Here is a 43,578-nt window from a genome sequence, read left to right as displayed (position 1 = left end):
TGTGGAGATCAATGTCGGCGGCGCCGGCTCCTGATCCCCGCATAACGGGACCAAAATCGAAGAAGGCCGCTTCCCAAAAAGGGAGGCGGCCTTTTTCTTTGCTCGCGATGCTTGCGACGCGAAAGCGTTCGGCTTCCCAGGAGCGGCCAAACAGTGGGGCCGACAAAGAGGCGCGGGGGCGTTCTGTCGCTAGCCCGGCTCACCTTGCAAGCCTGTGGTCGTCCGGCGACGGCAACCATATGCAGCCTCGTCAGCCGCCGACATCGGGACGACGGACGCACATAAAAAAGGGCGCGGAAGCCCTAAGCTCCCGCGCCCTTTCGCAGTCTTTGCAGTGGATGCGGTTAGCCGAGTACCTTGCCGAGCTGCATCGCAACGGACATGTCGCCTTCGACTTTCAGCTTGCCCTGCATGAATGCCATCTGCGCGTTCATGTCGCCGCTGGCGATCTTCTCGAAGTCTTCCTTCGAGACTTTCACCGTGCAGTCGGTGGCAGCAGCCTCATTGTCCACGACCGCCGGCGTCTGGGTGTCGTCGATGCGGACGACGCCGTCGTCGGTGAAGTCGAACTTCACGCTCTTGTTCAGACCTGCATCCGCACCCACGCGGCTGCGCATCTGTTCGGTAATCTCTTCGAGGGTCGCCATTGGGTAATTCTCCTTCCCTAAGGTTATTGGTCCGCATCCGATGCCGGGTCGGCACCGCCTGCAGCCGCTTCGGTCGAGGCGGTCTGTTCGCTCGTACCGCGGCCAAGCATATCGATATTGGCGTCGGCCGTCGCCGGATCGTCGCTGGGGGGTACGCCGCCCGCGACGACGTCGATCGACATTGCGTCCATCGTGGAGGCGTCGAAGTCGATGCCTTCTTCCGCCAGCTCGCGGTTTACACCGCTGCCGGCAGGGTCGTTCGCCTCGTCATCGCCGCCGCCACAGGCGCCAAGAGCCAAACCGGCAAAGAGGATTGCAGAAGCCGAAAGCGCGCGAAGCGTCATAATTTCCCTATCGTTCGAACAGCCACCGTCACGGCCTAGCTGGATTGCAAAGCGCCCTCAATAGAGAGTATCCCACGGGCAGGTAGCCCGCAGATGTTCGTCGAACTCTGCCATGGTGACGGCAACTCCCAGTTCCGCAAGGCTGGTGACCGGGTAGGTCAGCCCGCATGGCACGATACCCGAGAAATGGTCGAGCTGCGGAGACACGTTCACGGACAATCCGTGCAGCGTCACCCAGCGCCGGATCCGGACCCCGATGGCCGCCACCTTCGCATCGGTGCCGTTCCGGTCGACCCAGACGCCAACGCGGCCATCGCGAAGCTCGCCGACTATGCCGACGCGGCCGAGCGCATCGATGATCCACTGTTCGAGGGTCTGCACATAGCGGCGAACGTCGCGGCCTCGTTCGCGCAGGTCGAGGGAGGGATAGACGATCCGCTGACCAGGGCCGTGATAGGTATATTCGCCGCCCCGTCCGGCTGAAAAGACGGGGAACCGGTCCGGCGCGAGGAGGTCCTGTGCCCGCGCGCTGGTCCCCGCCGTGTACAGCGGCGGATGTTCCAGGAAGAGCAGGCGTTCGCCTGCCTCACCTGCGGTAATGGCCGCAGCGCGGGCCTCCATGTCCGCAAGCGCGGCGGGATATGGCGTCAGGCCCGGCCGCACGTCCCATTCGATCATGTTGACGATCTAGGCGATCAGAGGCCGGCGACAAAGTCCCTGAGGTCGGAAAGAAACAGCTCGGGCCGCTCGAGCGAGGCGAAGTGCCCGCCCTCGGCCATATCGGTCCAGTGGACGACATTGTAACCGCGCTCGACCATCGTGCGCGGCGGGAATGCGAGCAGGTCCTCAGGGAACGCCGCGATCCCCGTCGGGACCTCGACGCGGCGACCCTCCGGAATGGAAAAGCCGCCCTCCTCGAACATGCCGCGATAGAGCCAGGTCGACGTGTGGAAGCTGCGCGTCGTCAGGTAGATCATGATGTTCGTCAGCATGTCGTCGAGCGGATAGGGCGGTTCGTCCGCCGCGCCCCGCCGGTCCGACCAGCCGTGGAACTTCTCCGACAGCCAGGCGGCGACGCCCATGGGCGAGTCCATCATCGCATAGGCAAGGCTTTGCGGTTTCGTGCCCTGAAGCTGCAGGTAGGCCGTTTCCTGAGTGCGTACGTCCTGAGCCCACGCCATCCACTTCGTTTCCGCGTCCGACCTCGGCGTCATGTCGTGCGCGCGCAGGCCGTAGCCGTTCAGGTGGAGTGCCTCGACGCGGGCGGAATCGAGGCCGACCCACCCGCCTATGACGCTGCCCCAGTCACCGCCCTGGTAGACATAGCGCTCATATCCGAGCGCGGGCATGAGCCGGTCGAAAAGAGCGGCGACCTTGCGCGGTCCAAGCGGGGCGGCGGGCTTGTCGGACCAGGCATAGCCCGGCAGCGAGGGGGCGACGACGTGGAAAGCAGGCTGCGCCGGGTCCTCCGGCTCGGCAAGCCGCTCGAAGATCGCGTTGAACTCGTAGATCGAGCCGGGCCAGCCATGCGAGATGAGGAGCGGGCGCGCATCGGTGCGGCTGCTGCGCAGATGCACGGCATGTAGCGTAAGATCGTCGTCGACGGGCACGCGGATATGCGGCAGGCGGTTGAGATCGGCGACGGCAGCGGGCCAGTCATAGCCGGTCAGCCAATGATCCCGCAGCCGCTCCAGATAGGCCCGATTGGCGCCGTAGCGCCAGCCTGCTTCATCCGGTTCTTCGAAGAAGCGGAAGTCTTCGACCCGGCGGCGGATCCAGGCGGCCTCCTCCGCCTGTTCCGGGATCGTGAAAGGCTGCGCGGCGCCGCCCATGAGTCAGGCCGCCAGGGCGAGTTTGCGGTCGAGCAGGATCGAGTCCGCCGCCTTCTCGGCGATCATGATGGTGGGCGCATTGGTGTTGCCGGAGACAAGCGTCGGCATCACCGAAGCATCGACGACACGAAGGCCGCTCACTCCCCGCACCCGCAGGTCGGTATCGAGCACGGCATCGTCGTCGGCGCCCATGCGGCAGGTGCCGACAGGATGGTAGATGGTTTCGGCCCACTCCCGGATCCGCTCGACCAGGGTCGCGCGGTCCTGTGCATCGTCGCCCGGCCAGATTTCGGTGGCGCCATATTCCCTGAAGGCAGGCTGGCGGCCGATTTCCCGGGTGATCTTCAGCCCTTCCAGAAGGACGTCGAGATCCTCCTTCGCGGACAAGTAGTTCGGATCGATCCGCGGGAAGGCGCCGGGGTCGTTCGACGACAGGCGGATCGTCCCGCGGCTTTCCGGACGCAACTGGCAGACGTGCAGGGTGAAGCCGTGCACGTCGCCCATCTTTCCGCGGCCGTGGGGGTTGCCGAGGCCGGGCAGGAGGTGAAGCTGGATATCAGGCGCGGCGAGACCTTCGCGCGTCGAAAGAAATGCCCCGGCCGGCGTCGGAATGTAGCTTCCCGTCCCCGACCGCGATGCGAGCCAGGAGGTCAGCGCCTTCACCTGGTTCACGAGCTTTGCATTCTTGTTGAGGCTGACCGGCTGGTCGACCGTCCACTGCACGAGAAGGTCGAGATGGTCCTGCAGGTTGGCGCCGACCGCGGGCTTGTCGTGAATCACGTCAAGGCCATTAGCCTTCAGATGCTCGGCCGGACCTACCCCCGAAAGCATCAGCGTCTGCGGCGAATTGATCGCGCCGCCGCACAGGATGATTTCCCGCCCGCTGACGATGTCGCTCTTACCGTCGCGCCGGATGCCGACGGCGTGCGCGGTCTTTCCCCGGAACAGCACCCGTTCGGCCTGGACGCCGGTCATGATGTCGAGATTGTCCCGGTCCTTCACCGGCTCGAGATAGGCCTTCGCCGTCGACCAGCGCTGGCCGTTGTTGGTCGTCGAATCGTAGCGGCCGACGCCCTCGAAATTGGGCCCGTTGAAATCGTCCGTCAGGTCATGCCCGGCTTCCTCCCCCGCAGCGAGAAAGGCATCGATCAGCGGGTTGTCCATGCAGCGCTTCGCCGTGTGAAGCGGCCCGCCCGAACCGTGCCAGTCGGTGGCACCGCGTTCGGAATCCTCGGACTTCTGGAAGTAGGGAAGGACATCGTCCCAGCTCCAGCCGGTGCAGCCCATCTGTGCCCAGCGGTCGTAGTCCGACGAGTGGCCGCGGATATAGACCATGCCGTTGATCGAAGAGGATCCGCCGAGGACGCGGCCGCGGGGCCAGTAGAGGCGGCGACCATTGAGATGTTTCTGCGGCTCCGTCCAATAGCCCCAGTTTTCCTTCGCGATCTTCTCGGGACTGACGAGCTTTGCGATGCCGGCCGGGAAATGGACGAACATGCTGTTGTCCTTTCCGCCCGCCTCCAGCAGCAGCACGCGCACCGAGGGATCGGCGGACAAGCGATTGGCAAGAACGCAGCCTGCCGAGCCGGCACCTACGACGACGTAATCATATTCGGTCATGAACGGGACCCTCCCTTGAGGTCTGTTACACCCTCGATACTGGCCCGCTACGGACGGGAAAACTGTCAGTTTGCGGCGGCGCGGGGGTTCCTATCCGGCAGCGTTTGCGATGGCTGCGGCCGCGCGCTCCTCTCTCGTCGCCTCGGCTAGCGGCAGCCGCTTGTAGAGGAGGAAGAGGCAGATGAGCGTGACCGGCACCATGACCAGCAGGCTGAGAATGCCGGTCGTGAGATCGCCGGTCTTGGCCGAGACCTCGCCCGCAAACCACGGACCCAGACCAAGCCCGATCAGCGTAGTGCCGATGAAATAGGTCGCCGTCGCCGCGCCGCGCATGCGGGGAAGGACGAGGTCCTGACTGGTAGCCGCGGCGACCCCCACCCATGTCGATGCCACGACCTGTGCCGGGAAGTTCAGGATGTAGAAGAGGAGCAGGCTGTCGGTGGTGAACATGATCAGGACGAATGGCACCATCGCCGATATGGCACCGATGCCGACAAGGATGCGACCGGCCGGATTTCGGCGCTTGAGGAAGTCGGAGATACGCCCGCCGAGGACGACGCCGAGGAAGCCGCCCGCTGCGGCCGGACCGCCGAGGATGAGGCCGACCGCGGCCGGGTCCGCGCCCTCGAACGTGCGCAGGACGTAGGGCGCCGCCCAGAAGCTGACGGCATAGGTGTTGAAGGCGATGGTGCCGAAGCCGACCAGCATGAGTAGAAAGCTCGGCGTGCCCCAGATGAGCGCATAGGTCGCCGGATCGCGTCGCTTGACTGACTGCGACCAGGAGAAGACGGCATAGGCACCCAAGCCGAGTGCGAGAAACTGAAGCGTCGCGCCGGTCGCGGCAATGATCCCCCACACCGCGGCTGCAATGACGAGCGCGCCGACGACATTGACTATGAGCGACTTCGTTCCCCCGCGCGCCGCGTCGAACAGGGTGAGGGGCGGAATGACACTGGAGAGTTCGTCGAAGAACTTGCGCCATTTGTCGTCGGTGGGAGGTTCAACGATTCCCTCGGACATGCCGCGCAGCGGCTCACGCAGCGTGGCGACCCAGATCGCCACGAGAATACCGGGAATGCCCACCGCCAGAAATGCGGCCTGCCAACCGACGATATTGAACATGAGGATATCGAGCCCGCCGGGGTAGGCGGCGTTCCAATTGCCAGCAACGGCACCGCCGATGAACAGCGAGATGCCGCCGCCGAGGTACAGGCCCCCGGAATAGATGGCGAGCGCCGTGGCGCGGCTTTCCTTAGGGAAATAGTCGGATAGCATCGAGAAGGCGCAGGGAGAGGCAGCAGCCTCCCCCACCCCGACACCGATGCGCGCGCCGGCGATCTGAGCAAAGTTCTGCGACAGTCCCGAAAGGGCCGTCATCGTCGACCAGACGAACAGGCCTATGGCCATCAGCGACTTGCGGACCCACATGTCGGCAAGCCTGCCGAGCGGGATGCCGAACAGCGCATAAAATACGGCAAAAGCGGTGCCGTACAGAAACCCCATCTGGCCATCATCGATACCGAGGTCGGCCTTAATATCTTCTGCGAGGATCGACAGGATCTGCCTGTCGATGAAATTAAGCATGTAGACGAGGACGAGAACGCCCAGAACGTACCACGCGTAAGGGCTGCCGACATCTTTCGCGCGGTCTTCCGGTACGACCGCTGCGGTCTCGTCACTCATACTCTATTCCTTCCCCAAGGAGCCGGTTTTGCGGCGAATCCGCAGAAGCGCTAGCAGCCGAGTTTTCGTAAGGAAAGCGCCGCTGCCATGGAAAATCCGCGTGTCCTCTTCGTATGTCTCGGCAATATCTGTCGTTCACCTCTGGCCGAAGGCCTGTTTCGCAAGCGCGCCTCGGAGGCGGGGCTGACGGTTGCGGCGGACAGCGCGGGCACGGGCGACTGGCATGTCGGCGAGCCGCCCCAACAGCAGTCGCAGGATGTTGCGCGGGTCGCCGGGTTCGACATTTCGGATATTCGCGCACGGCGGGTCTCGCCGGAGGATTTCACGCGTTTCACGCATATCGTCGCCATGGACGAGATGAACGAGCGCGACCTGGCGTCCGTTCGGCTTCAGGACGGCGGTACGGCGGAGGTCGCCAGGCTGCTGAGCTATTCCGCTCTGCCGGAAAAGAACGTCCTGGATCCCTATGGCATGAGCGACGACGCGTTCCAGAAAGCCTATGCGCAGATCGAGAGCGGCGTTGAGGGCCTGCTCGCCCGTCTGCGGCAGGCGCATTAGACAGATCAGGCCACCCATTCCTCGGCGTTTCGGGGCGGCCTGAAACCGGGTGGATCGTCGAACTCGAACAGAGAGCCCTGAGCGAACTCGTAGCGTTCGACGATCGAGTAAACGGCGCCGTCGGCGGTCAGCTGACTTTCGAACAGGCAGAAGTCGGTCACCATGAAGGGCGGAATGCGAAAGCCGCCATGGCGCGACATGAAATGGTCCAGCGTACCCGCCCCTCGGGAAAAGCGCGCGAGGGTCATGTGCGGCAGATAGGACCGCGTGTCCGGACGAATCTTCAGTCCCTCCAGCGCGCGGCTGACCTTCTTGTGCAGATAGCGGATGTCGTCGGCGGGGCGTACTCCCAGCCAGAGACTCTCGGTCCGCCCCTTGCGGTCGAACTGGCCGATATCCTCAAAACCCATCGCCACCGGCCGGGCCTCGACGAACGAAAGGCATTCGGCGATGTCGTTCGCTTCCCGCGGAGAGCGTTCGCCGAGAAAACGGAGCGTGATGTGGAGCTGCTCCTCGGACTGCCAGCGCGCGCCGATGATGCCGCCCATGATCTCCATGACGGCGTCCTTTACCTCGAAGGGCGGATCGATGCCGACGAAGAGACGATGCATGGCGGCTCCCTAAGCAGATTCAAAGCGCTACGGGTGTGCTTGTCCCGGATCAAGGGGCTTCGTCGAGAGCGCGCCTGACCGCAGGGAGGATGCCGGATACAATTCGTCGCACGCCCTCCGCATTGGGGTGCAGGCCATCCTCCAGAAGAAGGTGCGGCCGGAACGCCGCTTCGCGCATGAAAAACGGGTAGAGGGGGACATCATGGCGCTTTGCCAGAAAGGGATAGACGGCGTTGAAATAACGCGCTTCGTCCTCTCCTACCTGCGATGGTGCCAGCATTCCGGCAAGCAGGACCTCGATATCCCTGGCGGCGAGCTCTTCCAGGATAGCGTTTAGGTTCCGCAGGGTTTCGCGCGGCGAGAGAGAGCGGAGCATGTCGTTCGCGCCAAGCTCGAGAATGACGAGATCGGGCTTTCGGTCCAGACGGTTCAAGGTCCAGTCCAGACGTTCGAGGCCGCGCGCGCTGGTATCGCCCGACACACCCGCATTGATGACGTTCGCGGGAATACCCTCAGCCCTGAGCGCCGTTTCGAGTTGCGGAGCGAAACCGTCGGACTGCCTTAGCTGGTAGCCAGCCGTCAGACTGTCCCCGAAGGCGAGGATCGTTCGCTGCTGTGCGCTTGCCGGCAACGAAACTGCGCTGCTGACAGCCCAGATCGCCGCATAGACAAGAAGAGCCAGCGCTCGGTAGGCAAGGGGTTTGGGTAGCAACACGGCAGACCTCGACAATGACTTCATCTGAAGAACATCTAGTGATCGATGCGGAAGGCGTCATCCTGACCCTGCCCGGTGCGTCCGGACCCGTTGAGATCCTGAAAGATGTGGATGTGAAAGTGCCGCGCGGCGACACGGTTGCCGTTCTCGGCCCGTCCGGGTCGGGCAAGTCCTCGCTGCTTGCCGTACTCAGCGGCCTTGAGCGGGCCACCGCCGGGCGCATCCTCATTTCGGGCACCGACTTCGGCCGGATGTCCGAAGACCAGTTGGCCGAAGCGCGCAGAGGACGCATCGGCATCGTGCTGCAGGCTTTCCACCTGCTGCCTACCATGACCGCCCTAGAAAATGTTGCCGTCCCGCTGGAACTGGCGGGGGCGGCGGACGCCTTCGAGCAGGCCGAGGCAGAGCTGACCGCGGTCGGGCTGGAGCATCGGCTCACTCACTATCCATCGCAATTGTCGGGCGGCGAACAGCAGAGGGTCGCAATCGCGCGCGCAACCGCCCCGCGTCCCGCCATTCTGTTTGCCGACGAGCCAACCGGCAATCTGGACTTCGCGACGGGACAGGACATCATCGGTCTGCTGTTCGAGCGGCGCTCTGCCCAGGGCGCGACCCTTTTTCTCGTGACGCATGACCCGGAAGTCGCTGCGCGCTGCGACCGCGTCATAGAGATGCGTAGCGGGCGGATCGAAGCCGACAGGAAGGCCGTGGCGGCGTGACCCTGCCCTGGCGGCTCGCCCTTCGCGACCTGCGCGGCGGCCTTGGCGGACTGCGCCTCCTCATCGCCTGTCTGTTCCTCGGCGTGGGCGCCATTGCCGGGGTCGGCAGCCTGAGCGCTTCGATCCTGACCGCGCTTGCCGCGCAGGGGCAGGACATTTTGGGCGGCGACGTCGCGGTGGAGATGTCGCAGCGACGCGCCTCACCCGAGGAGCGGGCTGCGTTCGAGGCGCTTGGAGATGTGAGCGAACTCGTCCTGATGCGGGCCAATGTGGCGACCGCAGATAATTCCGAAACGATCATTGCCGAGCTGAAAGCGGTCGATACGGCCTATCCCCTCTACGGTCAGTTCCGCCTGCGGGGGGGAGGCGACCTTCAGAACGCGCTGGAGGACGGGCTGCTTCTCGGAACGGGCGCGGCAGAGCGGCTTGGCGTACGCATCGGCGACCGTCTGCGCGTCGGCGAGGCCCGGCTGCCGCTGACCGGCATCATAGAAAACGAGCCCGACAAGGTTGCCGAGGGGTTCGTGATCGGACCGACGGTGATGATCGGGCTCGGCGACTTCGCCCGGACCGGCCTGGAGCGGGCCGGCAGCCTTTACGAGGTCCAGTATCGCATCCGTGCGGCCGGCGACCTCGACCTGGAAGAGGTCGAAGAGGATCTGCTCGAGCGGTTTCCCGACGGCGGTCTGGACGTCGACACACGCGACAACGCTGCCCCCGGGGCCCGGCGGTTCATCCTCAATGTCGGTCAGTTTCTCACGCTGGTCGGACTGACGGCGTTGATCGTGGCGGGCGTCGGCGTGGGAAGCGGTGTCAGTTCGTACCTGCGCAGCAAGACCCGGTCGATCGCCTCCCTAAAGAGCATCGGCGCCGGGTCGAAACTGATCTTCAGGACCTACATGATCCAGATCGGCCTCGTGACCTTCGGGGCCGTGCTTGCCGGCGCGGTCGTCGGCGCGCTGGTGCCGTCCGCCGTGAGTTTGGTGGCCGGGGAGGTTCTGCCAGTGCCGCCTGCGGGCGGGATTTATCCGCTGCCTTTGCTAACGGCCATTCTCTATGGCTTTCTGACTGCCTTCGCGTTTGCGGTCTGGCCGCTTCTTCAGGCCCGCGACATTCCTGCGGCTCGCCTGTTCCGTGCGGGCGTCGAGACGGCCGGGAGGCCGCCGGCCTCCGTACTCGGCCTGATGTTCGCGGCAGGCCTTCTGGTGGCTGTGCTCGCGGTCGTGCAGGCGCGGCAGCCGCTGTTCGCGGCCGGCTTCCTGGCCGCCGCCATGGCAACTCTCCTCCTTCTCGGTCTGATCGCCGGCTTGATTGTCGCGGCCGCACGGGCGCTGCCGCGGCCCCGGCATCCGCTTTTCCGACTGGCCATCGCCAATCTCACCCGTCCCGGAGGAATGACCCGGCAACTGACGGTCTCCCTTGGGCTGGGGCTGACCCTGTTTGCTGTCCTCGGCGTCATCGAAACGAACCTGTCGGGTCAGATCGAGCGCACGATCCCCGAAGAGGCGCCGACGCATTTCCTGCTCGACATTCCGGCCGAAGGTGAGACGGAATTCCGCGACATGGTGTCCGAGGCCGGCGGGGCGGGGACCGACATTCGGACCGTTCCCAGCCTGCGCGGCGCCATTACGGCCGTCGATGGAAAGCTCGTATCAGAGATGGAAGAGATTCCCGAAGGCGCCTGGATCCTGCGCGGTGACCGGGGCCTGACCTTCGCATCCGAGATTCCGGAGGGGAACCGTATTGTTTCGGGCGAATGGTGGCCCGCGGACTATGACGGGCCACAGCTGCTGTCGATGGACGCAGAAGTTGCGCGGACGCTTGGCCTGGAAGTCGGCGATACGCTGACGGTCAATATCTTCGGCTTTCCCCTGACGGCGGAAATCGCGAATCTGAGAGAAATCGACTGGGCGACGATGGGGTTCAACTTCGGCCTGGTCTATTCGCCGGGCGAGATCGAAGAGGCGCCCTATAGTCTGATGGCTACGATACGTGTGCCCGACGAGGGCGACCGGTTGCTGACCCGCCGTGTCGGCGACAGCTTCCCCAGCAGTTCGATCATCCGCGTTTCCGACGTGCTCGACAGTGCCGAAACGGTGCTCGGCCAGTTGTCCGCCGCGATTCGTGCGGCCTCCGCCGTTGCCATCCTGGCGGGCATCGCCGTTCTGGTCGGCGCGATCGCCGCGGCCCGGCGCGCGCGGACCTACGATGCGGTCATGCTGAAGGTGCTTGGCGCAACCCGCCCGCAGATCCTTCTCGCCTTCCTGATCGAGTTCGCCATCCTGAGTGCTGTCGTGGCAGGTCTCGCCCTCGCGCTGGGGGCGGCCGGGGGCTGGTTCGTGATCACGCAGGTTTTCGATCTGGAATGGCTGCCTGACTGGGGTCCCGTGGTTGCTGTCGTCCTAGCGGGCGCATCGGCGATTTCCCTCCTCAGTCTGGTCGGCAACTGGTCCGCTCTTCGTGCCCGTCCAGCCCAAGCCTTGCGGGCGCTTTAGCCGCGCCTGCCTGGCGTCCGGTTTCGCTTGAATTCCGAGGGCTCTGCACCCAAATTACGGAAGTTATCGGCCGGCCAAGATTTTCCCGGCCAGATTGGGAGAGAGATTGAACATGGATAATCGCACCGATCCGCGCTTCGCGCCGCGCGCTCAGACGCGGGCGGGGGCCGTGCCGAAGGCGGGTACGCGCTTCGATGCGGGCCTGCGCAAATATATGCTCAGCGTCTATAACTACATGGCGTCTGGCGTGCTTCTGACGGGCGTCGTTGCCCTCCTGACCTATTCGTCCGGCCTGGTGTACAGCTTCTTTACGCCGACCGGTCCGTCGCTTCTCGGCTGGATCGTCATGTTCTCGCCGCTGGCCTTCGTGCTGGCGCTGAGCTTCGGCATCAACCGCATGTCGACCGGCGCGGTGCAGGCCACTTTCTGGGGCTTTGCGACCATCATGGGCCTCAGCATGTCGACGATCTTCATCGGCTTTACGGGCGCGTCGATCGCACAGGTCTTCTTCGCCACCGCCGCGGCCTTTGCCGGCCTCAGCCTGTGGGGGTACACGACGAAGAAGGATCTGTCCGGCATGGGCACGTTCCTGATCATGGGCCTGATCGGCCTGATCGTCGCCAGCGTGATCAACATCTTCCTGCAGTCGGGCGCGATGCAGTTCGTCATTTCGATCGTGGGCGTGCTGATCTTCGCCGGCCTGACCGCCTATGACACGCAGAAGATCAAGAACATGTACTTCCAGGTGGCCGGAACGGACTTTGCCGGCAAGGCGGTCGTGATGGGCGCCCTGTCGCTCTACCTCGACTTCATCAACATGTTCATGTTCCTGCTGCAGCTGTTCGGCAATCGCGAATAGGCTGCGCGTCAGGTTGAAAATGCGAAAGGCCCGGCGGGAATGTCCCGCCGGGCCTTTTTTGATGTCCAGTCGACTTAGGCCCCGTAAGCGGGCGAAGGGCGGCGCGGCGGGCTAAAGCTCCAGTTGCTGCAGCAGGCGTTCGCGGTCTTCCTCGCTCAGCTGGCTGCCATCGCTTTCGAGTTCGCTGCGGATTTCCTCACGCGCTTCCTCAAGGGCCTCCATGGCCTCCTCAAAGGCTTCGTCGAACTCTTCTCGTTCTGCATCGGTGAGACCGTCGGCTTCGAGCCTGGTCTGAACCGAGCGTTCTTCTCGCATGCGGTCGGCCACCGCCTCGGCCCGATCGCTGCCCACGATGCGCTCAACGATCTGCTCGACCTCTTCGATATCGGAATCGGTGATTTCGCGGGCGACCACCTCATCGTCATCGCCGATGCTGATATTGAACCCTTCGTCGTCGTCGAAGGCGTTCCAGGCGAGGCTGGCGATCAGGACGCCGCCAACGACCGCGCCGACGCGGCCCCATTTTACATTTCCGTTCCTGGCTGGCTCCGGCACAGCGATCCGTATCCTCTCTCAGTCTCGGCCCGCACGGACGGCGGATCCCCTAGTCCTCGAGAGCGGCTCTTAAGCTTTCGCCGACCGAACGAACAGCACGTTTCGCAATTTCGACGCCGAGGGCTTCCATGCGCGCCTCAAGCGCCTCGCTATCGCCGAAGCCGCTCTCCTGGATATCGGAAATCTCCCGCATCTCCTCGGCGATCTCGTCGATCGAGGCGAATTCTTGGGGAGACAGAGACTGATGCGGACTTTGGGCCTTCGCACCGCCGACCGGCACAGCCTCCCCGTCCTCGCCCGAATGGACGTAAAAGCCGTCCCGCCCCGCGTGGAGGTGAAGGCCGTCGAGATCGTCAGCAGTGAGGGCGGGCTCCGGGGCGTGCCCGGTCAGACCGGTCTGCGTCCAGGCGAGCAGCGCAAAAGCGCCAAGGATGGCAGCCGTCCGGTCCCATCTGACCCTACCGTCGCGTGGCGAACGCAAAGGGCGGGCGCGGGACCCGTCGTCACGCATCGACCTTGTCTCCGCCCTCGTCGCGGTCGTTCGACACCGGCTCGGCGCTCTTCGCGGGCTTCTTCGGCTTCTTGGCGGGCTTGCCCTTGGGAGGCGCGGCTGTGATCTCGAAGGATGGCTTCCCGTCCTTCATTCTCACGACTACCTCGCCGCCATGCATCAGGCGGCCGAAGAGAAGCTCTTCTGCCAGCGGCTGCTTGATCTGACCCTGAATGAGCCGCGCCATCGGCCGCGCTCCGTAGAGCCGGTCATAGCCGCGTTCGGCAAGCCAGGCTTTCGCGTCTTCGTCCAGGCTGATGTGAACATTGCGGTCGGCGAGCTGCAGTTCGAGCTCGAGAACGAACTTCTCCGCAACCATGGCGACAACCTCGGGGGGGAGGTAACCGAACGGCACCACGGCATCGAGGCGGTTGCGGAATTCGGGTGAGAACATCCGCTTGATGGCCTCTTCATCCTCGCCTGCCTTCGACACGGCACCGAATCCGATTGCCTCCTTCGCCATTTCGGCGGCGCCCGCATTGGTGGTCATGATGAGGATGACATTACGGAAGTCGACCGTCTTTCCGTGATGGTCGGTCAGCTTGCCGGCATCCATGACCTGCAGAAGGATGTTGAACAGGTCCGGATGCGCCTTTTCGATCTCGTCGAGCAGAAGGACGCAATGCGGGCTCTGGTCGACAGCATCGGTCAGCTGTCCGCCCTGATCATAGCCGACATAGCCCGGAGGCGCGCCGATCAGACGGCTGACGGAATGGCGCTCCATATATTCGGACATGTCGAACCGGTGGAGCGGGATGCCGAGAACAGAGGCGAGCTGCCGCGCCACCTCCGTCTTGCCGACGCCCGTCGGGCCGGAGAACAGATAATTGCCGATCGGCTTGTTCGGCTCCCGAAGGCCTGCACGCGACAGTTTGATCGCCGAAGACAGCGTTTCGATCGCCGGGTCCTGGCCGAACACGACGCGCTTCAGATCCTGCTCTAGCGTGGCAAGCGCCATCTTGTCGTCGGAGGACACCGACTTCGGCGGAATGCGGGCCATCGTCGAAATGACCGATTCCACCTCCTTCACGCCCATCGTCTTCTTGCGCTTCGACTTCGCAAGGAGGTTCTGGCTTGCGCCCACCTCGTCCATTACGTCGATCGCCTTGTCCGGCAGCTTCCGGTCGTTGATGTACCGTGCGGACAGTTCCACGGCTGCCTTCACTGCGTCGTTGGTGTAGCGAACGTCGTGGTGCTTTTCGAAATAGGGCTTCAGGCCCTGCATGATCTTGATGGCGTCCTCGAGCGTCGGCTCGGCCACATCGATCTTCTGGAACCGGCGCAAAAGCGCGCGGTCCTTTTCGAAATGGTTGCGGAATTCCTTGTAGGTCGTCGACCCGATGCAGCGGATCGCGCCCGAGGACAGCGCCGGTTTCAGGAGGTTGGAGGCGTCCATGGCCCCGCCGGAGGTCGCGCCGGCACCGATCACCGTATGGATCTCGTCGATGAACAGGATCGCATCGGGAAGCTTCTCAAGCTCGGAAACCACGCCCTTCAGCCGCTCCTCAAAGTCACCCCGGTAGCGGGTGCCCGCCAGCAGCGACCCCATGTCGAGCGCATAGATGACTGCGTCTTTCAGGACATCGGGAACATCTTCCTCGGTAATCCGGCGGGCAAGCCCCTCGGCGATGGCGGTTTTTCCGACGCCGGGATCGCCCACGTAGAGCGGATTGTTCTTCGACCTGCGGCACAGAATCTGAATGGTGCGGTCGACTTCCTTCTGCCGACCGATCAGCGGATCGATCTTCCCGGCGGCGGCCTTTGCGTTGAGGTCTACCGTGAACTGCTCGAGCGGGGATTCGCCTGGCTTCTTCCCCTTCTTCGCAGCCGCTTCCTGATCATCCTCGCTTTCCGCGCCGCGCGCCGTACGCGCTTCGCTGGGACCGGACTTCGCGATCCCGTGACTGAGATAGGACACCGCATCGAGACGTGTCATGTCCTGCTGCTGCAGGAAGTAGACCGCGTGGCTTTCCTGTTCGGAAAAGAGGGCAACGAGGACATTGGCGCCTGTCACCTCGTCTCGTCCGGACGATTGAACGTGAAGGATGGCGCGCTGCACTACCCGCTGAAACCCTGCCGTCGGATTCGGATCGACCGCATCCGCCGTACGCAGCGGCTCAAGCTCGGTATCGAGATAGTCGGTAAGCTGTCCGCCAAGCTGATCGGAATCGACGCCACAGGCGCGGATTACCGCCGCGGCATGGCTGTCGCCGAGCAGCGCGAACAAGAGATGCTCGAGCGTGGCATATTCGTGGCTGCGCCGCGACGCCTCCGCGAGTGCGTTGTGAAGGGTGTTTTCGAGTTCTCGTGAGAATGCCGGCATTAGGGCTCCCTTGGCCAGGAACCGGCCGCATACCGGCCCCGCGTCAGAACAAGATTTGCATGGTGGCCGGGAAGATCAAGCCCGCAGCGACGAACTGCGGCGATTCACGCGATAAGGTCGGGATTGATTATATCGCGAAGGCGCTCGATCTCGTCCTTCATGCGCAGCTTTTTACGTTTCAGACGGGCGATCTGTAGCTGGTCGGCGGCGGACTGAGCGGAAAGCGCACCGATAGCGGCATCGAGGTCCGCATGTTCGATCAGAAGTCCCTGAAGGCGAATCCGCGCCTCTCCTTCGTCCATCGTCGCCTCTGCTCCCCACCCTGCGGAATCTACTCAACGAAAAATTCGAGTCGGAGTGCTGACACGACTCGCAAGATTTGTTCTGATCGGTGCCCCAAAACGCCCCAATCAGGAGGTTCGACATCATGGGACAGGCCTACACCGAAGCGCTTAACAAGAAGCACGCCCGGCTGGAAAGCGAGATCGCGGCGGAAGAGCTGCGGCCCCACCCGGATGACGCCTTGATCCACAAATTGAAGCGCGAGAAACTGAAGCTGAAGGACGCGCTGAACGCCGCCTAATCGGGCGGGGCCGAGCCGCTTCCGACACCGGCTTCCTGCATGATCCGGGCTGCCCGCAGCTTGCGCTGGAGGTCAGCTTCCCATGGCGCGCCGGGCGGCGTCCGGGCCGCGAGGTCGCTCCAGGCCTCGATAGCGTTCGCAGGCTCGCCGGATTGCAGATGGGCGAGGCCAAGAAAGTAAAGCGGCGCGGGATGGGTCGGATCGATCTCCGAAGCGCGGCCGAGCGCCAACTGCGCGGCCGGCGTGATCAGTCCGCCCGCATGCGCGATGAGAGTCGTGCCGAGCTGCACCTGCAGATCGGCGTTGGGTCCCAAGGTGCGGCTGGCGAAGTTTAGGCCTTCAACCGCTTCTTCGCTGCGTCCCGCTCGCACGAGTGCGGAGGAAAACTCGCCCCACAACCGCGTGTCGGTCGGCGCTTCGAGCAGCTGTGCCCGAAGCTGTACCACTTCCGCACCGGTCTGCTCCTGGCCTTCGAGCCCGGTGTCCGCCGGCGCGCTGCCGAGAAGCGGCTTCCCACTGAAGCCGTAGGCGAGGGCGGCGACGGCAAGGGTCACAAGCGTCCACGGCCACGCCGATCGCCGCGCGAGGAGAAGAGCGGCAATGGCAACCGCGATGATGGCAAAGCCCGCCCAGATCATGAGGCACCCATCATACCCGGCGCTTCCGGAAAAGGCGGTAGGTAAGCGCCCCGCCGACCAGCAGAAAGACGAGCGGCGCGGCCCATAGGATGAGGTGCGTGCCCCGAGCGGGCGGCGAGAAGGTCACCCAGTCGCCGTAGCGGCGGATGAGATAGTTGCGAATTTCCTGCGGCTCCTGCCCCTCGGCAATCCGCTCGCGCACGAGGGCGCGCATGTCGACGGCCATCTCCGCGTTCGATTCGGCGATGGACTGGCCCTGGCAGACGAGGCAGCGCAATTCGCGCATGAGGTCCTGCGCCTCGGCCTCCTGGGCGGCATCGGGCAGGGGGGCTTCGGCGAAGGCGGCAAGGCCGAGAAGGAGGAGAGCGGCGATCCGGGTCACTGCAGCGCCTCCATACGGGCCAGAATCTCCTCGACATTTTCGGGACGGATTTCCCCGATCCACTGTGCGCGGATAACGCCGTCCCCATCGATCAGATACGTCTCCGGAACGCCCGTCGCGCCGAATTCGATCTGCATGCGTCCGCGCGGGTCCATGCCGATGCGCGAGAACGGATCGCCATATTCGGCGAGGAATTCCTCGACATCCTGCGTCTCGTCGCGAATAGCGACGGCATGAACCACGGCGCCAGAAGCGGCGAGACGCTCGAGTTGCGGAGCCTCCACCCGGCAGGGCAGGCACCAGCTTCCGAACAGGTTCACGAGGGTAACGGTACCCTGGCGCAGGTCGCTGGCGGCGAGGCCGGGATTTGCGTCATTCAGACCCTCTAGCTCGAAGTCGGGAACCGGCTGCCCGACCATGCCCGATTCAATCGGGCGCGACGGATCGCTGTCCAATCCGCGGATCGCGATAACGACGAACAGAAGGAATGCCGCAAGCGGCAGGATGACAGCCAGTCTGCGAATCATGCCGCTGCTTCCCTTCGTTCGCGTGCACGCCGCTTGCCGCCGGCAAAAGCGGCGACGACCCCGCCGCCCGCTGCGATGAGGCCGCCGATCCAGATCAGGGCGACGAGCGGCTGCCAGTGAAGCCTGACCTGCCAGCGCCCTTCGCCGTCTCCGTCGCCAAGTACCGCATAGAGATTGCCGGACGGCCGCACCAGAATATCGGTTTCCGTGGTGACCTGCATCGGGTTCACGAACGCGCGGCGCTCCGGCGCGAGCAGTTCGCTGTTCCCGTCATAGGCAGCGGATACGAGACCGCGGACGCTGGTATAGTTGGGGCCCGCCCAAGGCTCGACGGCGTCGAGGCGAATTTCGAAGTCCGCAATGCGGGCGGTCTCGCCGGGTGCAAGAGGATAGGTTCTTTCGATCGAGCCCGCCGCGCTGGCGGCGATACCGAGCGCAGTGACCGCGACGCCGAAGTGGGCAAGCGCCGTGCCGGTTGCCGACAGCGACAGGCGGCGCGCCCTGGGTCCCAGCACGATGAGGAGGCTGGCGGCGCCCAGCCAGCCCGCCACCGCGACGCCCAGGGCCGCGAGCACGCCGCGAAGGCCGAACAGAACAGCGACGAGTGCCAGCACAGCGGCTGTCACGAAGGCGGGAAGCAGGCGGGCGCCGACCGCTCGCAGGTCGGCAAGGCGCCATTTCAGGAACGGCCCCGCGGCCATCAGCACCAGCAGAACGAAGATCAGCGGCAGGAGCGCAGTCTCATAATAGGGTGGGCCCACCGAAACACGCTCTCCGCTGATCGCTTCCAAAGCGACGGGATAAAGCGTGCCGATGAAGACGACACCGAGAATCGCGCTGAGGATCAGGTTGTTGACGACCAGCGCGCCCTCCCGGCTGACGAAGCGGAAGCGCGCGCCTTCGTTCACGGTGGAGGCGCGCAGCGCATAGAGAATGAGCGCGCCGCCGACATAGATGCCGAGGAGGATAAGGAGGAACAGGCCGCGCTCCGGGTCGACGGCGAAGGCATGCACCGACGTCAAAAGCCCCGAGCGGACGATGAAAGTGCCGACCATCGACAGGCTGAACGCCAGGACGGCGAGGAGGATCGTCCAGTTCTTGAGCGCGCCGCGGGCAGCGAGGACTCCGACGGAATGAAATAGCGCGGTGGCGGCGAGCCACGGCATGAGCGATGCATTTTCGACCGGGTCCCAGAACCACCAGCCGCCCCAGCCCAGTTCATAATAGGCCCAGAAGCTACCGAGCATGATGCCAGCGGTCAGGAAGCTCCAGGCGGCAAGGACCCACGGCCGCACCGCGCGGCCCCAGGCGGGCGTGACCTGCCGCTCCAGGAGCGCTGCCACCGCAAAGGCGAAGGTCGCCGACATGCCGACATAGCCGAGATAGAGAAGCGGCGGATGGAAGGCGAGGCCGGGGTCCTGCAGCAGCGGGTTGAGGCCTCGCCCCTCGACGGGGGCCGGGTCGAGCCGCAGGAACGGGTTCGAGCTGACCAGGAGGTACGCGTAGAAACCGAGGGCGATCGCGCCCATGGTCTGGATCAGACGTACCCGGAAGCGGCCGCCGGGACCCGTCGCGCGCGCAGCCGCGGCCAGACCGAAGAGGGCGAGGACGGTGACCCACAGGAGCATCGAACCCTCATGGTTCGCCCAGGCGCCGGTCAGCTTATAAAGAAGCGGCTTTTCCGTGTGGCTGTGACTGGCCACGAGCAGCACGGAGAAGTCTGATACGGTGAAGGCCCAGATCAGCGCGCCGAATGCCCCGGTGCACAGCAGAGCCTGGCCGATGGCGGCAGGGACCAGAAGGCGAAGCGCGGCATCGTCGTCTTTGCGCCGCAGCTCGACTTCGCCGCCGATAAGCTGAACGAGCGCGAGGGCAGCGGCGAGCCAAAGCGCGAAGTGGCCGAGTTCGGGGATCATCAGCCGTCAGTTCGCAGGCCGTGCCTTGGCTTCCGCCTCGGCCCTCGCGACGGCTTCCGCAACCTCGGGCGGCATGTAGTTTTCGTCATGCTTGGCCAGCAGTGTTTCGGCGGCGAAGGTACCGTCGGCCTGAAGCCGCCCATCGGCGATGACGCCCTGACCTTCACGAAACAGGTCCGGGACGATGCCGGAATAGCGTACGGGCACGCTTTCCAGCCGGTCCGTGACGCGGAAGGTCGTGGTCACGCCGTCGGGCAAGCGCATGACCGACCCTTCTTCGACGAGGCCGCCCAGCCTGAGCGGCTGCCCCGGTTCGACGTCCGCAGCGGCAAGGTCCGCGGGCGCGTAGAAATAGGCTGCGCCCTCGCGCAGCGCAGGCATGGCGAGAAGGGCGGAGATGATGAGCGCCGCCACGGCCGCACCGATCAGGAACAGGCGCTGGGACTTGGGTTTCATCGCCGAAGCTCCTCGGCCCGCCGCTCGGCCCTGCGCATGGTCAGATAGGCCCAGGCCAACACGCCGCCGATGCCGATGGCTGCGGCGACATAGGCCGCGATCACGAATGCGGTCTGGTTCATGCTGCGGCCAGCCTTGCCAGCCGTGCGCTGACCTTTCGTTCCGCGATGAGGGCGCGCATGCGCATCAGCACGGCACTTGCCATCAGAAGGCCGATGCCAAGAGCGCTCGTCAGCAGCGGCCAGAGCATTGAGCCATCGATGCTGGACCCCGAAAGCGTGATGGAGGCCGGTTGGTGAAGAGTGTTCCACCATTCGACGGAGAACTTGATGATCGGCAGATTGACCAGACCGAGTAGGGCGAGGATCGAGGCCATTTTCGCGCCCCGGCCCGGCTCGTCATAGCTGCGGGCAAGTGCAATCACGCCGAGATAGAGAAAGAAGAGAACCAGCATGGATGTCAGGCGGCCATCCCAGACCCACCATGTTCCCCAGGTCGGCCGTCCCCAGATCGATCCCGTGATCAGGCACACCGCGCTGAAGACAGCCCCCACAGGCGCCAGCGCAAGCAAGGCTACATCCGCGAGCGGATGGCGCCAGACCAGGGCCGAGAAGCCGGCGATCGCAAGACCCGCATAACCCGACATGGACAGCCAGGCAGTCGGCACATGGATGTAGAGCATCCGCACGCTTTCGCCCTGCAGATAGTCGGCCGGCGCGGCAAAAACTCCCCAGTAAAGACCGATGGCGGCGATCAGCAGGCCACCCCAGAAGCAGACTGCGGATGCCGGCCGCGCAAGTCTGAGGAATCGTGCGGGGTTGGCGAAGCGGTGCATGATTGGGGGCTAGATAGCATTTGTGCGCGGTTTGGGAACAGCGGCAAAGGGACCGAAAGGGAACAGGGTTCTTCGCTATCCGTCGATAGGCCCTTGCCTTTCGGAACGGCGGCTGCATCAGTCCCGTTCATTCAGAAACATGACAATCCGATTGGACCTGCAAAACCATGCTGAGAACCGCTCTTTTTCTAGGCGCGGGCGTTGTGGCCCTTGCTGCCTGTGCACAGACGATGACGTCTTCCGCGACCGAAGGATCTGAAGACATGACCGCCACTGCGGACGTTCCGGACTATGAGACCACCGAACCTCACGACGTGCTGCTGGCCGAATGGGACGGCCCTCACGGCGGTATGCCGCCGTGGGACGAGGTTGAGCCCACGCTATTTCCCGCCGCCTTCGACGAAGGCATCGCGCGGCTGGAAGTCGAAATTGATCGGATCGCGACCAATTCGGAGGCTCCGACTTTCGAAAATACGCTCGTTGCGATGGAGAAGGCCGGAGAGCCTTTGAGCCGGGTCTCCACGCTGTTCTACACCATGACCTCGAACCGGAACCTGCCTGAATATCAGGAACTGGCGGGGGAGATCTCGCCGAAGCTGTCGCAGGTCTTCGACCGGATCAATTTCAACGATGCGCTCTTCGCGCGGGTGAAGGCGGTCTACGATGCACGCAACAGTTCCGGCCTGGATGCCGACCAGATTCGCCTGACCGAGAAGGTCTACGATCAGTTCGTGCGGCGCGGGGCGGCGCTGAACGACGCCGACCAACAGCGCGTGGGAGAGATCAACACGCGCCTGTCCGGCCTGTTTACGGAGTTCTCGAACCGTGTGCTTGCCGACGAGGGCAAGGTAATCCCGGTCGATGCGGCTGCCGTCGAAAGTCTGCCGGAAGCCCTGCAGGCCGCGTTCAAGTCGGCCGCGAGCGAAGCCGGCATGAATGGCTACGCCGTCGCCAACACGCGTTCGGCCGTCGATCCGTTCCTGACCTTCTCTGATGACCGTGAGGCCCGCGAGCGGGTATGGCGCGCCTTCGTCAATCGCGGCGACAACGCCGACGAGAACGACACGAACGACCTGATCGCAGAAATCGTGAAACTGCGCGCGGAACGTGCGCACCTCCTCGGCTTCGAAAGTCACGCGCACTACCGAATGGCCGATACAATGGCCCAGACGCCCGAACAGGCGATGGAGCTGATGATGCGTGTCTGGGAGCCGGCGGTCGACCGGGTAAAGGAAGAAGTCGCCGATATGCAGGCGCTTGCGGACCGCGAGGGCATGGATATCACGATCGAGCCCTGGGACTATCGCTACTACGCGGAGAAGGTGCGGCAGGACAAATACGCGCTCGACCAGAACGAGTTCAAAAACTACTTCGAACTCAACAACATGATCGACGCGTCATACTATATGGCGAAGCGCCTCTACGGGTATGAGTTCGAAGAGGTCACCGGTCAGTTCCCGACCTTTCATCCGGACGTTCGCGTCTTCCACGCGACCCGGGCGAGCGATGGCGGCCATGTCGGCTATCTCTACCGCGACGATTTCGCCCGCCAGTACAAGCGTTCGGGCGCCTGGATGTCGACATACCGCGACCAGAATCAGCTGGGCGGCGAGAAGACCTATCCCATCGTTTCCAACAACAATAATTTCACCAAGGGGGCCGACGGCGAGCCCGTCCTGATCAGCCTGGACGATGCGGAAACTCTGTTCCACGAGTTCGGCCATGCGCTGCACGGGCTGAGCGACAATGTGCGCTATCCGACGCTCGGCGGCACGCCGCGCGACTTCGTCGAATTTCCCAGCCAGGTGCACGAGAACTGGGTGCTGACGCCGGAAGTGCTCGATCAATATGCCCGCCACTACGAAACCGGCGAGCCGATGCCGCAGGAACTGATCGACAAGCTGAACGCCGCGAGGACGTTCAACCAGGGCTTTGCCACGGTGGAATATCTGGCGGATGCGATCGTCGACATGCAGTTGCACATGAACCCGAATCCCCCGGCAGATTTCGACCCGGATGCTTATGAGCGCCGCGCGCTGGAGGAACTGGGCATGCCCGACGAGATCGTGCTGCGTCACCGCCTGCCGCACTTCAGCCACCTGTTCTCATCGGATGCCTACTCGGCCGGCTATTACAGCTATCTCTGGTCGGACGTGATGGCCTCCGATGCCTGGGCGGCGTTCGAGGAAGCGGGCGATCCGTGGGATCCCGTCACGGCCACCAAGTTCCGCGACATCATCTTGGCTACCGGTGACGCCATTCCCCGGGCGGAAGCCTATCGGGAATTCCGCGGACGCGATCCGGAAGTCGAAGCGCTACTTGAGAATCGCGGCTTTCCGACCGGGGAAGAGCCGGAAGACCGGTAAGCGATTGATCACCTGAATTGAAAAGGGGCGGTCCGGTAGATACCGGACCGCCCCTTTTTCTTTTGCGAAGGCCAGAAGCTATTCGGCTTCGGCGACAGCGTAGAGAAGGTGGGCATAGCCCATGGTCGCATCGACAAGGCCCGCCACGTTGGGGTTGGTCGATTCCACGACATAATATTCGTCGGGCGCGTGGGCGCCGGACCCATGCCCGATGCCGAAATGGCCGGCGGGAAGGGACAGCGGCGGGTCGGTGAACATCGCGCCGGGCCAGGAGCCGGCGAGGCGCGGGTTGAGGGCATAGGGGATCCCAAGCCGCTCGTAGGTCGCCATTTCCGCACGGATCATGAGGCTGTCCTCGGCCGTCTCCGTCGGATCGTAGCCACCCGATACCTCGATTTCGATATCCTCGAACCCGTTGGCATCGAGATGAGCGCGCATCTTCCTTTCCGCCTCTTCACGGGTCTGGTTCGGCACGAGGCGAAGATCGATCTTCGCAACCGCGCGGCCCGGGAGGATCGTCTTGCCGCCAGGTCCGGTATAGCCGGAAACCAGTCCTTCGATATTGACGGTCGGTTCCTGGGCCAGCCGGATCATCGCCTCGTCATATGGCAGGTCGTCGATCCACCGCGTAATTCCCAGCGTTTCCTTCTGTTCTTCCGGATCGACAAGAGCCGCGCCCTCGCGGATCAGATCCTTCTCATGTTCGGTCAGCGGGCGGACATTCTCGTACCAGCCTTCGATGGCCGGAGTGTTGCCCCCATCCTCGACCAGCGTCTCGAGGGCATGAACCAGTCGCCAGGCGGGCGACTCGACGGCGGCCTTCAGGCTGGAGTGAATGTCGGTCTTCGGGCCCGGGCCCCAGTTCGCCCCATCGGAAATGAGTTCCAGTTCGACCACGCCTTTCGACCCGAGATTTACGTCGACGGCGCCGGAGCGGTCCTGCCAGCTTGCCGGGATGAAGATGCCCTCGGCCTCTTTCAGCGCCGTCTGGATGTGGGGAACCGCCGTCATGTCGCCGAAGTTCGGGGAGCCGATCTCTTCCTCGCCCTCCGCGATCAGGACGAGGTTTACCGGCGGGGTAATGCCGGCTTCCTTGAAGGCATGAAGCGCGGCAAGGAACGTCGCTTCGGGGCCCTTCTGGTTCACGGCGCCGCGGCCCATGATGGCGCGGCCGAACCCTTCCTTCTCGACGATGGCGCCTTCGAGTGGCGGAGAAGACCATTCGGCCGGATCGAACTGCTTCACATCGTACATGAAGTAAACCGCAAGGGTCCGATCGGCGCCGTTGTCCATCGTCGCAAACACGCCGGGATGACCCGAAGTGGGCACGATCTCGACCTCGTCGAACCCAGCCTCGCGCGCCAGCGTCGCCATATACTCGACGCCCTCCTGCATGTTCAGGTCTTCGGCAGCGATGGACGGCAAAGCGATCCAGTCCTGAATGCGCTTGATGGAGGCATCCCGGCCGGACTCTGCCGCCGACCTCAGCGCTGCCTCTTCCTCGGCGGACTGGGCGAGAGCCGGAACGGCGGGCAGCGACGCAGCCAATACCAGGGTGCAGGCAGCACCGTGACGCAAGAAACTCAACATGAAAACATCCCCCTCTCTCGGTGAAAGGGGGATGTTTAGCAGACCAGTTAGCCTAGTCGATCAGGGAAATAGTGTGTCAGTCTTCCAGCGCGAGGCGCTCATAGCGACGCAGATAATGATCGGTCGTACCGAACTGGCCTTCGATCATCGTCGCGCGCTTGAAATAGTGGCCGACCGCATATTCGTCGGTGATGCCGATGCCGCCGTGCAGCTGGACCGCATTCTGGCCGACATAGGTCAGGCCCTTGCCGATCTTCACCTTCGCCTGCGCCGCCGACGCGGAGTCGGGCAGGCGGTTCACGGCCATGTAGGTCATCGAGCGCGCCTGCTCGGCCTCCATGAACATGTCGACCATACGGTGCTGCAGGACTTGGAACTTCGAAATGGGCACGCCGAACTGCTTGCGTTCCTTCGTATAGTCCTGAGTGAGCTTGTTCATCTGCTCCATGCAGCCGACGGCTTCGGCGCAGAGGCCCACGACCGCCTCGTCGACGACCTTCCGGACTGCTCCCGCAGCCTTCCCGGCCTCTCCGAGTAGCGCGCTCGCCGGAACTTCGGCATTTTCGAAATAAACCTCGGAAGCAACGCCGCCGTCGACCAGCGGATAGTCTCGCGTGGAGACCCCTTTCGTATCCTTCGGCAGGAGGAAGAGCGAAACGCCGTCCTCGTCCGCGACATCGCCCGAGGTGCGGGCAGTCACGACAAGATGAGTGGCGGAGGGCGCATCGCGCACCACGGCCTTGTGCCCCGAAAGGACAAAGCCGCCATCCTTCTCCCGGGCACTTGTCTCGAGATAGTTGAGATCGAAGCGCCCCTGCGGCTCGGCCCAGGCAAAGGCGATTCGCGTTTCGCCGCCGATGATCTCCTCGATCAGATCGGCCTTGCCATATTCGCGGGCGAATCCGCCGCCGATCACGACGGTCGAAAGATAAGGTTCGACGACCAGTGAGCGGCCGACCTCTTCCATGACGATCATATTTTCGATCTGCCCGCCGCCAAGGCCGCCGAGCTCCTCGGAGAAGCTGGCGCCGAGAATGCCGAGCTCTTCGGCAAACGCCTTCCAGATATCCTGCGACCAGCCCGCATCGGAGCGGCTGATCTTCTGGCGCGATTCGAAGTCGTAGCGATCGGCCAGGAAACGCTGCAGCGTGTCGCGGACCATCGTCTGGGTTTCGGTGAAATCGAAGTTCATGGGCGGGTATCGCCTCCCCTGTTTTCTGAAAGAGCGCCGCCGCGGTTCGTTGCCCGCGGCGGCGCCAAATGCAAGTCTGAACGCGCCTCTAGAGGCCGAGCACCATTTTCGCGATGATGCCGCGCTGAATCTCGTTCGACCCGCCGTAGATCGAGGTCTTCCGACCGTTGAAATAGGTCGGCGCGGCGCGCTGGGCATAGTCCGGGCCGATCGAGAACTCGTTGTCGCCCTCGCCATAGCCGCGGAAATAGGGCGCGCCGTAATGTCCGACGGCCTCCAGCACCAGTTCCTGAATGCGCTGCTGAATCTCGGTGCCCTTGATCTTGAGAACGGAGGATTCCGGACCCGGGCCCTTGCCGGCTGCCTCGCCCGCGAGCGTGCGCAGTTCGGTGAACTCCAGCGCGGTCAGATCTACCTCGAGTTCGGCGACCTTGCGTTTGAAGAAGGGGTTCTCGATCAGCGGCTTGCCTTCGTCGAGCTCGGTCGAGGCGATGTCCTTGATGCGCTCGATGCCGACTTTCGACCGCGCGACCCCGGCGATGCCGGACCGCTCGTGCGCAAGCAGGAACTTGGCGCAGGTCCAGCCCTCGTTCTCCTTGCCGACGCGCTGGTCGACAGGGACCTTCACATTGTCGAGGAAGACCTCGTTTACCTCATGCTCACCGCCGAGAGTGATGATCGGACGCACGGTAATTCCCGGCGTCTTCATGTCGATCAGAAGGAAGCTAATGCCCTCCTGCGGCTTCCTGGCATCCGGATCGGTGCGGACCAGGAAGAAGCCCCAGTCGGCATGCTGGGCAAGCGTCGTCCAGGTCTTCTGACCGTTGACGATGTAATATTCCTTGCCGTCATCGTCGGTGATGCGCTCGGCGCGGGTCTTCAGGCTCGCCAGGTCGGAGCCGGCACCCGGCTCCGAATATCCTTGGCACCACCAGGTGGTGCCGGCGACGATTCCGGGAAGGAAGCGTTCCTTCTGCTCGGGCGTGCCAAAGGTATAGATGACAGGTCCGACCATGGAGACGCCGAAGGGCAGCGGCGGCACGGTGTTCGCGCGCGCATTCTCCTCGTTCCAGATGTACTTCTGCGTCGGGGTCCAGCCGGTGCCGCCATATTCCTCTGGCCAGGACGGGACGGACCAGCCCTTCTCGCCCAAAATCTGGTGCCAGGCGAGCATGTCGTCCCGGCCAAGGTCCTCGCGCCCGCCGGCATTCTTCAGCCGCTCGGGATAGTTTTCCTCGATGAAGGTGCGGATTTCCGTGCGGAAAGCCTCTTCTTCCGGCGTGAACTTCAGATCCATCCTATCCTCCTTCAGGCCGCTTCGCGCATCGCCTTATCGTTTCGCCGTGCGCGTTTCTGGCCGGTCTTCAATTCGCGTTCCAGTTCCTTCTTATACACATCGAAGTCGAGCTGCATCGTATGACGTTTCGACGCGTAATAGTGGCCCTGGTGCCGCTCCTCATCCTCTGCGATCGTATCCAGCATCTCGCCGGGCGGGGGTAGCTGATAGTCACCGGTGGCGAACGCGGCCAGAAGTTTTGATTGCTGCTCAGCCAGATTGACGAGCGTCGGGAGCGACTGGGCAAGGCCCATGAACCACAGGGTCGGCCGCTCGGGGCGCACAAGGCGCTTGAACAAGGGGATGTGATTTTCGCGGACGGGGGCATCGTCGTCGGAAAGGAAGGGGAACTCGACCTTGTAGCCGGTGGCGCAGACGATGGCGTCGACCTGCTCCACGGTGCCGTCGGCGAATTCCACCTCTTTCCCCCGAAGCCGGGCGATGTTCGGCTTTACCTCGATATCGCCAGATCCCAGCCGCAGCAGAAATTCGCTGGAGACGGTCGGATGCGCCTCGAGCGGCATGTGGTCGGGCTGCGGTAGGCCATAGTCGGTCATTTCGCCGACCAGCTTTTTTACAGCCCTGGCTGCGAGCTTGCGTTTTACATTCATCGGAATCCAGGTCGGGAGGGCCTGCTTGTCGCCCGGTTTTCCGTTGATGTATTTCGGCAATACCCAGACACCGCGGCGCGCGGAGACCCACAATTTTTCCGCCATGGGCCGCTGCGAAAGCTCGCTCGCAATGTCGACGGCGCTGTTGCCGAGGCCGACGACCACGACGCGCTTTCCGCGCATCTCGACGGGCTCGAAGGGTGTGCGATATTCGTGGCTGTGAATGATGGGACCGTCAAAGTCGCCGTCCCATTCGGGCATATTGGGCGACCAGTGATGGCCGTTGGCGACCACCAGCAAGTCGTAGTCCTCCAGAGAACCGTCCGCGGTGTGTACGCGCCAGCGACCGCCGGGGAGGCGCTCGCATCGCTCCACGCGCGTTTCGAACCGGATATGCTCGCGTACACCGAAATGGTCGACATAGTCGTTGAAATAGCGGTCGAGGAGCGTGTGGTGGGGGAAATCCGGCCAGTCCCATTCGTCCCGGATGGGAAAGTCCTCGAACTGCAGACGCCATTTCGATGTGTCGATGTGAAGCGACTGGTAGCAGGCCGATTTTCCGTTGGGATTGCCGTACGCCCAGGTTCCGCCGATCCGGTCGGACGCTTCATAGACCGTTACATCGATGCCCTGCTCCAGCAGGCGCTTTGCGGTCGTGAAGCCGCTGCATCCGGCTCCGATGATAGCGACCCGAGGTCCTAGGGTTCGATTTCCTGTCCGTCCCATGCGAATATCCGTCCCGTTTGCTCCGGGTCCAACCCGTCGATTACCGTCAGAAGTTGGCGGGCAGCGTAGGCGGCAGAAAACAGCTTGTCCTCTGCCACATTCGATTGGAACGGCTTCGAAAGGGCGGTGTCGACCGTACCGGGGTGAAGCGCGACACACAGAGAGTTGGGGAATTTGCGCCGGTGCTCGATCGCCAGGGTCCGGATCAGCTGGTTCAGCGCGGCCTTCGATGCCCTGTAGCCGTACCAGCCACCGAGCCGATTGTCGGCGATACTGCCGACCCGGGCCGAAAGCGCCGCAAACACACTGCGCCCCTCGCGCCGCAGCAGGGGCAGGAAGTGCTTCGCGACCAATGCGGGGCCGATGGCATTGACCTGAAAGGCGCGCGCTAGTCCTTCCTCAGACAAGGAACGATACGTCTTTTCCGGTCCATATCCATCCCCATGCAGGAGCCCGGTTGCTACGATGACCAGATCGGCCTCCCCGACCTGCGCAGCGGCGCGCTGGACGGTCTCTTCGTCCTCGACGTCGATCGTTCCGGCTTCGAACCCATCGACGCTGTTCCCGGAACGACAAAGGGCGACGAGTCGGTCATACCGGCCGCCGCCCTTGAGTTCTCTTGCGATCGCACCGCCGATACCTCCGGTAGCACCGATGACGACGGCAGTGCTGGTCATGATTTACGCGGCGATGGAGCGAAGCATCCAGGCCGCCTTGTCATGCACGGTCATGCGCTCGACCATCATATCGACCGACACTTCATCCTCAGCCTCTTCGGCGATACCGAGCGTGGCGCGGCACGTCTTGGCGACCGCTTCATGGTCATGCGCAAGCTGTTCGGCCATTGCGAGCGCCTCCGGCGGCGTATCCGGTGCCTCGTCGATGCTGTTGAGGTCCGCGAACTGGCGGTAGCTGCCCGGAGCGTCCACTCCGAGAGCGCGAATGCGCTCGGCAATCTCGTCGACCGCGGCGGCCAGTTCGGTATATTGTTCCTCGAACAGGTTATGCAGCGCGTGGAAATGCGGTCCGCGCACGTTCCAGTGGAAATTATGCGTTTTCAGATAAAGCGTGTAGCTGTCGGCGAGTACCTTACCGAGTTCCTTGCCGACCTTCTGACGGTTTTCGGTATTCACGCCGATATGCGGAGTTGGGTCTTTCGTGGCGGTAGCCATATTTTCGGTCCTTCCCGTTCTTTGGCGCGGGATGCGCCGTTACTGAAACTCTGATCTCAGTTTAAAAACGGACGTACAAGGGTCACCGTTCCAGCGGCATTTTCGCTCACTGTGATCGGCTAGCCTCGGCAGCAGGCAGCGCTCATGCCTTTTCCAGTGTCATCTGGAGGGGGTGTTGGTTCTTCCGGGCGAAATCCATCACTTGGTTCACCTTCGTCTCGGCAACCTCGTAGGTGAAGACGCCGCACAGGCCGACCCCCTTCTGATGGACATGCAACATGACCTGCGTCGCCTCTTCCGAGCCCATCCGAAAGAAGCGCTGCAGCACGATGACCACGAATTCCATCGGCGTGTAGTCGTCATTCAGCATCAGGACTTTGTAAAGCGACGGCTTCTTCGTCTTTGGGCGCGTTCGCGTCGCAACACCGGTCTCCCCATCGGGAGGGTTGCCCTCGTGGGGCTCATCGGCCGCGCGAGTGATAAGGGAAGCCTTCAGATGCCGCATCGCTCTCATTTTAGGACGTCATGCCCGTGAGACAAGGAGGGTGGCCCGAAACGAAGCAGGCCGCGCCCCCCAAATGGGGAACGCGGCCCGCGGAATTTGATGGGATCGAGCTTAGGCGGCCTTGGAAACCTTGCTCATCGTCGTTGCCATACGGTTCTGGAACGGCGTCATCACGTCGGTTGTCAGCTTCAGCATATGCTCGGTCATCGTCGAAGCATGCTCGACCATGGCGTCGAACTGTCCACGTACGAACTTGCCTTGGAGTTCGACGACCTCGTTCGGGTTCTTCACGCCGGACATGGCCTGCATCGTCGAGGCAGCTTCCTCAGCCTGCTTCTTGACGAAATCGCCAGTCTGGCGCGCGATCGCCTGGGAGCCTTCGGCGTAGATCTTGCCGGCTTCCACCATCGCTTCGACGTTGCCGCGCGCCAGGTCGCCCATCTCCTCGAGGGATTTCACGTTCTTTTCCATATATTCCTTCGACTTCGCGGCCATCTCTTCCATGGTCGCCTTCGACTGAGCCATGGCAGTCTCGGCCTGGGCTTGCATCGTTTCGGTGGGGTTCTTCTTCTCTGCCATCAGGTTTGTCCTCTTCCTGTCGGGTTTCGTTGGGGTCGCGCTCTTGGATGCGGCGCTTTTCGTCTTTTTCTTGGGTGCGGTACGGCTGGTGCCTGTGCGTTTCGGCGTGCGGACCGACACAGGTTTAGCCTTTTTGCGGCTTGCAGGCGGCTCATTGACGGGAGCTGTGTTGGTCACCGGAACCTCGTCCGTAACCGGAGCCGGACCGGATACCGAGCTGGCGTCCTTATCAGATTTTGCGCTCGAAGCATCGCCGCTCGGGTCGATCTTTCGGTCATCCTTGCCGGGCATCGAACTTGTCGCGGCTTCAACTGCAGTTTCTGCGACCTTCTTCGGGGATGCCTCTTCGGCTTGCTTCGCTCTCGCTATAGCGGTTTCGGACTTGGCCGAGCCGACCGTGCGGGTGCTCTTCTGAGTGCCGGTCGACTTTCGGGCTTTTCTGGGGGCCGGTGTGCGGCCTGCCTTCGGCGACTTTGTCGCCATAACACGCGCTCCCTCGAGTTTTGCTGCGTTGCACAATAGGCGTGGAAGCGACCTCCGTCAAGCGATATTGTGCAGTGCAGCAAAACTGTCACTGGAACGGGAAGGTCTTTCTATTCCGGTAGTTTGTCGATCCCAGACGCTTCGAGTTGCTCGTTGATCATGGCCTTGAGACGCACCAGGGCATCTTCGCTTTTTGCCTCTGCGCGGGCGACAAGAACATTCTGGGTGTTCGAGGCCCTCAGAAGCCACCAGCCATCTTCGGTGTTGACCCGCACCCCGTCGATCTCGCTCATGTCCGCGCCCTCGTCCTGCAGGCGCTGACGTACCTCTTCGATAATGGCGAACTTACGCTCCTCCGGCACCTCGAAGCGGAGCTCGGGGGTATTGATAAGTGCCGGCATCGCGCCGCGAAGGTCCGTCAGCGACATGCCCGATCGCTTCAGGGCCCTCATCAGGCGAACCGCGGCATAGAGCGCATCGTCGAACCCGTAATAGCGGTGCTTGAAGAAGATGTGCCCCGACATCTCGCCCGCAAGCGGGGAGCCGACTTCTTTCATCTTCGCCTTCACAAGGCTGTGACCGGTCTTCCACATCAACGGCTTGCCGCCCTGCTGGGCGACATGATCGAAGAGAGCCTGGCTGGCCTTGACGTCGGCGATGATCGTGCTGCCGGGTTCGTCGCGCAGCACATCCTCGGCCAGGATCATGAGGAGCTGGTCGCCCCAGACGACACGCCCCTTGCCGTCTACGGCGCCGATGCGGTCACCGTCGCCGTCGAACGCGATCCCGAAGTCGAGATCCTTGTCGTCGATCAGCTGTCTCAGGTCAGCAAGGTTCTTCTCTTCCGTGGGGTCGGGATGATGGTTGGGAAAGTCGCCGTCGATCTCCGTGTACAGCAGTTCGTGCTGGCCCGGCAGTTTCGCCACAAGCTTCTCCAGCACACGCCCGGCGGCGCCATTGCCGCAGTCCCAGCCGATGTGGAAATCGGCGTCGGGCGCATCATTCAGCAAGCGCTCGACATAGTCGTCTTCGACATCCACATTTTCGCGTGTGCCGGCGCCCGAGGTTACATCCCCCGCCGCCGCCGAGGTGCCAAGCGCGCGGATATCGTCGCCATAAAAGGGGCCGGTGCCCAGCATGAACTTGAAGCCGTTATAGTCGGGCGGATTGTGACTGCCGGTGATCTGCACGCCTCCGTCGGCGTCCAACTCGTTCACCGCATAGTAGAGCATGGGCGTCGGCCCGAGGCCGATGCGTAAAACATGAAGCCCGGCGTCGCTCAGTCCCTTCGAGACGGCCTCTTCCATCGCCGGCGAACTGTGCCGCCCATCATAGCCGGTCGCGACCTTGCTTCCCCCCTCTGCGCGCACCCGGCTGCCGAAAGTCCGTCCGAGCCAGTAGGCGTCGGCCTCCGTCAATGTGTCGCCGACAATTCCCCGTGCATCATATTCCCTGAGGAGAGTGGGGTGGAAATCATGCCGGTCGGCTGAGGTCATTGATCGGGTCTCCGTGAACGGGGGATGGCTTGCTTCAACAAAAGGTCGCGAGCTTCGTTCAATTTTGCGCTGTTGGCTGTGGATCCACCCCGGTCGGGATGGGCGCTGGCCATGGCAAGTCGGTAGGCGGACCGTATTTCTGCTTCGTCGGCTCCGGGACCGACGCCGAGAAGACGGCGGGCCTCCTTCACGGTCAGTTGTCCGTCAGGCGCGCGGCGCGCGGACCAGACAAGGTAACCGCCAGCGCCGGCGAGGGGTATGCCCGCGAAAGGCGCGCCGCGCAGCGTCAGCAGCAGTCCGATGAGCAGACCTCCGATGCCGCCGATGATACGCAGCCGCTCCGGGGTCAGGAGACCGAGCCACCAGAATACGGCCACCGCGCCGAGCAGGATTACGAGGAGTGGTCCCATCACGCGGCGTTTCGTCCGCGGGAGTTGCCGGCTTCGAGTTGCAGGGCGTCGATCACACTCCGCAGCTCCGCGCGTGCCGCGACATGGCTGAGCCGCGCATTCGGGATCGCCTCCATGTCGAGGAGGGTGAGGCCCTGCGGGAAGAGCTCTCGGAAGATAACCCGTTCCGACAGACCGGGCGCCGTGCGAAATCCGATGCGTGGAGCCAGTTGTTCCAGGGCATCGCCCATGCGCTGCATGTTGTGCGAGGACAGCTGCGACAGACGGTTCCTGAGGACGATCCAGTCCACTGTCCCGCCGTCTTCACGCGCCCGCGCCTTGCGGGCCTGCCAGATGATCTCTGCGTAAAAAGAGGGCCGCTTCACTTCGAACGTCTCGGGATCGACCTGACCGATCAGATCGAAGTCGACAAAGCTGTCGTTGATCGGCGTGACGATGGTGTCGGCGCGGCCGAGCGCGGTCTTCGCGAGGGCGCTGTCGCGTCCCGGCGTATCGACGATGACATAGTCGGCATCGGCCGCCAGGCAGTCCGCAAGCAGCAGTTCGGCGTCGTCCTTTACCTCGTCGATGACGCGCACTTCCGGGCTCGCCAGATCGAGCTGCTGGCGCGCATTGTACGTACGGCGATTTTCCAGATAGCGCGCCGACGTCCGCTGGCGCGCATCGAGGTCCGCCAGCAGCACGGACTTGCCCTGGCCCATCAGCGCAATGGCCACATGGACGGCGGTGGTCGATTTTCCCGTACCGCCCTTTTCGTTCGCAAAAGTGAGGATGTGCGCCATACCGGCCTAACTAGGTCCCTGAACCGCCGGGCGTTCCGTCCCTTGACGCCCGCGCCCGTGTTTCGGACAGGGCCTCGGTCAAGTCAACGCACGACCGGGAAGGCGATGGGGATATGAGGATTGTCAGAACCGTGGCGGACCTGCGGGCTGCCGTGGCAGCCGAGCGCGGGGCCGGGCGAACCATCGGTTTCGTTCCCACCATGGGGGCCCTTCACGACGGCCACCTTGCACTTGTCGATGCGGCCCGGGCGAATTCGGACTGTGTGGTCGCCAGTATTTTCGTCAACAGGAAGCAGTTCGGTCCGAACGAAGACTTCGACGCCTATCCGCGGCAGGAGTGCGAGGATGCCGCAAAGCTGGAGGCGCGCGGCGCCGCGCTGCTTTTCGCGCCGCCGCATGAGGAGATGTATCCGGACGGCTTCGCCACTACGGTGTCCGTCGGCGGGCTGGACGAAGTCTTGTGCGGTGCCAGCCGCCCCGGCCATTTCGACGGGGTCGCGACAGTCGTCACAAAGCTCCTGAACCAGGCCGCCCCCGATATCGCCTGCTTTGGCGAAAAGGACTGGCAACAGCTGACAATCATCAGGCGGCTGGTACGCGATCTCGATCTGCCCGTTCGGATCGTCGGGGTGCCGATCGAACGCGAGGACGACGGGCTCGCCCGTTCGTCGCGCAACGCCTATCTCTCCGAAGCGGAGCGGACGGTTGCGAGCCGTTTGCCGAACATCTTGCATATGGCCGCGGACCGGATTGGGTCGGGGGGCGACCCCGAGGCGGTCCTGCCAAATGCCCGGCGCGAACTGGAAGAGGCTGGCTTTACCGTCGACTATCTGGAACTGCGCAACGAGAACGACCTGTCGCCGGTGAGGGCGGCAGGTCGCGGTGCGCGGCTGTTCGCCGCCGCCTGGCTGGGCCGTCCGCGACTAATCGACAATCTGCCCGTCCCGGCAAGGAGGCCCGGTCTATAAAGACCTGGCCGGCATTAACCATTTTTCAAAACCATGACCGGCAAGTCCGTAGAGCTTAACTTGCACGCGAGGTAGGGAAGGATGGAGCAGAGACCGGGACACGCCGATGCAAGGTTCCTTCAGCGCAATCTGCAGCGTGCGTTGCAGGGCGAGGCCGAGGCGTTTTACGAACTAGGCGTCGCCTATGCGGCGGGCCGCGAAGGCGTGGGGATCGACCTGATCCAGGCACATAAATGGTTCAATCTGGCCGCGCTGAAGGGTGATGTCCGGGCCGTCTGCGACCGGCGCGAACTCAGCGAGGAAATGAGCAAGGAAGAAATTTCCGTTGCCCAGCGAGAGGCGCGCGCCTTCTTGAAGGCAGTAGCCTAGCCTTTCTTGAACGGGGTGAAGGCCTTCAGCGCCTCCACGTCCTGCTCCACGGCCGCGCGCTCATGATCGAGGAAATCCGAAACAGCGGCCCGCAGGCCCGGATTGGCGATCCAGTGGGCTGAATAAGTCCTGACGGGCTCGTAGCCGCGCGCCAGCTTGTGCGGTCCCTGTGCCCCGGCCTCTACCCGCGACAGCCCCCGGGCAATAGCGGCGTCCTGTGCCTGATAGTAGCAGAGCTCGAAATGCAGGAATGGGATGTCTTCGACCGTTCCCCAGTATCGGCCGAACAGGCAGTCGCCCCCGACGAAGTTCAGGGCACCCGCAACCGACTTGCCGTTTCGCTTGGCGAGCACCAGCAGCAGCCGCTCCGGCATCAGTTCCGAGAAGAGGGAGAAGGCCTCGCGTGTCAGGTAGGGCGAGCCCCACTTCCGAGCACCGGTGTCCTGGTAGAAAACCCAGAAATCGTCCCAGTCGGCCTCGGTAATCTCGCCGCCTTCCAGCTGCACGATGTCTACCCCGCTGGTGGCAGCGGCCCTGCGTTCCTTGCGAATGGCCTTTCGCTTGCGCGACGCCAGAGCGTCCAGGAATTCGTCGAAACTGCCATATCCCCGGTTGAACCAGTGAAACTGTTCCCCGGTACGGATCAGCCAGTCCTTGGCTTCGTAATAAGCGAGTTCATCCTCCTCGAAAAAGGTCGAGTGCGCGGACGACAAGCCATGCTGACGGCAGACTTCCTCCGCGCCTGACAGAAGCAGCCCGCGCGTTTCGCTGTCGGAGGCAAGGATGCGGGGCCCGGTAGCAGGCGTGAAGGGAACGGCGTGCTGCAATTTGGGGTAATAGGAACCGCCCGCCCGTTCGAAGGCGTCGGCCCACCCATGGTCGAACACGAACTCGCCGCGGCTGTGCGACTTCACATAGCCGGGCAGGATGCCCGACGCGGGGGCCTTGTCTGAGGGTCGGGCAATCAGATGGGCCGGCTGCCATCCCGCATCGGCGCTGGCGCTTCCCGATTGTTCGCACGCAAGAAGAAATTCGTGGCGCAGGAAGGGGTTGTTCTCACCGGCGCAGGCGTTCCACTCCGCCGCGTCGACCGCCGCGATCGAAGTCGTCAGCTCAAGTTGGATCGGGGCCGCTCCCTTGCTTCGCGGCAAGGCTCTGCGCTGCCGCGCCTTCCACGATCATCTGGTCGGCATGTGCCGCCGCTCGCTCGACATCGGCGTCGCTGCGGACCGTCCAGGTAAAGACGCGCCGTCCCACGCCGCGATACCGGGCCGCTGCCCGGCTAGGGAGTGATCGCACGTCGTAGGCCAGGAACTTCGCGCGGGAGTGGCGCATGGTCAGCAGGCGTGCCGGGCCCGACCCGCGCCAGGGCGCGCCCACGACATCAGGCTCTTCGCTGACCACAAGGCCGTTGAGGAATTTGGGGAAATGATCGTGATACCAGCGCGAGACGGCAGGGTTGAACGACATCACGCCAACCGGGCCATTATAGCCTTCGAGGGCGCGCCGGATGGCAAGGGCCAGGGCCACGGGCGAATTATCGCCGGCCTTCGCTTCGATCAAAAGCGGCACCCGGCCGCCGATATGGTGCAGGACGTCCTGCAAGGGAGAAATGTTCTCGTCGGTGCCGCGCAGCTTCATCCGTGACAGCGAACTCATGCTGTAGCCGACGACCGGGCCGCTTCCCTCCGCGGTGCGGTCGAGCGTGGCGTCGTGAAAAACAACTGCCCCCGCCTCTGCGGTAAGCTGGACGTCGAGTTCGATGCCGAAGCCCGCCGCGATGGCAGAATCGAAGGCAGCAATTGTGTTCTCGAGCGGGCCGTCCGGACCGTGCAAACCACGATGGGCAAGAGGCTTTGCGGCGAGCGCCGCAAGTTTCGTGTCGATCTCCCTTTTGGCTTTCCCGCCCGGACTAAGCATCGCGAACGCCGAGAACCGCATCGATCTCGACGGCAACACCAAGGGGAAGGGCGGCAACCCCGACTGCGCTGCGGGCATGCCGCCCGCGCTCGCCCAGCAGGTTGGCAAAGAGGTCGCTGGCCCCATTCGCCACAAGAGGCTGCTTGGAAAAAGCCGGTGTCGACGCGACGAAGACGTTGAGCTTCACGACCTGGTCGATCCGCTCGAGCGACCCGAGCGCCGCCTTGGCCTGCGCCAGGATGGCGAGTGCGCAGGCCAAGGCCGCAGCCTGCCCCTCTTCGACGTCCATCGTATCGCCGAGACAACCCGTAATCAGGTTTCCGTCCGCGTCGAACGGGATTTGACCTGCCGTATGCAAAAATCCGCCATACAGCACATATGGGACATAGTTCGCGGCAGGTGCAGGAGCGTCGGGCAGGCTGAGCCCGAGTTCGGAGAGCTTGTCTTCGATCGGCATGCCTACTCTATCGCCTGACGGCCCCGCCGTCCGCAAGGGTCTTCTCCGCGACAAGACGTGACAGGTAGGTCGAGGCGGAGGGCCAGTCGTCGATCCGGGCGTGGGCGGCCTTGGCTGCCGGAATGAGAGAGCGAAGTGTAGGATCGGCCACCATGTGGATGCGGTGAACCTGCGGTTCGACTTCGCTGACCGACTGATGATGTGGGGGCAGGTCGTCGACAAATACCGCCGGGGGACGCCCGTGGTCGGCGAGGAGGCGAGAAAGCGCTGGCCCCTTCGGTCCGCTGTTGCAGAAGACCTCGTATGTCATGCCGTGCCGACGTAGCTGCTCGCGCCGGCCATCCCGATACTCGTCCTCAATGTTCGTCAGGATGACGATATCGAAGTCGGCCTTAAGCGAGGCGAGTGCCTCGGGCGCGCCGGGGGCCGGAACCTGGCGGTGCATGCCGCGTGAGAAGAAATCGCCCAAAAGGCCGCGCAGAGCGGACTGCGGGACGGGCTCGCCATCGCTTTTTCGCCGGATGTTCCCGGCGAGCGCGAAGCTTTCCAGTTTCAGTTCCAGTCCATGCATCTCGTCCAGATGCTCGGCGAAGGGGCCCGCGAAGGTCATCAGAACCTCGTCGCAGTCGCAGATCAGGAGGGGTTTCATATTTCCGCCCTATCCGGCTGCGCATATGCGGCAAGCTCTTCGGGTGTCATATCCAACTCCTCTGCGCAGCCAAGGAGGTCCGGTTCGTAACCTGCAAGGAAAGCGAAGACAGCCTGTTGGACCTGCGGAGAGTCGGCGGCCTGCCTCAGGTCGTCAACGCCGTAGCCCGTGAGCGACAGAAACCGTGCGGCCCGCTTCTCCTCGGTCAAAATGTACGTCAGCGCTCGCAATGCGACGATCTGTGCGTCCTGAGAGCCCGATTGCAGCATCCCGCTCCCTTTTGCGTCACTTTCCATGAACTGTAGCCCCCGCTACTGCGTTTCGAGATATATGACCGAAGCTGAAGCCCCGCCGAACGGCAAGACCGTCCTCGTCGTCGAAGACAACGACCTCAATATGAAGCTGTTCTGCGACCTTCTGGAAGCACATGGCTACCATACCATGCAGACACGGGACGGGCGCCGCGTTCTCGACATGGCGCGGGAGCAGCGCCCCGATATCATTCTGATGGACATCCAGCTGCCCGACGTTTCGGGCCTGGAGGTCACGAAATGGCTGAAGGAGGACGAGGATCTCCGCGGCATCCCCGTGGTGGCCGTAACGGCCTTTGCCATGAAAGGCGACGAAGAGCGCATCCGCGAAGGGGGATGCGAGGCCTATATCGCGAAACCCATCTCGGTTACGCGATTCATCGACGTGGTGCGCCGCTTCACCTAGCGCGGCTGCGCGCAACCTTAGTGCCGCATCGGGGCGGTCTGCGCCGCCCCCGCGTGGCAGTCTACTTGATCTTCGCTTCCTTGAACTCGACGTGCTTGCGCGCGATCGGGTCATACTTACGGAAGGTCATCTTTTCGGTGATGTTCCGCGGATTCTTCTTCGTCACATAGAAGAAGCCCGTCCCGGCGGTCGAGTTCAGGCGGATCTTAACGGTCGTAGGCTTCGCCATGGGGCTGTCCTCAAAGAAATCTGCATAAACGAAAAAGGCGGCGGCCACGGGCCACCGCGCGTTCGGGCGGCAGTTGTACGTTTCGTCCGCCAATGTCAAGGCGGAATGGCATCTTGCCGGCCAGTCCGAAGCGGCCGGCGCGGTAGCGCGCTGGCAATCGGACGCCGCCATGCATAAAGGGGCGGCGATCATGAGCAAGAAACCCGCTGCCATTCGCGGCACCAACGATTTCGTGAAGGACGAGGCCGCCCGGTTCGATCATGTGGTCGACACATTCCGGCGCGTGGCTCGCCAGTTCAACTTCCGACCGGTACATATTCCGGTGTTTGAGCAGACAAGCGTCTTTGCGCGCTCGCTCGGCGAGACGACGGACGTGGTGTCGAAGGAGATGTACACCTTCGAGGACCGGTCGGGCGACAGCGTTACCCTGCGGCCCGAATTCACGGCTGGCATAGCGCGCGCCTATATCTCGAACGGCTGGCAGCAGCATGGCCTGATGAAGTTGAGCGCCTGGGGGCCCTGTTTCCGCTACGAGCGGCCGCAAAAGGGGCGCTTTCGCCAGTTCCACCAGCTGGACGCGGAGATGCTGGGCGCCGGCGAACCGATGCACGACGTCGAGCTTCTCGCCTTCGGGCAGCAGCTTCTCGAAGACCTGGGCGTCGCGGGCAATGTAAGCTTGCAGCTGAACACGCTGGGGGATCCCGATAGCCGCGCGGCGTGGCAGGCGGCGCTGCTTGCCTATTTTCGCCGCCATGAGGACGCGCTGAGCGCCGACAGCCGCGAGCGCCTCGAGCGCAATCCGCTGCGAATTCTCGATTCGAAGGACGAGGGCGATCGCCGTGTCGTCGCGGAGGCGCCCATTATCGACGAGTTTCTGACCGACGACGCGAAGGGCTGGTTCGACCGGGTTCAGGGCGGGCTGTCGGTGGCCCGGATCGACTTCGAGCGGAACATGCGCCTGGTGCGCGGGCTCGACTATTATCGTCACACCGCCTTCGAATTCGTCACCGATGCGCTCGGCGCACAGGGGACCGTGCTTGCCGGGGGGCGCTATGACGGGCTGGTCGAGGCGATGGGCGGCGCGCCGACCCCCGCGATCGGCTGGGCGGCCGGGATCGAGCGGCTTGCCATGCTGGTCGACGGCGTGAACGAAGATCCCATCGACGTCGCGCTCGTTCCCATGAACGAAGCCGCCGAACATGTCGGCCTTTCGCTGCTCAACGCCCTCCGGAGCGGCGGCGGTGTGAGCGGGGAGACGTTCGCGCGCGGGAATATGAAGAAGCGGATGCAAAGGGCCGACGCCAGCGGTGCCGCGCTCGCGCTGGTGATCGGCGAGAGCGAGCTTCAGAAGAAGGCGGTCCAGGTGAAGGACATGAGCGAGGGCGACCAGACGTCCGTTGCATTTGGCGACCTCGGTTTCATCGGCGGCTATCTTGCGGAGCGCCGCCTGCGCGTCATGGAGGGCGAGGGCGAGTCTATGCCAGCTTTTTCCGCCTGGTTTGCCGCCAACAAGGTGCGCAGCAAATGAGTGTGCCCACCGTTCCCGAGGAGCGCATCGACGCGCTGATCAAGCGGCATGCCGACATCCAGGCAAAGATGGCTACCGGCGACCTCCCGCCAGAGCAGTTCGTCGAACTGTCCAAGGAATATTCCGAGCTCGAACCGGTCTCCGTTGCCGCGAAAGAGGTAAAGTCGCTGCGTGAAGAAGCCGCCGAACTTGAGGCGCTGGCTGCGGATCAGGACAGCGACGATGAGATGCAGGAGCTTGCCGAGGCCGAACTGGAAGGGGTGCGCGAGAGACTGCCCGAAGCCGAGCGGCGGCTTGCCGTTCTCCTGTTGCCGCGCGACGTGGCGGACGAACGCTCGGCAATCCTCGAGATTCGGGCCGGCACAGGCGGCGAAGAGGCCGCCCTGTTCGCGGCGGACCTTTACCGAATGTACCAGCGCTATGCCGAGACGCAGGGCTGGAAAGTCGAGACCATGGAAATGTCGGGCGCCGATGCGGGCGGCCTGAAAGAGGTCATTGCCAGCGTGGCCGGTTCCGGGGTGTTCGCACGTCTGAAATTCGAAAGCGGCGTTCACCGCGTCCAGCGCGTGCCCGCTACCGAAGCGTCGGGGCGGATCCATACGAGCGCGGCGACGGTCGCCGTCCTGCCGGAAGCCGAGGACGTCGATGTCGAGATTAACGACAACGACCTTCGCATCGACGTATTCAGGGCGTCGGGCGCCGGCGGGCAGCATGTCAACACGACCGACAGCGCGGTTCGCATTACGCACATCCCGTCAGGTCTCGTCGTGTCCCAGCAGGATGAGAAGTCGCAGCACAAGAACCGCGCGAAGGCGATGAAGGTGCTTCGTGCCCGCCTGTTCGAGATGGAGCGCGAGAAGGTGGCGGCCGAACGGGCCGGTGCTCGCAAGTCGATGGTGGGTTCTGGTGACCGGTCCGAACGCATCCGTACGTACAACTTTCCCCAGGGGCGGGTCACGGACCACCGCATCAATCTTACGCTGCACAAGCTGCAGCAGATAATGGAAGGCGAACTCGACGATCTGGTCGGCGCGCTCATTGCCGAGGACGAGGCGGAACGGTTGGCGGGCCTCGCCGACGGGGCCGCGAGCTGAGCGTTCCCGACCAGCTCCGCGCCGCGACGCAGCGGCTGAAAACCGGCGCCGCACCGGACACAGCGCGCCTCGATGCCGAGCTTCTTGCCGCTCATGTCGCGCGTTGTTCGCGCGAAGAGCTGCTGCTTCGACCGCCGGCCCGGCTCGACGAGGATGCCTATGAAGCCTTGCTGACGCGCCGTGCCGGGGGGGAGCCGGTTGCCCACCTGACGGGCCGGGCCGAATTCTGGTCGCTGCCGCTGCAATGCGGTCCGCAGGCCCTCGTGCCGCGAGCGGACTCGGAAAGCCTCGTCGAGCTTGCGCTCGATTTGCGAAAGGGACGCCCGCCGGAGACGATTCTCGACCTCGGGACCGGAACGGGGGCGCTTCTGTTCGCTGCGCTCAGCGAGTTCCGCGGCGCTCAGGGGCTCGGCCTCGACATCAGCGCGGAGGCGGTCGAGCTTGCTTGCCGTAACGCCGTTCGCCTGCAGCTGGCCGACCGGGCAAGCTTCCTTATCGGCTCTTGGGAGACGCTCGAGCGGGGCGCATTCGACCTGATCCTGTGCAATCCGCCCTATATAAGAGAGACGGACGAGCTGGGGGCGGGTGTTCGCGAGTACGAGCCTCGTGGTGCGCTATTTGCCGGAGCGGACGGCCTGACCGAATATCGGGCAATCTTTCCGCGGCTGCGGAGCCTTTTGTCGCCCGGCGGCCATGCGGTGTTCGAGATCGGGGCGGGGCAGGCCGAAGATGTCGAGGCGCTGGCCGCGCGCGCGAATTTATCAAACGCCGGAAGATGCCAGGATCTTGGCGGCCATGTGCGGGCGCTCGCCTTCACACTGGGGAAGGGGTAGAAATCGCCCCCTTGGCATTCCGCGCGTCTGTGCTATGTCAAGAGGTGTGGACGTAGGGATTTCGGGAAGAGAACCCCTCGTCTTCAGCAACTTTCGATGAAGCGGGCGGTGCCGGATAGGCCAGCTCGATGAACCGCGCTCCGAGACACGGAGGGCCATATGTCGGCGCAGAAGGCAGTCGGCAATTAAGGATCGAAACGGGACTCATGAGAAATCCGCAGTCGGGTCGCCGCCGCCGTAGCGGCCGTTCCAACTCCGGGGGTATGCCCCAGAATCAGCAGCGCCAGCGCGGCAACGCGCACCAGCTGCTCGAGAAATACAAGAATCTTGCACGCGACGCAGCCCAGTCGGGCGAACGCGTACAGGCGGAGTATTATCTGCAGTTCGCGGACCACTATTTCCGCGTCGTGGCCGAGATTCAGGCCAAGAAGGAAGAGCAGCAGAACTCGAAACGTCGCGGGCGTGGCGGCAACAACTCCGACGATTCCGACGAGGATGACGACGAGGAGGATGACGGCGAGACCGAAGGCCGCCGTCAGCAGAAGCGCGGCAAGGGCCCGCGCCGCCAGAACCGGAACGATCGCCATCGGTCATCGGACGATGACGACGACGATGATGATGACGACGACGATGACGACGATGACGGCTCGGACGATGACGAGTCGGGATCGGAAGACGATCACGAAGAAGAGGCGCGCCGCGCCCCGAAGTCTCGCCG

General features: G+C 63.6%; 50 protein-coding genes (1 of these 50 only partly in view). 14 read left to right on the top strand and 36 right to left on the bottom strand.

Annotation, left to right across the window (positions count from 1 at the left end; translation table 11 throughout):
* Positions 1-344: 344 nt before the first annotated feature.
* The 6 genes from KCN53_RS13155 to KCN53_RS13130 all read right to left on the bottom strand — a co-directional run bounded on the left by KCN53_RS13155 (position 345) and on the right by KCN53_RS13130 (position 6,126).
* Positions 345-647 carry an SCP2 sterol-binding domain-containing protein gene (locus KCN53_RS13155; protein WP_088712030.1) on the bottom strand — a complete coding sequence of 101 codons (303 nt, stop codon included), beginning with the start codon at positions 645-647 and terminating at the stop codon, positions 345-347.
* A gap of 23 nt (positions 648-670) precedes the next feature.
* A complete protein-coding gene (locus KCN53_RS13150; RefSeq protein ID WP_088712031.1) occupies positions 671-991 on the bottom strand; it encodes a hypothetical protein in 321 nt (106 codons plus the stop codon).
* A 57-nt stretch (positions 992-1,048) separates the two neighbouring features.
* Positions 1,049-1,669, bottom strand: a complete 621-nt coding sequence (gene lipB / locus KCN53_RS13145; RefSeq protein ID WP_088712032.1) for a lipoyl(octanoyl) transferase LipB — start codon at positions 1,667-1,669, stop codon at positions 1,049-1,051.
* Between the two features lie 17 nt (positions 1,670-1,686).
* Positions 1,687-2,823 (bottom strand): epoxide hydrolase family protein, encoded by a 1,137-nt coding sequence (locus tag KCN53_RS13140; RefSeq protein WP_088712033.1) that lies wholly within the window; start codon positions 2,821-2,823, stop codon positions 1,687-1,689.
* A gap of 3 nt (positions 2,824-2,826) precedes the next feature.
* Complete coding sequence (locus KCN53_RS13135; RefSeq protein WP_088712034.1) at positions 2,827-4,443, bottom strand: GMC family oxidoreductase; 1,617 nt, start codon at positions 4,441-4,443, stop codon at positions 2,827-2,829.
* A gap of 90 nt (positions 4,444-4,533) precedes the next feature.
* Entirely contained in the window at positions 4,534-6,126 is a 1,593-nt protein-coding gene (locus KCN53_RS13130; RefSeq protein ID WP_088712035.1) for a spinster family MFS transporter, read from the bottom strand.
* A gap of 87 nt (positions 6,127-6,213) precedes the next feature.
* Between KCN53_RS13130 and KCN53_RS13125 the strand changes: the two genes are divergently transcribed.
* Positions 6,214-6,684 (top strand): low molecular weight protein-tyrosine-phosphatase, encoded by a 471-nt coding sequence (locus tag KCN53_RS13125; protein ID WP_088712036.1) that lies wholly within the window; start codon positions 6,214-6,216, stop codon positions 6,682-6,684.
* 5 nt (positions 6,685-6,689) lie between these two features.
* Here the strand turns inward: KCN53_RS13125 and thpR are convergent, their stop codons facing one another.
* Together thpR and KCN53_RS13115 are read right to left on the bottom strand one after the other, a co-directional pair.
* A complete protein-coding gene (thpR, locus tag KCN53_RS13120; RefSeq protein WP_088712037.1) occupies positions 6,690-7,295 on the bottom strand; it encodes an RNA 2',3'-cyclic phosphodiesterase in 606 nt (201 codons plus the stop codon).
* 49 nt (positions 7,296-7,344) lie between these two features.
* Entirely contained in the window at positions 7,345-8,034 is a 690-nt protein-coding gene (locus KCN53_RS13115) for an arylesterase (protein ID WP_088712038.1), read from the bottom strand.
* Between KCN53_RS13115 and KCN53_RS13110 the strand changes: the two genes are divergently transcribed.
* The 3 genes from KCN53_RS13110 (at position 8,025) to KCN53_RS13100 (ending at position 12,083) form a co-directional block, all read left to right on the top strand.
* Positions 8,025-8,729 (top strand): ABC transporter ATP-binding protein, encoded by a 705-nt coding sequence (locus tag KCN53_RS13110; RefSeq protein ID WP_088712039.1) that lies wholly within the window; start codon positions 8,025-8,027, stop codon positions 8,727-8,729. The two genes, KCN53_RS13115 and KCN53_RS13110, sit on opposite strands and share 10 nt — an antisense overlap.
* Positions 8,726-11,224: an ABC transporter permease gene (locus tag KCN53_RS13105; protein ID WP_088712040.1), complete on the top strand. Its 2,499-nt coding sequence runs from the start codon at positions 8,726-8,728 to the stop codon at positions 11,222-11,224. Before KCN53_RS13110 ends, KCN53_RS13105 begins: the two co-directional genes overlap by 4 nt.
* 112 nt (positions 11,225-11,336) lie before the next feature.
* Positions 11,337-12,083 carry a Bax inhibitor-1/YccA family protein gene (locus tag KCN53_RS13100; protein WP_088712041.1) on the top strand — a complete coding sequence of 249 codons (747 nt, stop codon included), beginning with the start codon at positions 11,337-11,339 and terminating at the stop codon, positions 12,081-12,083.
* A 111-nt stretch (positions 12,084-12,194) separates the two neighbouring features.
* Here the strand turns inward: KCN53_RS13100 and KCN53_RS13095 are convergent, their stop codons facing one another.
* From KCN53_RS13095 to KCN53_RS13080, 4 genes are all read right to left on the bottom strand, one after another.
* Positions 12,195-12,638 carry a hypothetical protein gene (locus tag KCN53_RS13095; protein WP_088712042.1) on the bottom strand — a complete coding sequence of 148 codons (444 nt, stop codon included), beginning with the start codon at positions 12,636-12,638 and terminating at the stop codon, positions 12,195-12,197.
* 49 nt (positions 12,639-12,687) lie between these two features.
* Positions 12,688-13,149 (bottom strand): hypothetical protein, encoded by a 462-nt coding sequence (locus tag KCN53_RS13090; RefSeq protein WP_088712043.1) that lies wholly within the window; start codon positions 13,147-13,149, stop codon positions 12,688-12,690.
* A complete protein-coding gene (gene clpA / locus KCN53_RS13085; protein WP_088712044.1) occupies positions 13,142-15,511 on the bottom strand; it encodes an ATP-dependent Clp protease ATP-binding subunit ClpA in 2,370 nt (789 codons plus the stop codon). The genes KCN53_RS13090 and clpA overlap by 8 nt, the downstream gene beginning before the upstream one ends.
* Positions 15,512-15,615: 104 nt before the next feature.
* A complete protein-coding gene (locus KCN53_RS13080) occupies positions 15,616-15,813 on the bottom strand; it encodes a YdcH family protein (protein ID WP_088712045.1) in 198 nt (65 codons plus the stop codon).
* Positions 15,814-15,938: 125 nt separating this feature from the next.
* Here KCN53_RS13080 and KCN53_RS13075 point away from each other — a divergent pair, with 125 nt between their 5' ends.
* Complete coding sequence (locus KCN53_RS13075) at positions 15,939-16,094, top strand: DUF465 domain-containing protein (protein WP_088712046.1); 156 nt, start codon at positions 15,939-15,941, stop codon at positions 16,092-16,094.
* On the opposite strand, the gene KCN53_RS13070 is transcribed toward KCN53_RS13075, so the two are convergent.
* Genes KCN53_RS13070 through KCN53_RS13045 form a run of 7 tightly spaced genes read right to left on the bottom strand, consistent with a single transcriptional unit; the run spans position 16,091 to position 20,848 of the window.
* Positions 16,091-16,732, bottom strand: a complete 642-nt coding sequence (locus KCN53_RS13070) for a tetratricopeptide repeat protein (RefSeq protein ID WP_088712047.1) — start codon at positions 16,730-16,732, stop codon at positions 16,091-16,093. The genes KCN53_RS13075 and KCN53_RS13070 overlap by 4 nt on opposite strands.
* A gap of 10 nt (positions 16,733-16,742) precedes the next feature.
* The gene (locus tag KCN53_RS13065; protein ID WP_088712048.1) at positions 16,743-17,114 is read right to left on the bottom strand and encodes a cytochrome c-type biogenesis protein; all 372 of its coding nucleotides are present in this window, start codon (positions 17,112-17,114) and stop codon (positions 16,743-16,745) included.
* Complete coding sequence (locus KCN53_RS13060) at positions 17,111-17,641, bottom strand: DsbE family thiol:disulfide interchange protein (protein ID WP_088712049.1); 531 nt, start codon at positions 17,639-17,641, stop codon at positions 17,111-17,113. Before KCN53_RS13060 ends, KCN53_RS13065 begins: the two co-directional genes overlap by 4 nt.
* Complete coding sequence (locus KCN53_RS13055; protein WP_088712050.1) at positions 17,638-19,557, bottom strand: heme lyase CcmF/NrfE family subunit; 1,920 nt, start codon at positions 19,555-19,557, stop codon at positions 17,638-17,640. The genes KCN53_RS13060 and KCN53_RS13055 overlap by 4 nt, the downstream gene beginning before the upstream one ends.
* Before the next feature lie 6 nt (positions 19,558-19,563).
* Entirely contained in the window at positions 19,564-20,013 is a 450-nt protein-coding gene (gene ccmE, locus KCN53_RS13050) for a cytochrome c maturation protein CcmE (RefSeq protein WP_088712051.1), read from the bottom strand.
* Positions 20,010-20,135, bottom strand: a complete 126-nt coding sequence (locus tag KCN53_RS16065; protein ID WP_263435063.1) for a hypothetical protein — start codon at positions 20,133-20,135, stop codon at positions 20,010-20,012. Before KCN53_RS16065 ends, ccmE begins: the two co-directional genes overlap by 4 nt.
* Complete coding sequence (locus KCN53_RS13045) at positions 20,132-20,848, bottom strand: heme ABC transporter permease (RefSeq protein ID WP_088712052.1); 717 nt, start codon at positions 20,846-20,848, stop codon at positions 20,132-20,134. The genes KCN53_RS16065 and KCN53_RS13045 overlap by 4 nt, the downstream gene beginning before the upstream one ends.
* Before the next feature lie 263 nt (positions 20,849-21,111).
* Between KCN53_RS13045 and KCN53_RS13040 the strand changes: the two genes are divergently transcribed.
* Positions 21,112-23,214: a M3 family metallopeptidase gene (locus KCN53_RS13040; protein WP_224199674.1), complete on the top strand. Its 2,103-nt coding sequence runs from the start codon at positions 21,112-21,114 to the stop codon at positions 23,212-23,214.
* A gap of 78 nt (positions 23,215-23,292) precedes the next feature.
* Here the strand turns inward: KCN53_RS13040 and KCN53_RS13035 are convergent, their stop codons facing one another.
* The 8 genes from KCN53_RS13035 to KCN53_RS13000 form a co-directional block, all read right to left on the bottom strand.
* A complete protein-coding gene (locus KCN53_RS13035) occupies positions 23,293-24,804 on the bottom strand; it encodes a M20/M25/M40 family metallo-hydrolase (protein ID WP_088712054.1) in 1,512 nt (503 codons plus the stop codon).
* Positions 24,805-24,880: 76 nt separating this feature from the next.
* The gene (locus KCN53_RS13030) at positions 24,881-25,996 is read right to left on the bottom strand and encodes an acyl-CoA dehydrogenase family protein (protein WP_088712055.1); all 1,116 of its coding nucleotides are present in this window, start codon (positions 25,994-25,996) and stop codon (positions 24,881-24,883) included.
* 88 nt (positions 25,997-26,084) lie between these two features.
* Positions 26,085-27,293: an acyl-CoA dehydrogenase family protein gene (locus tag KCN53_RS13025; RefSeq protein ID WP_088712056.1), complete on the bottom strand. Its 1,209-nt coding sequence runs from the start codon at positions 27,291-27,293 to the stop codon at positions 26,085-26,087.
* An 11-nt stretch (positions 27,294-27,304) separates the two neighbouring features.
* Positions 27,305-28,669, bottom strand: coding sequence for a flavin-containing monooxygenase (locus KCN53_RS13020; protein WP_088712057.1), 1,365 nt, complete (start codon positions 28,667-28,669; stop codon positions 27,305-27,307).
* The gene (locus KCN53_RS13015; protein ID WP_088712058.1) at positions 28,642-29,346 is read right to left on the bottom strand and encodes an SDR family oxidoreductase; all 705 of its coding nucleotides are present in this window, start codon (positions 29,344-29,346) and stop codon (positions 28,642-28,644) included. Before KCN53_RS13015 ends, KCN53_RS13020 begins: the two co-directional genes overlap by 28 nt.
* Before the next feature lie 3 nt (positions 29,347-29,349).
* Positions 29,350-29,841 (bottom strand): Dps family protein, encoded by a 492-nt coding sequence (locus KCN53_RS13010; RefSeq protein ID WP_088712059.1) that lies wholly within the window; start codon positions 29,839-29,841, stop codon positions 29,350-29,352.
* A 142-nt stretch (positions 29,842-29,983) separates the two neighbouring features.
* Complete coding sequence (gene clpS / locus KCN53_RS13005) at positions 29,984-30,346, bottom strand: ATP-dependent Clp protease adapter ClpS (protein ID WP_088712060.1); 363 nt, start codon at positions 30,344-30,346, stop codon at positions 29,984-29,986.
* A gap of 111 nt (positions 30,347-30,457) precedes the next feature.
* A complete protein-coding gene (locus tag KCN53_RS13000) occupies positions 30,458-30,925 on the bottom strand; it encodes a phasin family protein (protein ID WP_172406204.1) in 468 nt (155 codons plus the stop codon).
* On the opposite strand from KCN53_RS13000, the gene KCN53_RS12995 reads away from it, so the two are divergent.
* Positions 30,903-31,340, top strand: coding sequence for a hypothetical protein (locus KCN53_RS12995; protein ID WP_172406205.1), 438 nt, complete (start codon positions 30,903-30,905; stop codon positions 31,338-31,340). The two genes, KCN53_RS13000 and KCN53_RS12995, sit on opposite strands and share 23 nt — an antisense overlap.
* Before the next feature lie 178 nt (positions 31,341-31,518).
* Here KCN53_RS12995 and pgmG read toward each other — a convergent pair whose 3' ends face one another.
* From pgmG to KCN53_RS12980, 3 genes are read right to left on the bottom strand one after another with little or no spacing between them, the layout of a single operon-like run.
* A complete protein-coding gene (gene pgmG, locus KCN53_RS12990; protein ID WP_088712062.1) occupies positions 31,519-32,904 on the bottom strand; it encodes a phosphoglucomutase/phosphomannomutase PgmG in 1,386 nt (461 codons plus the stop codon).
* Positions 32,901-33,314: a J domain-containing protein gene (locus KCN53_RS12985; protein WP_088712063.1), complete on the bottom strand. Its 414-nt coding sequence runs from the start codon at positions 33,312-33,314 to the stop codon at positions 32,901-32,903. The genes pgmG and KCN53_RS12985 overlap by 4 nt, the downstream gene beginning before the upstream one ends.
* Positions 33,314-34,096 (bottom strand): division plane positioning ATPase MipZ, encoded by a 783-nt coding sequence (locus KCN53_RS12980; protein WP_088712064.1) that lies wholly within the window; start codon positions 34,094-34,096, stop codon positions 33,314-33,316. Before KCN53_RS12980 ends, KCN53_RS12985 begins: the two co-directional genes overlap by 1 nt.
* Positions 34,097-34,209: 113 nt before the next feature.
* Between KCN53_RS12980 and panC the strand changes: the two genes are divergently transcribed.
* Positions 34,210-35,064 carry a pantoate--beta-alanine ligase gene (panC, locus tag KCN53_RS12975; protein WP_088712065.1) on the top strand — a complete coding sequence of 285 codons (855 nt, stop codon included), beginning with the start codon at positions 34,210-34,212 and terminating at the stop codon, positions 35,062-35,064.
* Between the two features lie 81 nt (positions 35,065-35,145).
* The gene (locus tag KCN53_RS12970; protein WP_088712066.1) at positions 35,146-35,433 is read left to right on the top strand and encodes a sel1 repeat family protein; all 288 of its coding nucleotides are present in this window, start codon (positions 35,146-35,148) and stop codon (positions 35,431-35,433) included.
* Here the strand turns inward: KCN53_RS12970 and KCN53_RS12965 are convergent.
* From KCN53_RS12965 to KCN53_RS12945, 5 genes are read right to left on the bottom strand one after another with little or no spacing between them, the layout of a single operon-like run.
* Entirely contained in the window at positions 35,430-36,584 is a 1,155-nt protein-coding gene (locus tag KCN53_RS12965; protein WP_224199672.1) for a GNAT family N-acetyltransferase, read from the bottom strand. The two genes, KCN53_RS12970 and KCN53_RS12965, sit on opposite strands and share 4 nt — an antisense overlap.
* Positions 36,547-37,353, bottom strand: a complete 807-nt coding sequence (locus KCN53_RS12960; RefSeq protein ID WP_088713386.1) for a glycerophosphodiester phosphodiesterase family protein — start codon at positions 37,351-37,353, stop codon at positions 36,547-36,549. The genes KCN53_RS12965 and KCN53_RS12960 overlap by 38 nt, the downstream gene beginning before the upstream one ends.
* A complete protein-coding gene (locus KCN53_RS12955) occupies positions 37,346-37,810 on the bottom strand; it encodes a RidA family protein (protein ID WP_088712067.1) in 465 nt (154 codons plus the stop codon). The genes KCN53_RS12960 and KCN53_RS12955 overlap by 8 nt, the downstream gene beginning before the upstream one ends.
* A gap of 7 nt (positions 37,811-37,817) precedes the next feature.
* Complete coding sequence (locus tag KCN53_RS12950; RefSeq protein WP_088712068.1) at positions 37,818-38,459, bottom strand: hypothetical protein; 642 nt, start codon at positions 38,457-38,459, stop codon at positions 37,818-37,820.
* The gene (locus KCN53_RS12945; protein ID WP_224199669.1) at positions 38,456-38,755 is read right to left on the bottom strand and encodes a DUF3572 domain-containing protein; all 300 of its coding nucleotides are present in this window, start codon (positions 38,753-38,755) and stop codon (positions 38,456-38,458) included. Before KCN53_RS12945 ends, KCN53_RS12950 begins: the two co-directional genes overlap by 4 nt.
* Positions 38,756-38,789: 34 nt before the next feature.
* Here KCN53_RS12945 and KCN53_RS12940 point away from each other — a divergent pair, with 34 nt between their 5' ends.
* Positions 38,790-39,176, top strand: coding sequence for a response regulator (locus tag KCN53_RS12940; protein WP_088712070.1), 387 nt, complete (start codon positions 38,790-38,792; stop codon positions 39,174-39,176).
* A 61-nt stretch (positions 39,177-39,237) separates the two neighbouring features.
* On the opposite strand, the gene rpmG is transcribed toward KCN53_RS12940, so the two are convergent.
* Positions 39,238-39,405: a 50S ribosomal protein L33 gene (gene rpmG, locus KCN53_RS12935; protein WP_088713387.1), complete on the bottom strand. Its 168-nt coding sequence runs from the start codon at positions 39,403-39,405 to the stop codon at positions 39,238-39,240.
* 190 nt (positions 39,406-39,595) lie between these two features.
* On the opposite strand from rpmG, the gene hisS reads away from it, so the two are divergent.
* From hisS to KCN53_RS12915, 4 genes are all read left to right on the top strand, one after another.
* Positions 39,596-40,933: a histidine--tRNA ligase gene (gene hisS / locus KCN53_RS12930; RefSeq protein WP_088713388.1), complete on the top strand. Its 1,338-nt coding sequence runs from the start codon at positions 39,596-39,598 to the stop codon at positions 40,931-40,933.
* Positions 40,934-40,935: 2 nt separating this feature from the next.
* The gene (gene prfA / locus KCN53_RS12925; protein WP_397333644.1) at positions 40,936-42,027 is read left to right on the top strand and encodes a peptide chain release factor 1; all 1,092 of its coding nucleotides are present in this window, start codon (positions 40,936-40,938) and stop codon (positions 42,025-42,027) included.
* Positions 42,024-42,860, top strand: coding sequence for a peptide chain release factor N(5)-glutamine methyltransferase (gene prmC, locus KCN53_RS12920; RefSeq protein WP_088712072.1), 837 nt, complete (start codon positions 42,024-42,026; stop codon positions 42,858-42,860). Before prfA ends, prmC begins: the two co-directional genes overlap by 4 nt.
* A gap of 128 nt (positions 42,861-42,988) precedes the next feature.
* Positions 42,989-43,578, top strand: partial view of a DUF4167 domain-containing protein gene (locus KCN53_RS12915; RefSeq protein WP_317988425.1) — the 5' portion only. 109 nt of this gene lie beyond the right edge of the window; the window shows 590 of its 699 coding nt (coding positions 1-590); it begins with the start codon at positions 42,989-42,991; its stop codon lies beyond the right edge, outside the window.

This window comes from Pacificimonas aurantium (assembly GCF_020092905.1).
GTDB classification, from domain to species: domain Bacteria; phylum Pseudomonadota; class Alphaproteobacteria; order Sphingomonadales; family Sphingomonadaceae; genus Pacificimonas; species Pacificimonas aurantium.
Note: the sequence above shows the minus strand (reverse complement) of the source record. Positions and strands in the feature narration are given on the sequence as shown.

Bases quoted from the DNA above. Each gene is read 5' to 3' on its own strand.
- KCN53_RS13155 (WP_088712030.1), bottom strand. From the start codon at position 647: ATGGCGACCCTCGAAGAGATTACCGAACAGATGCGCAGCCGCGTGGGT.
- KCN53_RS13150 (WP_088712031.1), bottom strand. From the start codon at position 991: ATGACGCTTCGCGCGCTTTCGGCTTCTGCAATCCTCTTTGCCGGTTTG.
- lipB (WP_088712032.1), bottom strand. From the start codon at position 1,669: ATGATCGAATGGGACGTGCGGCCGGGCCTGACGCCATATCCCGCCGCG.
- KCN53_RS13140 (WP_088712033.1), bottom strand. From the start codon at position 2,823: ATGGGCGGCGCCGCGCAGCCTTTCACGATCCCGGAACAGGCGGAGGAG.
- KCN53_RS13135 (WP_088712034.1), bottom strand. From the start codon at position 4,443: ATGACCGAATATGATTACGTCGTCGTAGGTGCCGGCTCGGCAGGCTGC.
- KCN53_RS13130 (WP_088712035.1), bottom strand. From the start codon at position 6,126: ATGAGTGACGAGACCGCAGCGGTCGTACCGGAAGACCGCGCGAAAGAT.
- KCN53_RS13125 (WP_088712036.1), top strand. From the start codon at position 6,214: ATGGAAAATCCGCGTGTCCTCTTCGTATGTCTCGGCAATATCTGTCGT.
- thpR (WP_088712037.1), bottom strand. From the start codon at position 7,295: ATGCATCGTCTCTTCGTCGGCATCGATCCGCCCTTCGAGGTAAAGGAC.
- KCN53_RS13110 (WP_088712039.1), top strand. From the start codon at position 8,025: ATGACTTCATCTGAAGAACATCTAGTGATCGATGCGGAAGGCGTCATC.
- KCN53_RS13115 (WP_088712038.1), bottom strand. From the start codon at position 8,034: ATGAAGTCATTGTCGAGGTCTGCCGTGTTGCTACCCAAACCCCTTGCC.
- KCN53_RS13100 (WP_088712041.1), top strand. From the start codon at position 11,337: ATGGATAATCGCACCGATCCGCGCTTCGCGCCGCGCGCTCAGACGCGG.
- KCN53_RS13090 (WP_088712043.1), bottom strand. From the start codon at position 13,149: ATGCGTGACGACGGGTCCCGCGCCCGCCCTTTGCGTTCGCCACGCGAC.
- clpA (WP_088712044.1), bottom strand. From the start codon at position 15,511: ATGCCGGCATTCTCACGAGAACTCGAAAACACCCTTCACAACGCACTC.
- KCN53_RS13080 (WP_088712045.1), bottom strand. From the start codon at position 15,813: ATGGACGAAGGAGAGGCGCGGATTCGCCTTCAGGGACTTCTGATCGAA.
- KCN53_RS13075 (WP_088712046.1), top strand. From the start codon at position 15,939: ATGGGACAGGCCTACACCGAAGCGCTTAACAAGAAGCACGCCCGGCTG.
- KCN53_RS13070 (WP_088712047.1), bottom strand. From the start codon at position 16,732: ATGATCTGGGCGGGCTTTGCCATCATCGCGGTTGCCATTGCCGCTCTT.
- KCN53_RS13060 (WP_088712049.1), bottom strand. From the start codon at position 17,641: ATGATTCGCAGACTGGCTGTCATCCTGCCGCTTGCGGCATTCCTTCTG.
- KCN53_RS13055 (WP_088712050.1), bottom strand. From the start codon at position 19,557: ATGATCCCCGAACTCGGCCACTTCGCGCTTTGGCTCGCCGCTGCCCTC.
- ccmE (WP_088712051.1), bottom strand. From the start codon at position 20,013: ATGAAACCCAAGTCCCAGCGCCTGTTCCTGATCGGTGCGGCCGTGGCG.
- KCN53_RS16065 (WP_263435063.1), bottom strand. From the start codon at position 20,135: ATGAACCAGACCGCATTCGTGATCGCGGCCTATGTCGCCGCAGCCATC.
- KCN53_RS13045 (WP_088712052.1), bottom strand. From the start codon at position 20,848: ATGCACCGCTTCGCCAACCCCGCACGATTCCTCAGACTTGCGCGGCCG.
- KCN53_RS13040 (WP_224199674.1), top strand. From the start codon at position 21,112: ATGACCGCCACTGCGGACGTTCCGGACTATGAGACCACCGAACCTCAC.
- KCN53_RS13035 (WP_088712054.1), bottom strand. From the start codon at position 24,804: ATGTTGAGTTTCTTGCGTCACGGTGCTGCCTGCACCCTGGTATTGGCT.
- KCN53_RS13030 (WP_088712055.1), bottom strand. From the start codon at position 25,996: ATGAACTTCGATTTCACCGAAACCCAGACGATGGTCCGCGACACGCTG.
- KCN53_RS13025 (WP_088712056.1), bottom strand. From the start codon at position 27,293: ATGGATCTGAAGTTCACGCCGGAAGAAGAGGCTTTCCGCACGGAAATC.
- KCN53_RS13020 (WP_088712057.1), bottom strand. From the start codon at position 28,669: ATGGGACGGACAGGAAATCGAACCCTAGGACCTCGGGTCGCTATCATC.
- KCN53_RS13015 (WP_088712058.1), bottom strand. From the start codon at position 29,346: ATGACCAGCACTGCCGTCGTCATCGGTGCTACCGGAGGTATCGGCGGT.
- KCN53_RS13010 (WP_088712059.1), bottom strand. From the start codon at position 29,841: ATGGCTACCGCCACGAAAGACCCAACTCCGCATATCGGCGTGAATACC.
- clpS (WP_088712060.1), bottom strand. From the start codon at position 30,346: ATGCGGCATCTGAAGGCTTCCCTTATCACTCGCGCGGCCGATGAGCCC.
- KCN53_RS13000 (WP_172406204.1), bottom strand. From the start codon at position 30,925: ATGGCAGAGAAGAAGAACCCCACCGAAACGATGCAAGCCCAGGCCGAG.
- pgmG (WP_088712062.1), bottom strand. From the start codon at position 32,904: ATGACCTCAGCCGACCGGCATGATTTCCACCCCACTCTCCTCAGGGAA.
- KCN53_RS12985 (WP_088712063.1), bottom strand. From the start codon at position 33,314: ATGGGACCACTCCTCGTAATCCTGCTCGGCGCGGTGGCCGTATTCTGG.
- KCN53_RS12980 (WP_088712064.1), bottom strand. From the start codon at position 34,096: ATGGCGCACATCCTCACTTTTGCGAACGAAAAGGGCGGTACGGGAAAA.
- panC (WP_088712065.1), top strand. From the start codon at position 34,210: ATGAGGATTGTCAGAACCGTGGCGGACCTGCGGGCTGCCGTGGCAGCC.
- KCN53_RS12970 (WP_088712066.1), top strand. From the start codon at position 35,146: ATGGAGCAGAGACCGGGACACGCCGATGCAAGGTTCCTTCAGCGCAAT.
- KCN53_RS12960 (WP_088713386.1), bottom strand. From the start codon at position 37,353: ATGCTTAGTCCGGGCGGGAAAGCCAAAAGGGAGATCGACACGAAACTT.
- KCN53_RS12955 (WP_088712067.1), bottom strand. From the start codon at position 37,810: ATGCCGATCGAAGACAAGCTCTCCGAACTCGGGCTCAGCCTGCCCGAC.
- KCN53_RS12950 (WP_088712068.1), bottom strand. From the start codon at position 38,459: ATGAAACCCCTCCTGATCTGCGACTGCGACGAGGTTCTGATGACCTTC.
- KCN53_RS12945 (WP_224199669.1), bottom strand. From the start codon at position 38,755: ATGGAAAGTGACGCAAAAGGGAGCGGGATGCTGCAATCGGGCTCTCAG.
- KCN53_RS12940 (WP_088712070.1), top strand. From the start codon at position 38,790: ATGACCGAAGCTGAAGCCCCGCCGAACGGCAAGACCGTCCTCGTCGTC.
- rpmG (WP_088713387.1), bottom strand. From the start codon at position 39,405: ATGGCGAAGCCTACGACCGTTAAGATCCGCCTGAACTCGACCGCCGGG.
- hisS (WP_088713388.1), top strand. From the start codon at position 39,596: ATGAGCAAGAAACCCGCTGCCATTCGCGGCACCAACGATTTCGTGAAG.